Below are 55,457 nucleotides of genomic sequence, written 5' to 3' on the forward strand. Positions count from 1 at the left end.
TGAGTCGGAGCTCGCCGGGTGGCCGACGCTCGACCCGCGTACGTCAGGAACACGGACGTTCCGTCCAGACGAAGACGCGCCGGTTGCGCCTCTCTCAAATGAAGATTTGGCAACAGGGCAGCAATCCGATTCAATGCCGATCGCGACAAATAGTTTCTTGATAAGCCTCGCTATTCGGCGAAGGGATCACTACATACAGTTTATCACCGCGCGCCCCTCGGCTGTCATCGGTGACTGAGAGCATTGCGCTCCCGCCAGAACCAACAGGCGGTCAGTATGTCGGATTCCCCTAGATTCAGCCTTCGCGAGTGGCTCGTACCTCCGGTCTTGCTACCGGTTTTCTTCGTGGTGTTGATCGCCGCAGCGATGCTCATACAATGGTAGCCGGTCTTGGCGTGCCTTCGCCATCGGCTCAAGCAAGCAGCTCGTCAGAATCGATCCCGGCCTCTTTGGCTTGCGAGTTGAGCGCCAGGGCGATCAACGCCCTCGACCTTGCCCGCAAGATGCCGTCGGGAGACAAGCGCACGGTGGCAATGCGCCGGGCAGCGATTCTCGGAAATGCCGCTGAAATCCTCACGTATTTCTCGGCGGCGAAGGATCGCTGTTGAAGGAGCCCGCATGTTTAAATTTCTGCAGTATCGTGCAAAAGCGGCCGCGTATGGCGAACTGGCGAGGAATTCGCCCGGCAAAGCCGATACGCGCAAATTCGAACAACTGCAGGATAGCCACACATCGCGCGCGGACAACGAGCAGATGCTCGCGGACCAATACGTGGATGCAGTCAATGCCGGGGGGACGGAGCGACTGCGCGGCGCAGCCCTCGCGGCGGAGGAAGAGCGCGTTTTGCGCTGTCTCGGTGCGGCCGTCATCATGCAATGGAATTCATTGCCGACGACGCTCCAGCGGGAGATCTTCGATACCGCCGGATCGGTTGGGACATTGCTGGATACGGCGGCGCTCCGTGGGCAGATTGCCCGGTTTCTTCACAAGCATAGGCACGACGCCGATCCCGCCAAGATCTGACATGTTCAGGGGCTGAGCGAGAGGCGCGGTTCGCGAAGCATATGGACGCAAACAACAGGAGGATCCAGATGGCACTGACAAAATTCCGTATCGATGAACAGCCGCATGCCATGGACGGTCTGCGGCTTCTTGCCCAGGAAGGCACGAGAGAAGTCGAGGCGTTCGTCAGTCGCAAGGTGATGGACGTTTGGGCCGAATCGATCGAGCACAGTGGCGGACGTCAGAGTTTGTTCCGGAAGCAATACAGCGCGCTTGGGAAACGGAACTTTGCCGCGCTTGAGCGCATCGTGAGCGCCAAATACCAGCGGGGCACCGCGTTCAACCGTCAGCATCCGTTTGTCGAGGTGTTGTTCTCGGACATCGCGGAAAGCGGGGAGACCTTGAATCTCAGCGAACTGGTGCGCGAGCCGTTGCCGCCGGCATTTCACCGGCGCGCCTGATCCGATTGGAACGCCGCCCGGTAGCGGTCACTGGTTTGCCAATGTGCCCCGTCATGAAGATGGGAGGCGTGGAGGCTCTGGCCGACCTGCTCGGGCTGACGCAGGCCAAAAACTGATCGCCGGCTTCGAGCTGCTGGCGCGGGAGTGATCTGGCAAAACGACACGGCGTGAACTACATCTGCGCCATGGCAAACCCTCCACAGGCAAACCGTTCGCTCGAAGATTTCGTCGGCCGGCACGAACGTTTGTTCGTGCTGACCGGCGCTGGCTGCAGCACCAATTCGGGCATTCCCGATTATCGCGACAGCCACGGCAATTGGAAGCGGACCCAGCCGGTCAATTTCCAGGCCTTCATGTCGGAAGAGCCTACGCGCCAGCGCTATTGGGCGCGCAGCCTGATCGGCTGGCGGCGGTTCGGCCAGGCGAGGCCGAACGATGCGCATCATGCGCTGGCCCGGCTCGAGGCGAGCGGGCGCTGCGAGATGCTGCTGACCCAGAACGTCGACCGGCTGCATCAGTCGGCCGGCCACCGGCAGGTGATCGATTTGCATGGCCGGCTCGATCTGGTCCGCTGCATGGGCTGCGGGGCGAAGACCCCGCGCAACGAATTCCAGGACAGGCTCGGCCGTGCCAATGCGGAATGGCTGACGCTCGACGCCGCCGATGCGCCTGATGGTGACGCCGATCTCGAGCATGCGGATTTTTCCTCGTTCAAGGTGCCCGCCTGCGAAGCCTGCGGCGGCATCCTCAAGCCCGACGTCGTGTTCTTCGGCGAGAACGTTCCGCGCGATGTGGTCGCCACCGCGCAGGATCATCTGGCGCAGGCCGACGCCATGCTGATCGTCGGCTCCTCGCTGATGGTCTATTCCGGATTCCGCTTCGTGCAGTCTGCCGCGAACCGGCAGATCCCGATCGCCGCGGTCAATCTCGGACGCACCCGCGCCGACGATCTCCTCACGCTCAAGGTCGAGGAGCGCTGCGAGGCGGCGCTTGCATTCCTGCTCTGAGCGCGTGGGCCGCACCCTTCTACCGCATAGGTGCCACGCAAAACGGCTCGGACGCTTCACCCCGGGCGTTGTCGCTGGTATGAAAATTGCTGCGGTTTTCGCGCAGTTTGTCGATCAGCATGGAGAATTTCGGAATGCTTGAGGGAGCCGAGGTGCGGCTTGCCGTTGATATCGGTGGCACGTTCACCGACATCGTGCTGGACGTGGGGCAGGATCGCAAGACGCGCAAGGTGCTGACGACGCCGCAGCGGCCCGAGCAGGCGGTGCTGGATGGCATGCGTCTCATCCTCACTGACGCGCGCGCGCATATGAGCGACATCGACGTCTTCATTCATGGCACGACGCTCGCGACCAATGCGATCATCGAGCGCCGCGGCGCCAAGACCGCGCTGATTGCGACCGACGGCTTTCGCGATGTGCTCGATATCGGCACCGAGAGCCGCTATGACCAGTACGATCTCAGCATCGACAAGCCGAGGCCGCTGGCGCCGCGGTCTCTCCGCTTCACCGTGCCGGAGCGGATCGACGCGCACGGCGCCGTTCGCCTCCCGCTGGACGAAGCGGCGGTCCGCGCACTCGCGCCAAAATTGCGCGCGCTGAACGTCGAGAGCGTCGCAATCGCCTTCCTGCACTCCTACGCCAATCCCGAGCACGAGCGCCGCGCGGCCGCGATCCTCAGTGAGGAGATGCCCGGCATCTCCGTGACCGTGTCCTCTGCGGTGTGTCCGGAAATCCGCGAATATGAGCGCACCTCCACCGCGGTCGCCAACGCCTATGTGCAACCGCTGATCGACGGCTATCTCGCCCGCATGGCGGATGCCTTGCAGGTCGAGCAGTTCCGCGGCGCGATCTATCTCGTCACCTCCGGCGGCGGCGTCACCTCGATCGAGACGGCGCGGCGCTTTCCGGTGCGCCTCGTCGAATCCGGTCCCGCCGGCGGCGCGATCTTCGCGGCGCAGATCGCAGCGCGGCTCGGCGAGAGCAAGGTGCTGTCCTTCGACATGGGCGGCACGACCGCAAAAATCTGCCTGATCGAAAAATACCAGCCCGAGACCTCGCGCGTGTTCGAGGTCGATCGCGCGGCGCGCTTCCTGAAGGGCTCCGGCCTGCCGGTGCGCATCCCCGTGATCGAGATGGTGGAGATCGGCGCCGGCGGCGGCTCGATCGCGCATGTCGATGCGATGAAGCGTGTCACTGTCGGCCCTGAGAGCGCCTCGTCGGAGCCGGGACCTGCCTGCTACGGCCGCGGCGGCCAGCGTCCGGCCGTGACGGATGCGGACGTTGCGCTCGGTATGATCGATCCTGATGCCTTTGCGGGTGGCACGATCAAGCTCAGCCCGGAGCTTTCGAAGGCGGCGCTGTTGCGCGCCGTCGGTGAGCCGCTGGGCCTGTCGGCGGAAACCGCGGCCTATGCCGTGCACGAGGTCGTCTGCGAGAACATGGCGAGCGCGGCGCGCGTGCATGCGGTCGAGCGCGGCGAGATTGTCGGCCAGCACACGCTGATCGCCTTCGGTGGCGCTGCGCCGCTGCATGCGGCGCGTGTCGCCGAGAAAATCGGTGTCTCGCGGGTCATCGTGCCCTCGAATGCCGGCGTCGGCTCGGCCGTCGGCTTCCTGGCTGCTCCCATTGCCTATGAGCTGGTGCGCAGCCGCCATGTCCGCCTCGATGATTTCGACACGGAGGGGGTCTCTGAGCTGCTCCAGGAGATGGTGACCGAGGCGCGCGCGCTGGTGGAGCCGGGCGCGGCCGGTGCGCCGGTGCGCGAACGCCGTGCAGCCTTCATGCGCTATGTCGGCCAGGGCCATGAGATCTCGGTCGAGCTGCCGAACCGGCGGCTGACATCGGCCGATCTCGCCGGGCTACGCCAGAAGTTCGAGGCCGACTATTCGGCGATGTTCGAGCGGCCGATCCCGGGCGCCGCGATCGAGGTTCTGAGCTGGTCGGTGCTCGCGACCACCGATGCGCACAATCCTTCCGTCGTCGCTTCCGTTGCGCGCAAGCCCGCCGGCAAGGCCTCGGGCAGTCGCAAATTCTTCGACGGACGCGCGGGGGAAGTGATCGAGATCCCGCTCTATCGCCGCGAGGACATGGCACCGGGCGCGACCATTGCGGGTCCCGCCGTGATCGCCGAGGACGAGACGTCCACTTTCGTCTCCAACAGTTTTGACGCCCATATCGACGGTGCCGGCAGCATCGTCATGGAACGAAAGGCGGCCTGATCATGAGCAAGGCAAATGGCGCGAGCCTGATCGACCTTCAGATCATGTGGCACCGGCTGATCGCCGTGGTCGAGGAGCAGGCGCAGGTGCTGCTCCGCACCGCCTTCAGCCCGATCGTGCGCGAATGCGGCGACCTCTCCGCCGGCGTGTTCGACCTCAGGGGACGGATGCTGGCGCAGGCGGTGACCGGCACGCCCGGTCACGTCAACTCGATGGCGGAATCGGTCAAGCACTTCATCGCGCATTTCCCGATCGAGACGATGAAGGAATGCGACGCCTACATCACCAACGATCCCTGGATGGGCACCGGCCATCTCAACGACTTCGTCGTCACCACGCCCTGCTTCAAGGACGGCAAGCCGGTCGCGCTGTTCTCCTGCACCAGCCATCTCATGGACATCGGTGGCATCGGGTTCGGTCCTGACGCCACCGACGTGTTCATGGAAGGGCTCTACATCCCCATGCTCAAGCTGATCGACCAGGGCGTCGTCAATGAGACGCTGATGGCGATGATCCGCACCAACACGCGGCTGCCGATCGACACCGAGGGCGACACCTATTCCCTGGCCGGCTGCAACGACGTCGGCTGCGAACGCCTGGTCGAGATGATGACCGAGTTCGAGATCGACACGCTCGACGAGCTCGGCGACTACATCTGCGATCGCTCGCGTGAGGCCGTGCTGGCCGAGATCGCAAAGCTGCCGAAGGGAAGCTGGCACAACACCATGGTCGTCGATGGCTATGATGCGCCGGTGACGCTCGCCGCGACGCTGACGATCTCGGATGAGGGCATCCACGTCGATTTCGACGGCACCTCGGCTGCTTCGAAATTCGGCATCAACGTGCCCTTGTCCTACACCACGGCCTACACCGTGTTCGGTCTCGGCTGCGTCGTCGCCTCGCAGATTCCGAACAACGCCGGCTCGCTCTCGCCGCTGACGGTGTCGGCTCCCCCTGGCGCGATCCTGAACGCACCGAAGCCCGCGCCCGTGGCGTCGCGTCACATCGTCGGACAGATGCTGCCGGACGTGGTGTTCGGCTGCCTGCGCCAGATCATTCCCGAGCGCGTACCCGCGGAAGGCACCTCGTGCCTGTGGAATCTCAACGTCCGCGGACAGACCCGTTCAGGTGCCGGCGGCAATTACGGGTTCTCGATGGCGGTGACTTCGAACGGCGGTACCGGCGCGCGCTTTGCGAAGGACGGGCTGTCGGCCACCGCCTATCCCAGCGGCGTGCGCGGCACGCCGGTCGAGATCGCTGAGACGCAAACGCCGCTGATCTTCTGGCGCAAGGAGCTTCGCCCGGATTCCGGCGGCGCCGGGCGCACCCGCGGCGGTCTCGGCCAGATCATCGAGGTCGGCAGCGGCATCGATGCGCCCTTCGACATCCTCGCTGCATTCGATCGCATCGATCATCCGCCGCGCGGCCGCGACGGCGGTCGGAACGGTGAGGCCGGCTATGTCGGCCTGAAGTCTGGACAGAAGATGCGCGGCAAGGGTTTTCAGACCGTACCGCCGGATGACCGGCTGGTGGTGATGACGCCGGGCGGTGCCGGCATCGGCGCGCCCACCGAACGCGAGCGCACGGCGGTCAACGACGACATCGAGAGCGGCCTGGTGTCTGCCGACAATGCGGCCGCCCTGTACGGATACGCGCGGAGATAGCGCCACCGCATCGACTGCGGCCGTTTATTGGCCGCAGTCGTTCGGCGCCGGCTTCCCGGCAAAGCGGTCGGTCATCCAGTTCACAGCGGCCATCGTGCTCGCCTGTGCGGCGCGGCCGTGTCCGATGTTGGGAAGGGTGACCATTTTCACGGGGCTGCCCGCCTTGCACAGCCGGCTCATATAGGCGCGCGTCACCGCGGGCCGGATGATCTGGTCGACAGTCCCTTGAGCGAGGAACACTGGCATGCCGGCGGCCAACGTGCCGGCGCTGTTCTTCTCCAGCAGCGAGCGCCAGGGCTCGCGCTTGGTCGGATCCGGCACGGTCAGAAAATATTTCTGGAGCGGCCGCTCGGTCCGCTGCCGGATGAAGATATCGAAGGGACCTTCGATGCATTCGCGCGCCAGTCGGTCGATCACCGGAAGTGCGCGCGGATCGACGACACCGTCGAGCGCGGCGTCGTAGACGCGATGCCATGACCACAGCGTCATCGCTGTGATGTTCTTGCCGCCGACTGAGTTGATGTCGTCGCTCATCAGCGTGGCGAGATCCGTCGCGGGCGCCGCAGCGGCAACGCCGAGCAGATGGAGATCGGGCGCATAGGTCGGCGCCAGCTGCCCGGCGAACAGCACAGCCTGTCCGCCCTGCGAGTGTCCCCACAAGGTAAAATCCTTAGTCCCGCCGGCGCCCGGCAGATCGCGCGCGACGCGCACGATGTCGAGCACGGCGCGGCCCTCGCTCTCGCCGACGAGATAAGGATGCGGACCCGGCGTGCCGAGCCCGGGATAGTCGGTCGCCGCGACGATGTAGCCACGCGCCACCATCGAGCGCAGTCCCTGGATCTGCTGGAACAGGAAGATCGCGAGCGACGGCGCGCAGCGCGGCACAATGCCTGACGTTGGATGCGCCCAGGCGACGATCGGGCGGCCGCCGGGTGGCGGCGGTCCTTGCGGCACGATGACGACGCCCGAGACGAGAATGGGCTCGCCCTTCAATCCGGTTGAGCGATAGAGCCCGCGAAAGGCCGATGCGCCGAGCGGCGCGCCATCCATCCGCTCTTGCCGCACCAGACTGCCAGGCGGTCCGTCCGCAAGCGATGCCGGTGCGTCGTAAAATGCCGATTGCGCGTGGGCAGTCACGATGCCGGCGGCGAACATGACGAGTGCGGCCATCAGAGCGCGGGCGGCGACAAGCATTTGCGATCCGCTCCAGCGCACGATCACATCCCGTACAGGATTTTCAGCTCACCGCTCGCGCGCAGCGCGAGTGTGATCCCGTCGGCAAGCAGCAAGGCCTTGTCGAACTGCACCGAGGAGAGCTTGCCTTCCATACGGAAGCCGTCCTTGAGCGGACGCGTCAGCCGCTGGTTCGCCGCCATCAGCAGGTTCTGGTAGGAGACGCCATAGTCAATGTTCACGGCCTGCTTCAATTGCGCGACGATCGACTGCAAGCCGGGGTTTGCCTCTCCGTCCTGCGCGGCGAGATCGAGATCGGCAAGCGCGACGCTCTTGCTGGTATCGTCCACCTTCAGTGCGCCGGAGAGATAGCTCCATTGGCCTGCATTGGGGTCGCTGTCCGACGTCTTCGCAAGACGCAGGCCGATCACAAGCTTGCCCGCCGACGGATAGACCTGAACCTCGCGCAACGCGCTGTCTTGCGCCGGCAGCGCGGCGATCGCCTGGCTGATCTTGTCCTTGATCGCGTCATAGCCGAGCCGAACCGGAAGGATGACGTCGAACGTGCCCGGTGCGGCTACGTCGGTGCCTAGCGCCGGCAGCGGAGTCGGCACGACGCTCGCTCCCTGCTGTCCGATTGACGTCACTGCAGTGCCGGAGAGTTCGAGCGAGCCCGACAGAACCTTGTCGTTGGCGCGGACGCCGGCGAAGGCTGCGCTCTGCGGCGTTACTTGCAGCCAGACCGGCGGCTCGTCGGCGAGCTTCATCGGTTCGAACGCATGCGTCCAGGCAGCGGCCGCCTTGTCGCGCAGATTGAGTTTCCTTGCCGCGGCCAGCGCACGTGATCGCACGCGCGCGAGCTGCGTACGGATGCGCGGCTCGACGTAGGGCGCAAGATCGACCTCGCGGCCGAGCACATGCAAATAAGGTGCTTCGCTCCAGTGGAAGGAGTCGCTGAAATTCAGGTCGAGCGACCAGTCCTTGCGCAGCGCGGGCCGTGCCTCGGCCTCGATCCTCGCGCGCGCTTCGGTCTGGCCGCGGATGCGCGCGGTGAAGCGGTTGGCGCCCTGGCCTTCGGCCGCGCCGTAGATCGAGACTGCACCATAGACGTGGTCGCCGCGGCCGGAGAGCGAGACGCCGCTGGTGCGATTGACGAAGCCAAACACGTCGCAATTGGCGTTGACACGGAACATCAGTACGCGGCGGTGCACGCAGTTGACGCGCTCGTCGATGGTGGCAAGCCGCTTGGGGATATCCTGCTCGATGGCCTTGGCGAGCGCCGGCAGACCGAACTCGATGGTTGCGGACACCCGCGAGGTCGTGGCGAGCGGCGCCGGCGGATCGGGAGCGAGCGGCGGCTTGTCGGCGGCGTGCGCGGCTTGCGCGAGTGCGGTGAGGGCGAGCGCAACAAGCCCGGCACGTTTCGTCGAACGAACAATTCGCAAGGAAACGGGCATTCTTCTTATTCCAGCTTGGCCCTGCTTCGCGCCCAGGCCGCCGGCCGCGGGGCCATTCGGTCTTCAGAGCAAAATCGCGGAAGGAGAGGGCGGTCAGTGGATCAATTATTGCTTGTATTCAATGGTCGCGTATCGCGGCACTTGTATGGCGCGGCGTCGCGCTTTGAGCAAGGCTTTGTATATCGCTCCGTTATGATGGCCGTTCTTGAATTGCTCAAAAGAGATTGACGCCGCCCCCGTCCAAATGATCACGCGATGAAGCTTCTCCGTGGGCGCTGCGATTTTTGAGTCCGAGATCTGTGGCCAAGACGAAATGGTCAGCGCAGCTGACGTTTCAAATTCGTGCTGCGCGTTAAATTCGCGCCGCTCGCGCATTCCATCTTTGCGCCCTCCCTCATCCGGCGTACTCTGTGAGAGCGAGCAGGAGTGCAACAGCAACCAGTCCAGGAAACGTAGCTCCTTTTGGCGATGTCCGCCGAGGGAGATCGCGAGCTGTTGGCAGCTCATATGCGATGGAGAAGAACCGACACTTAGCGAGCTGCAAACATCCCTCGCAGCGTCTGCGAGACGCGAGTTCAACAAAACACAAAAGCGGGAGGAACGGATGAAGAAGCGTTGGTGTAATTCTGGTCTACCTCTTGTTGTCGGCGCGACACTTGCGGCGTCGGCGGCGTTGGCCCAATCCGTGGATACTGCCCGGATCGAGAACGCCGGTCAGAACGATTGGCTCACCTATCATGGTTCATACAAATCCCATCACTACAGCCCGCTCGCGCAGATCAATGCGAGCAACATCGGCAATCTGGGCGTAGCCTGGACGCACATTCCCGGACGATCGACGCGCGGCCTGCAGTCAATGCCGCTCGTGGCCGACGGCGTGCTCTATTATTCGGGTTCGTACAGCCGGGTCTTTGCGCTGAACGGCGCGACCGGCGAGGTCATCTGGTCGTTCTTTCCGGAACTCGATGAGGCGCTCATCAGCCGACAGACCCACTCGCCCTACAACCGCGGTGTAGCCCTTGGTGAAGGCAAGGTCTTCGTCGGTACGATGGATGGTCGTCTGTTCGGGCTCGATGCGAAGTCGGGAAAGGTTCTCTGGGAAACCAGGCTGATCGACTCGCAGAAGCTCACGGTCGGCTTCACTGGCGCGCCGCTTTACGCGAAGGGAAGCGTCATCATCGGCTCGCAGGGGGGTGAATGGCCGGGCCGTGGCCCGATCTTCGCTGTCGATGCCACCACCGGCAAGAAAAAGTGGGAGTTTCTGACGGTCGCGGGCACCGACGAGGCCATGAAGACCTGGGGCAACGATTCCTGGCGCACGGGCGGTGGCGGCGGCTGGATGCCGGGCACCTACGACTCCGAGACCAACTCCGTCCTGTGGGGCACCGCGAACCCGGCGCCGCTCTACGATTGGTCGGGCGCTGATTACAAGACGCAAGGTGCGCGTCCCGGCGACAATCTCTATACGAGTTCGGTCATCGCTCTCGATATCGATACCGGAAAGCTGAAATCCTACCATCAGGAACTGCCTCACGACGCCTGGGACTTCGACAGCGCCGTCGGCGAGTTCGTGATGCTTGAGCGCGATGGCCAGAAATACGTGGTTCATCCGAACAAGGGCGGCTTCGTCTTCGTCTACGACCGTAATCTTGGCGTGAAGAACGTCTGGCGGCTGGTTGAGAACATCAACTTCGTCAAGGATATCGATCCCAAGACGGGCGCGCTGATCGGCCGTCGCGATTTCCCTGTCGGGAAAGTCACTGAAGTACCGCTGTGTCCCTTCATTGGCGGCGGCATCAGCTGGAATGCCGGCTCGTACAACCCGAAGACCGGTCTTTATTACAAGATCGGCCAGGAATGGTGCATGACGCTGGATATTCAGAAGACGACGCCGGTCACCGCGCCCCAGGTCCAGCTCAACATCGGCGCCGACTTCAAGATGGTGCCGCCTCCGAGCGGCGAGATCTACGGACATCTCGACGCGCGCGACCCGATAACGGGCGCGAAAAAATGGGAGGTTCGCTTTCCCGAGCCGCCGCTTGGGAGCGTTTTGTCGACCGGGGGTAATCTTGTGTTCGTACCCGACTCCCGTGGCATCCTTCACGCCTACGATGCCGAAACCGGGGCCGAGTTGTGGAAGCACAACAACGGCACCGGCCACCAGGGCGGTATCGTCAGCTACTCCGTCGGCGGCAAGCAATATATCGCCGTGGCGGCCGGCTTCGGCGGCATGCTGGCGGACGAATATGCGCCAAACTTCGGCGGCGTCTACAAGAGCATGCCGCGTGACGACGGCGCCCTCGTCGTCTTCAGCTTGAAATAGTCTGTCTCAAACGATCTGCCGAGGAGCGGGTGCAAACCCGCTCCTCGGTCGATTGCAGCGGCCGGGCGTGATTCAGGAATGGAGCGGACGTGTTGAAACTGCATTTGAAGTCGCTTCCGGCGGTGCTGGGCGCTTCGTTGCTGTGCGTTGTGGTGGCTCGAGCTCAATCTGCCACGCCGGCGCCGGACAACGGGTCGTTGGACGTCGAGCAGTTGTTCGCGGGGACCTGCGGCTTTTGCCACTCCGACGGCGGCCGGGCTGCTGGCAGGGGACCGCAACTGATGAATTCGCAACGAGACGACGAATTTCTGCACAACCGTATCAAGATCGGCAAGCAAGGTGCGATGCCGGCATTCGGCGAGAGCTTCAGTGACGCGCAGATCGACCAGATCGTCAAATATATCCGCGCCTTGAAGCCGCGCGAGGGCTGACCCGCCGGGACCTGATCCATCCAGATGAGACGCGGCATGAAGGCAATTGTCCTGATTATCGTCGGTGCCGCCATCGGGCTGTCCGGACCGGCGCAGGCGCGAACCCTGGAGGCGATCCGCGCGAGTGGCGCGCTCGGACTCTGCGCGCATCCCAACTCGCTTCCTTTTGCGCGCAAGGGCGGCGATCCATCCGGCTTTCAGGTCGAGTTGGGACAGGTGCTGGCACGCGAGCTCGGTGTCTCGCTACGGCTCGACTGGATCATCACGCAGTACCAAATGCGCAGCGCCAATTGTGACATTCTTCTGGATGTCATCGCCGATCGCGAAGCGCAAGGCGAGACCCGCTTGAGGATCTCGAAACCGTACTATCGCACGGGCGTCGCGCTCGCGGTGCCGTCATCCAGCGCGCTCACATCGTTCAAGAGCCTCGGCGAGCATACCAAGGTGGGGGTGCAGGTCGGCTCTGTCGCCGCCATGATCATCGGTCAGCGGCACGTGCCCATATCGATCTTCGGCTTCGAGACCGACAGCCTCGACGCCGTATCAAACAAGGAGATCGATGCGGCTGCGGTCACGCCCACCGCGGCGGGCTACTTCAATCTGACGCATCCTGACAAGGCACTCCGGATCCTGGATCGCGACGAGGGCGTGGCCGATCTCAACTGGAATGTCGCCGTCGGCATGATACGCCCGGACGATGCGTTGCGCGAGGCGATCGACGGAGCGCTGGAACGGCTGCGCAACGACGGCACGGTCGATCGGATCTACGGTCGCTATGGGATCGTGCTGCAAGCGCCGAGGTAGCTGAATTGCCGAACGAACGACGCCGTCCCGGTTTGGCCAGGACGACGTCGTTATGAATATCTCGCTTTGGCCCTAGGCCGCCGCCTTCTTCCGCGCCTGCTCGGCCTTGTACAGCTCGAACTCTTCGGCGATCGCCTTCGCGACCGACGGCCGCTGACGCAGGCGGTCGTGATACGCCTTCACGTTCGGCCATTTGGCGAGCTCGATCGGCGGGGTCGCCATGGTCCAGTTGATGACCGTGACGAGATAGGCATCCGCCACGCTGAAATGGTCGAGCAGGAAGTCGCGCCCCTTCAGGTAGTTGTCGAGATAGTCGAGCCGCGACAGGTTTTTCTCCAGCGCATAGGCCTTGGTTTCCTGCGGCGCCTTGCGGTCAAGCAGGGGGATGAAGAGGCCCTTGTGCAACTCGGTGCCGATGAAGCAGAGCCATTGATGCAGCCGGGTGCGATCGATGCCCTGGGCCGCACCGAGGCCGGATTGCGGGAACCGATCCGCGACATATTGCAGGATCGCGGCGTTCTCGGTCAGCACCACGCCCTCGTCGGTGCGCAGCGTCGGCACGAGGCCGATCGGATTGACAGTGCGGAAGTCGGTGCCGTCGTTCAGCACTTTCTTGGTCGGCGGATCGACTTCGAGATAATTCGCTTCGGCGCCGGCTTCATACAGCGCGACGCGGGTCGCCATCGAACAGGCGAGCGGCGAGAAATAAAGATCCATCTTGGGCCTCCTTGGGCAATTCCTCTTTGGGTGTCGCTCAACCTGGCCAGATTGATTTTTGTACCATCTTGTATAATATCGCAGCGGTCAAGGATTAATTTGCGAAATGGTACAAAAATCGAAGCCGCCAGCTGCTGCCAATGAGCCGAAGCGGCGTGGCCGTCCGCGCGCCTACGAGCCCGACGTCGCGCTCGGCAAGGCACTCGACCTGTTCCGCCGGCAGGGCTTTGCCGCGACGTCGCTGGACGATCTCAGCGAAGCGACCGGCATGAACCGGCCGAGCCTCTACGGCGCCTTCGGCGACAAGCGCGAGCTCTACATCAAGAGCTACCAGCGCTACCGCGAGGACGCGCGCGCCTCGATGGTCGAGATCTTTCGCCAGGAGATGCCGGTGCGCCAGCGGCTCGAGCGCATCTTCGCCTCCGCGCTGAACATCTATCTCTCCGGCGAGACCGGTCCGCGCGGCTGCTTCACGGTGGTGACCGCGGCGTCCGAAGCCGTCGGCGATCCCGAGATCCGTGCCATGGTGCTGGATGGACTGACCGAACTCGACAAGGCCTTTGCCAGTTGCTTCCGCCGCGCCAAGGAGAAGGGCGAGCTGCCCGCGAGCGCCGACCCGGCCGTGCTGGCGCAGCTCGCCTCCGCAACCGTGCATTCGATCGCCATCCGCTCCCGCGCGCGTGTCCCGCGCAAGGAGTTGGAAGCGATCGTGAAAGGCGCGATCGATGTGATGGTGGGGGCCAAAAGTTAGGCCGTCGTCCCGGGGCGCGCGTAGCGCGAGCCCGGGACCCATAGCCACAGAGAGAAGTTTGGCGAAGACTGGTCGTTCGGTACTGCGACCATCCGCAACGATAAATCACGCGGTATGGGTCCCCGCGTACGCAGCGAGGGTGGGGCGCGTGCGTGCCTCTCTCAGCCAGCCGAAGCGTCTAATATCCCCGTGCCCGGTCCACCACGTTCTCCAGCGCACCGCCGGCCTCGAACTTTGCGATTTGCTCGGCGACATAGGCCGAGATTGCATCGGCGTCGGTGTCGGCCGCGTTGTGCGGGGTCAGCAGCACCTTGGGGTGGGTCCAGAACCGGCTGTCGGCAGGCTGCGGCTCCTGCACGAAAACGTCGAGCGAGGCCGCGCCAAGCGTGCCGTCGTCGAGGCAGGCCAGGATATCGGCTTCGTTCTGCAAGCCGCCGCGACCCGCATTGATCAGAACGGGCGCGCCGAGCGGGCTGTTGCGGTTGAGCTTGGTGAAGACGTCGCGGTTGAGGATGCCGTGCGTATCAGGCGTCAGCGGCAACAGGCAGACCAGGATGTCGGTCTTGCGCAGGAATGCGTCGATCTGCGCGGCGCCGTGGAAGCATTCGACGCCCTCGATCGTGCGCGGGCTGCGGCTCCAGCCGGCAACGCGGAAACCGAGCCGGCGCAGCACGTCGGCGGCATCCGCCCCCAGCGTGCCAAGCCCCATCACGCTGACGGTGACGGCGCTCGCCGGCCACTGATATTGCGGCTCCCAGCGTTTTGCGCGCTGCGAGTCCCGCAAGTACAGCTCCTGGCGGTGGTGCATCAGCACGTGCAGCACGACATACTCGGTCATGCGATTGGTGAGATCAGGCACGGCGACGCGCACCAGCGGCACGTCGGGCAGGCTCTTGTCGGCCATCAGCGCGTCGACGCCGGCGCCCAGATTGAAGATCGCACGCAGATTGGGGAAAGAGCCGAGATCGCCCGGCACCGGCTTCCACACCGCGGCATAGTGCACCTCGGCCGGATTGAGATCGGAATCCGGCAGCAGCACCACGCGGCGGCCGCCGCAGACCGCGTCGAACCGGGCCTTCCAGCGCTCCGGCAGCCAGTTCTGCTGCGTGCTGTTGATCAGGACGGCCAGTGTGCCCATGCTCATTCGAAGTGCCTCGTCGGTTCCGTTTTGAAAACCCTCCTTGGCACGATCCGACGGATTTTTCTCGCAAATTTTTTCCGCAGCCCTGTCGGGGCGGGGCATATTGGATCGTCTTAAAAACAAGCGTTCAGGAAGGTGCTGCCCATGCTTTATGCGATCCTCTGCTATCACGACGAGGACTTCGTCGGCTCCTGGAGCAAGGACCAGGACGAGGCCGTGATGAAGAAGCTCGCCGTGGTGCAGGACAAGCTCACACAGCAGGGCCGGCTCGGTCCGGTGGCGCGGCTGTTGCCGACCACGGCGGCGGCGACGCTGCGCAAGGAAGACCCGCCGCTGGTGCTCGACGGCCCCTATGCGGAGACCAAGGAGCAATTGCTCGGCTTCTACATCGTGGATTGCAAGAATCTCGACGAAGCCCTCGACGTCGCGCGCGAGCTCGGTGCGGCCAATCCCGGCGGCGCCTATGAGGTGCGCCCCGTCGGCGTATTCCGGCCCGGAGGAATTTCGACGTGAGCGAGGCCGACACCGCCTGGATCGAGACCGCGCTGACGTCGGCGCGACCCCAGGCGGTCGGCGCGCTGCTGCGCTATTTCCGCGATCTCGATACCGCCGAAGAGGCCTTCCAGAACGCCTGCCTGCGCGCGCTCAAGACCTGGCCGCAGAACGGGCCGCCGCGCGATCCCGCGGCCTGGCTGATCATGGTCGGCCGCAACGTCGCCATCGACGAGGTCCGCCGCGCCCGCAAGCAGCAGCCGCTGCCCGAGGACGACCAGGCCATCTCCGATCTCGACGACGCCGAGGGCGCGCTCGCCGAGCGGCTCGACGGCTCGCACTACCGCGACGACATCCTGCGGCTGATGTTCATCTGCTGCCATCCGCAGCTGCCGGCGACCCAGCAGATCGCGCTGGCGCTGCGCATCGTCTCCGGCCTCACCGTGAAACAGATCGCGCGCGCCTTCCTGGTCTCGGAAGCGGCGATGGAGCAGCGCATCACCCGCGCCAAGGCGAAGGTCGCCGAGGCCGGGGCGCCGTTCGAAACGCCCGGCGCGGTCGAACGCTCCGAGCGGCTCGCCGGTGTTGCCGCAATGATCTACCTGATCTTCAACGAAGGCTATTCGGCCAGCGGCGACACGGCGGAGATCCGAAAGCCGCTGTGCGAGGAAGCGATCCGGCTGGCACGGTTGCTGCTACGGCTGTTCCAGAGCGAGCCGGAGATCATGGGGCTCGCGGCGCTGCTGCTGTTGCAGCATGCGCGCAGCGCCGCGCGCTTTGCTGCGGACGGCGCGGTGATCCTGCTCGACGACCAGGATCGTACGCTATGGAACGGCAACATGATCGCGGAAGGCCTCGCGCTGATCGACAAGGCGATGCGCCATCGCCGCAGCGGCCCCTATCAGGTCCAGGCCGCGATCGCCGCGCTGCATGCGCGCGCGTCGACGCCCGAGGAAACCGACTGGACGCAGATCGACCTGCTCTACGGCGCGCTCGAAGTGATGCAGCCTTCGCCGGTGGTGACGCTCAACCGGGCGGTTGCGGTCTCCAAGGTGCGCGGGCCTCAAGCGGCGCTCGAACTGATCGAGCCGCTGGCGCCGAAACTCACTAACTACTTTCATTTCCACGGCGTGCGTGGTGCCTTCCTGATGCAGCTCGGCCGTAACGACGAAGCCCGCATCGCCTTCGACCACGCCATCGCACTCGCCAATACTTCGGCGGAAGCCGCCCATATCCGCATGCATATTGATCGCCTGATCCGGGACAGCCAGCCGAAGGGCGCCAATGGCGGCGCCAGGCAGGGCGCAAAGGCAAAGTGACGGCCAAAAATTTCGTCCCGCCGATTGTCGGCTCCCGCCGTTCCCCTTCGTCTTAATTCCATATCCAGGGAGCCACTCATGCTGAAAGCCATTGCCATCATCGCCGTCGTCCTCGCCGTCGGCATAGCCGCGGTCCTCGTCTTCGCCTTGACAAAACCCGACACTTTCCGCGTCGAGCGCTCGCTCGCCGTGAAGGCGCCGGCCGATGCGATTTATCCGCACGTTGCCGATTTCCATTTCTGGATGAGCTGGTCGCCCTATGAGGATCGCGACCCCGGCATGAAGCGGACCTTCGGCAGAACCGCGTCAGGCAAGGGCGCGACCTATGCCTGGGACGGCAACAATAATGTCGGCGCCGGGCATATGGAAATCCTCGAGGCGAGCACGCCGTCGAAGCTTCGGATCAAGCTCGACTTCGAGCGCCCGTTCGAAGGCCACAACACCGCCGAGTTCACCTTTGTGCCGCAAGGCGATGCCACATTGGTCACATGGGCGATGTACGGTCCGGCGCCGTTCATGTCCAAGGTGATGCAGGTGTTCATCAATATGGACAACATGATCGGCAAGGACTTCGAGGCCGGCCTCGCCAGCTTGAAGAAGCTCACCGAGAAGTAGCAAGGCTTGCTGCCCCAAGGAGCAGCCAAGGAGCTGCCAAGGAATCGCCAAGAAAACGAAGAGGAGAGAAACGATGATCAATGCCTATCTGTTCTATCAGGACACCTGCGAAGCGGCGTTCAACTTCTACGCCAAGGTTTTGGGCGGCAAGATCGACGCCATGATGCGGTCATCGGAAGCGCCGCCGGACATGCCCGCCACGCCCGGCCGCGAGAAGATGATCATGCATGCGCGGATGTCGCTGCCCGACGGCAGCGTGCTGATGGCCTCCGACGCGCCACCCGAGCATTTTCAGAAAGCCCAGGGCTTTTCGGTCTCGCTCACGGTCACGGACCCCGCGGATGGCGAGCGCAAGTTCAACGCGCTCGCCGACGGCGGCACCGTCACCATGCCCTTCAGCAAGACGTTCTGGGCCAAGGGCTTTGGCATGTGCGTCGACAAGTTCGGCATTCCCTGGATGGTGAACTGCCCGGCCGAGGGCATGTGACGGGCGCGTCGGCCTGACACGCCAAGCCGCGATCCCACTCCCGTTGTTACGGGAGTGGGTCACTCATGCCGTTGTCATGTCACACGGCTGATCGCCGCGTGCTCGCTCACCGGAGCGATCCGGTCGCATCATCGCTTGGCGGCAGCGATTCAACGCAGCGAGGGCAGATCACGAGTTTCGTGCCAAGCTGCCTGTCGTTCTCCGCCTCGATTTCGTCATGGACCACCCACCACGCCTCGGAGAACGGGCGCAACGTGCCGAGCACTCTTTCCCGCTCCTGATTGGGATTGTCCTGCGTAGGCGCCGGGTTCGCGGCGCGCCGCTTTGTGACAGAGGAGCGGTGAGGGGCCTGGTTCGGATCCCGGCCGAGGCCGTCCCATGCGATCGGTCGGCGCTCCTGCGCCGGCGCCGCCGCGCATCCGAGGAGCGCTGCGCAAAAAGTGAGCAAGACGAAGCCGTGACGCAGCATGCCGGACCCTTGGTGCGGTACGCGACACGCAAACTCCGCATGCGGAGCCTTGCGTCGCGCCGGTTAAATGGAACCTAAGGGAAACGACGTGGCCGCCATGGCCCAATATGGAATCGTGCTCTCGCATCACATTGCGAGAGCAGTGAGGCCGCTTCGTGAAATCATGCGGATCGCATCGCACAACAACTGGCGAAATATTAGGCTGTAAACTCCACGACAGAATCGCTAATAATTTCTTCATAAATTCTACAAACTGGGGTGGGCGTAACTTGGGAAGGGAGCGACCGATGGCAGCGGCGCTACAAATCAATTTTGCACTTTGGGGTATGCTCATCTGCGCGACCATGGAATTGGCGCAGACCATCCAGAGGCTCTACTAGGCCCGACGAAATGCGTGACCGGCGCAATTTCGCCGTCGCGCTTGCCTGCTAGCTCACCAGCAACGCGATGAGCGTGAAGCTGACGCTCGCGATCACGATCATCGAGAGGATGTAGTTGCGCGGCCGCGCCGTTCGCGCACGCGGCTGTCTCCGCCGCTGGAGTGGCTCGCTCGTCTGCCATGCGAGCTCCGACGGCGCGAGCGCAGCCTCTGCGCCCGAGCCGATATATTTCACATAGAGCTCGAGCAGCCGCAGCTCGGACGGCAGGTCCATCAGACCCTCGCGGTGGCGCCGCGACAGCAATTCGAATTCGACGGTTTCCTGGGAGCTCAACTGGCCAAGGACAATGCGTCCCTGGTCCGACAGGCGGTAGTGAAAATCGATGGGCTGCACGGCCTGCGACCGGTTTGAAAATGTGTAATCTTGAAAAAGCGAAACCATCCTAGTCTGTGACCACTGCTGAGATTATGACGGCCCTGCAGCCATCGTGACCCGAGCGGCCCCAATCTGGACGGGACCATCATAGACGGTCGGGAAAGGCCGCAAACCGCGTAAATTGGGCAGGCATTGCCAAGCGGTTGAGCGGATTTCGTGTCCGGATCGTCGGAATTTTGCAAAACTGCCTAATCGCCGGACAGCGGCGGATGCAACCGGTCACATCGCTGGCGGCCGCCTGTTGCTCAGCGGCAGCGTGGATAGATCGCCGCAAGGTCGCGGCCCTTCAGCAAAAGCAATCTGGACGAGAGGCCACCGTGCCGGCTGATCCAGTCGCGCACCGGGCCGGGATAGGCCTGCAGCACCGCGTCGGAGGCTTCGGGCTCGGCATAAAAACGCCCACGGCGGTCGACCGAACGCGCCGCGTGGAAGCCGAGTACCGCGCGTTTGGTGACGCAGATGCGCTCGCCCGGCACGATGCTGAGCACCAGCGTGCAGGCGGACAGGCACGGACCGTCGATCACCACGCGCTCGCCGCTCTCGCGCACCTGCTCGAACAGGTCGAGGAACGGCCCGACCTCTCCGCCCGGCGACTGGATGATGCGGATTTCGGCCATGGCGGGGGTGGTGGTAAAGAGCGCAGATGCGAGCATCCAGGCACCCACAAAGTACATGCGTCGCATGGAGCTCTCCACTAACTCGATCCCGTAGGGTGGGCAAAGCGTAGCGTGCCCACCAATGGCATCGCAAATCTGGAGGGAAGGTGGGCGCGGCGCTTGCGCGCCTTTGCCCACCCTACGACGTTCACCCGTTCCGCCGTTCGCCGCGCAGCGTCGGCAGGCCGATGCCAGCCGCATCGAAGCCGCCATCGACGGCCAAAATTTGGCCGGTGATGTAGCTCGATCGTTCCGAGCACAGGAAATAGATCGCTTCGGCGAGTTCCTCCTCCAGGCCGTAGCGGTTGAGCGGAATGGCGTCGTGATAGTCAGCGCGGATCTCCCTGCTGTGCACCTGCTTCGCCATCGCGGTGTCGACCGGCCCCGGCGCGACCGCGTTGACGCGGATGTTGAGCGAGGCGAGTTCGACCGCGAGTTGCTTGGTCAGGTGCGCAAGGCCCGCCTTGCTGGTGCCATAGGCCGAACGCAGGGTCGAGGCGCGCACCGCCGAGATCGAGGTGACGTTGACGATGGCGCCGCCGCCTTGCTCGCGCATCAGCGGCGCGGCCGCCTTGGTGCACAGGAACGGGCCGGTGAGATTGACCGCCATGATCCTGTTCCAATCGGCGTCGCTTGTCTCCAGCACTGGCGCGAACACGGCGACGCCGGCGTTGTTGACGAGAGCATCGAGCCGACCGAAGCGGCTCATGACCGCCGCCATTGCAGCTCCCACGGCGGCTGCGTCGGACACGTCGCAGGTGATTGCCAGCGTGTTATCGGGATTCTTCAGGGCCGCCGCTGCGGCTGCCTGCAACTCCCCTTCGATATCGAGCAGCGCGACGCGCCACCCTTCGGCCAGGAATTTCTTGGCCGTCGCCAGCCCGATGCCTCGCGCGGCTCCGGTGACGAGGGCGACGTTTTGTGGGGCCTGCGGCATTTGCTAGTCTGTCCTGTGTTCGAAAGGGGCGCGCTCGAGCGCCGGCTCCTTTTACTTCGCTTTCGTCCCGGCAAGAAGGGCTCCAGGCCATGCTCATCGATTCCGGCACGATCCCGCTCGAGGAATGGCGGCCAGGTGTGAAGACCCGCATGGTCACATCCGCGCGCAACGGCGCGACCGCGCTCTGCATCTTCGAGCAATGGGTCGATCCCGGCGCCGGCGCGCCGACGCACAGCCACACGGTCGAGGAGGTGCTCACCGTGCGGGCGGGCGAGGCGGAGATGTGGATCGAAGCCCGGCGTATCACGATGACGGCCGGACAGGTGCTGCTGGTTCCCGCCGGCCGCAAGCACGGTTTCCGCAATTCGGGAGCGACCATGCTGCATGTGCATGCGGTGTTAGCCTCACCGGTCTTCGAGATGCTGCCGGACGGGGCGAGTGAAGCGACGCGACGCTGGGAGCGCTAGGGTAAGGGCGTCGGTCTCTCTCTCCGTCACCCCCAGGGTGGCCGCTTCTTCAGCGGCCTCGAAGGATGACGGGGATAGTGATAAAGCGAGAGCTTACGCCAGCTCCGCCGATGCGCGCTGCATGTTCGACGACATGTCGGAGGTCACGATGCTCTGCTCCTCGACCGCGGCTGCGGTGGAGGCGATGAACTCGTTGACGCCGGCGATCGCGGCCTTGATCGCGGTGAGCGAACTCGCAACGTCGCCCGAGATGGTGTTCAGCGCGTCGATTTCGGAGGTAATCGTGTCGGTGGCCTGCTTGGCCTGGCTGGCGAGGTTCTTCACCTCGGAGGCGACCACGGCAAAGCCGCGGCCCGCTTCGCCCGCCCGCGCCGATTCGATCGTGGCGTTGAGCGCAAGCAGGTTGATCTGACTGGTGATGCCCGAAATCATCTCGACGATGCCGCTCATGGCCTGGGCCGCCGCCGTCAACTTCTGGGCCTGGCCGTCCGCGGCCTCGACCCTGGTGGTCGCGACCTTGGAGGTCTCGCGCGATTTCGCCATGGTCTCGGAGATCTCGCGGATCGAGGCGCTCATCTGCTCGCTGCCGGCCGCGACCGCCTCGATCAGCCCGCGCGCATTGTCTGCCTTCTTGCGGCCGATCGCCTGCGCGGTGATGTCGGTGGCGTATTTGACCACCTTGTAGGGTTTTCCGTTGAGATCCAGAATCGGATTGTAGGACGCCTGGATCCAGATCTCGCGGCCGCCCCTGGCGATCCGCTTGTATTCGGCGGCCTGGTATTCGCCGCGGTTGAGCCTCTCCCAGAAATGGCGGTAGGCCGCCGAATTCTTCTCGTTCGGCTCGACGAACATGGAATGGTGCTGGCCCTTGATCTCGGCCAGCGAATAGCCCACCGCCTTGAGAAAATTCTCGTTGGCGGTGCGGATCGTGCCGTCCATGTTGAACTCGATCACCGCCTGCGACTTCTGGATCGCGGCGAGCTGGCCGTCATTGTCGGCGGCCTTCATCTTCTGCGCGGTGATGTCGGTTGCGAACTTCACCACCTTGAACGGTTTGGCGGTCTCGTCGAGGATCGGGTTGTAGGTCGCGAGAATCCAGATCTCCTTAGCCCCCTTGCCGAGTCGCTTGTACTCGGCCGCCTCGAACTCCCCGCGGTTGAGCCTGGCCCAGAATGCGGCATAGGCCGAACTCGCGCGGTCCTCGGGCGTCACGAACATGCTGTGATGCTTGCCCCTGATCTCGTCGAGCGAATAGCCCATCGCGCCCAGGAAGTTCTCGTTGGCGGTGACGATGGTGCCGTCCATGTTGAACTCGATCACGGCCTGCGCGCGGTTGATCGCGGCGATCTTGCCGGAGTCTTCCATGGTCTTGATCTTGTACGCCGTGATGTCGGTGGCGAACTTGATGAAGCTGACCACCTTGCCGTTCTTGTCCAGCAACGGGGCGTAGGAGGCATGAACCCAGACTTCCTTGCCGTTCTTGCCGAAGCGCTTGTATTGCGTGGTCTGGAATTCGCCGCGGTTCAGGCTGGCCCAGAAGTCGCGGTAGCGGGCGCTCTCGCGCTCAGTCGGGCTGACGAAGATGCTGTGATGCTTGCCCTTGATCTCGGCGAGCGAATAGCCGCTCATTTTCAGAAGGTTCTCGTTGGCATCGAGGATGGTGCCGTCGAGATCGAATTCGATGACGGCCTGCGAGCGATCGAGGGCGTCGACTTCCGCGAGCGCGTGCTGGATCCTGGCCTTGCTGTTGAAATTGAACACTTGAAGGTCCCCGGAATGGTTCAACTATGCGTCGGCCCAGCTGCAATTGGCCTTCTCGAAAAAGTTGCATGCACGCGTTGATCAACTGTAAACCCTTGCAGCAAGCTGCGCGGTCTCCGTAGTTCCGCGTGCGCTGGCCATGTTGTTCTGCTTTCGAAGATTCTCGTCCTATATGCACGGCGGTGGACATAGTCGGTCCGTACTCGTACGGACCCGCCTCGCGATATTTTCGCATCGTCTCTGTTGAAATTCGGCAAGCAATGTCGGGGCACGCGTTCGTGCATCGTCTTCAAGAGGATCTTCTCTGCGGAGACCATCAATGCCTGACGACCGCGAGCGCCTGATTCGAGACCTCTTCGCAGCCTATCTCGGCAACGACCGGCAACGGGTCGCCGACGCACTGGCCGACGATTTCCGCTTCACCAGTCCGTTCGACGACGACCTCGACAAGGCGGCCTATTTCGAGCGCTGCTGGAAGGACACCGGCTGGATCGCGCGGCACGACATCGAGCGGGTTTTCGTCCGGGGCGACGAGGCCTTCGTCACCTATCTCTGTCTGGGGACAGATGGCAGAAGCTTTCGCAACACGGAGTTCTTCACCTTTTCCGGTGGCAAGGTCCGCCGCATCGACGTCTATTTCGGCGCTGCCCGGAAGGATGGGCGTTTCCTGCCAAAGCCGCGCTAGCGGCCGGCGCAATGACCTCTGGAATAATTTTCATCACCTTGTCGGTTCCGTAAAGGTTGGTTCGTCTTAGAGGTAAGGGTGGGCGGCCCGGACCGCCGCTCCCGTCCTTCCGGGGGTGGCGCCGCGCCGCGCAAACCCGAAACGACAAAGCAAGCAAGGACTGCTCATGCGATTCATGATGCTGATGATTCCGCTCGGCTACGAGACCGCGCCGCCGGACGTGCAACTCGATCCCGAACGCGTCGCCGCGATGATGCGCTACAATGAGGCGCTGAAGGATGCCGGCGTGCTGATCACGCTCGACGGTCTGCACCCGCCGTCGATGGGCGCGCGCGTCTCGTTCGCGACCGGCGAGCCCATCGTGACCGACGGCCCGTTCGCCGAAGCCAAGGAAGTTCTGGGCGGCTACTGGATGATCGAGGTTGCTTCGCGCGAGGAGGCGATCGCCTGGGCGAAGAAGTGCCCGGCCTCCGCCAATGAAGTCATCGAGATCCGGCAGGTGCAGGAGATGGCCGACTTTCCGCCGGAGGTGCAGGCAGCCGCCGCCGGTTTCGACGATCTGAAGACGTAGCCGAGACGGCCGCGGATCAACTCGCGGCTCGTCAATCCATCATCCATCAACAAAGGAGAGAACCAATGAGCACCGATACCTATCTCGCCGTTTTCCTCGGCAGCAAGACCAGCCCGCAATGGGCCGCATGGAACGCGATGTCCGAGACCGCGCGGAAGGCGAAGGAGCAGGAGGGCATGGCGGCCTGGAAAGGCTGGGTCGAGAAGCATCAAGGCGCGATCCAGGCCATGGGCGGCCCTCTCGGCAAGACCAAGAAGGTCGACGGCAAGGGCGTCGCCGACATCGCCAACGAGATGGGCGCCTTCACCGTGGTCCGCGCTGCGTCCCATGAGGCCGCAGCCAAGATGTTCGAGAACCACCCGCACTTCGCGATCTTCCCCGGCGAACGCGTCGAGATCATGCCGGTGCTGCCGATTCCCGGCGGCTAGGCCGTGTCATTCCGGGGGCGCGCACACGCGAGCCCGGAAATCTCGAGATTCCGGGTTCGGCTCGTCGAGCAGCCCCGGGTCGAGCCGCCCCCGGAATGACGAGTTGGCCGGTTAATCAAATCCGGCCTGCGCTAGTGACTTCACGCCCGGCTCATGTAAAAGCTGTTCACATGAGCTGGCGTAAGGACCAGGGCCGCACCGAGCGCGGCTATCACCACGGCAATCTGAAGGAAGCCCTGTTGCAGGCTGCCCTCGGGCTGATCGCCGAGAAGGGCGCGGCCGGCTTCACCTTTGCCGATGCCGCGCGCATGGCCGGCGTCAGCGCGGCGGCGCCTTACCGGCATTTCCGCGACCGCGAGGAGTTGCTGTCCTCGATCGCGCAGCGCGGCTTCGAGCAGTTCGAGCAGCGCCTGACCGCGGCCTGGGACGACGGGCGCCCGGATACGGTCTCGGCGTTCGAGCGCGTCGGCAAGGCCTATCTCGCCTTTGCCCGCGAGGAGCCTGCCTTCTACAACGCGATGTTCGAATCAGGCGTGCCGGTCGATTCAAATCCGGCCCTGCAGGCTGCCAGTGAACGCGCCTTCAACATCATTCGCGCAGCCGCCGAACGGCTTGCGGCGCTGGCGCCGCCCGGCACGCCGCGGCCACCGGCCATGATGATGGCGCTGCACATCTGGTCGATGGCCCACGGCGTGGCCTCGCTGTTCTCACGCGGCGACGCCGCGCGGCGAAAACTGCCGATGTCGCCGGATGACCTGCTTGAAGCCGAGGTGCTGATCTATCTGCGCGGCCTCGGCTTCCCGACCGACCGCCGTCCGCCGGCACGAAGCGCCGAGCCGCCGCCGGTGCCACCGGAGGCATCCTCCGGTTCTGGCCTGCCGCCCGGCGGCCCCTGGGGCAAGCCGAAATAAAATTGCGCAAATAATTCGGCGACCCTGTCGGGCGGCCGACTTGACAAAATCGCGGGATGGTCTAGCTATGTAAATGTTATTTACATTCACAACGGCGCTGGTGCCGTGATGGAGATGGAAATGGCCTACACCGCTGATGTCAATCGATGGCGCGGTTCCTCTGACGAACGCTATGAGCGCCCCCACATGCTCGATACGCCCTGGCATCCCGGCTGGATCGCCGTGACCATCCTCGGCTTCATCATCTGGTGGCCGATCGGACTTGCCCTTCTCTTTTTCACACTCGGGAGCAGAAAAATGGGTTGCTGGAGCCACCAGGATCGCTGGCAGAACAAGATGGAGCGGATGCAGTACAAGATGGACCGCATGCGCGGCCGCATGGAGCGCCGTGGTTTCGGCTTCGGCTTCGGCCCGCCCTCGAGCGGCAACCGTGCCTTCGACGAATACCGCACCGAGACGCTGCAGCGGCTTGAGGAAGAGCAGGTCGAGTTCAGGAATTTCCTCGACCGTCTGCGTCACGCCAAGGACAAGGAAGAGTTCGACCAGTTCATGGCGCAGCACAAGACGCGCCCGACCCCGCCGCCGACCGACCAGCCGCAAGGCTGATCTAAAAAGGCTGATCTAAAACGGCTGATCCGGGGTCTGCCTCTCAGAGCCTTCAGGCGCATGCCCCCAAAGTCCTGATGGCCCCGAGCCGCCCGCCTGCGCAACCCGCAGGCGGGCGGTTTGGTTTTTGGGGGACCAGAACCAACCGCCGACGATCCGACACCAAGACTTGCGCGTGCCACCTCAATCCGCCGCGCTGCTGGACGACGCGCATCATGGACCTCTACACCCGCCTGCTGCTTGCCGTGACCGCCCTGGCGGTGTTGGGCTACATCGGCTTGGTCTATGGCGGCTGCGCGTCTGATCCCGATTGCCATTTTCGCCTCTGCGCCGGCGGGCGTGCGTTCTGCGGCGTTGATCACGTACATGTGCAGGACCGGTAGAACCCGATCCGCGCCGGGCCCGACCAAGCCCTGACGGCGCATCTCCCGCGGCGCCAACGGGCCCGACCATGACCAACGCCGAACGCAAAGAGATCAGCCAGAGCATCGCGCTCCTCGAGCGCGCCTCGGCGCTGTTCGACCGGTTCGGAAACATCGTGCCGGTGGCAATCGCGTTCCTCAATGGATGGCCGACGGAAGTCCAGCTCTATCCGCAGTGGCAGCTCGGCGAATCCTGGCGGTTCTTTCTCAGCCTTTATCTCTATTGGTGCGCCTCGTACGCACTCAGCCGCGCGGTCTCGTTTGCAAAGGGGAGCATCGCCCCATGATCCTGCTCCGCGATGTCGCGCTCTTCATCCTGCCGATCCTGATCGCGGCGGGCGGCTGGCTCTACGCGCTCAGCCTGCGCAAGCGGGCCCGGCCCGGTCTTGAGGGCGAAAGCAAGCGTGTCCCGGCGGCGTGACTGGCGCCCCGACCCGGACCGCCTATATTCGCCTTCACAAGAGTGGGCGGACCGGAGGCGACAATGGCGGAAGCTGCGATCACGGCGAGCGACGGCCTCTGGCGACAGATCCGCAGCGAGACGCGGCGCGCGGCTGATGCAGACCCCGTGTTCGGCAAAGCCCTTGCGCGTGCCATTCTCGCTCACGATGATTTTGCCGCCGCTTTGGCCGATTTGATCGGGCAGCGGCTCGGCAGCGGCACCACCGGGCGCACGCGCTTCACGTCCTATTCCCGCGACGCCTTTCAAGGCGAGCCAGACCTGATCGAAACCGCCAGCCGGGATCTGCAGGCCATCGCATTGCGCGATCCCGCCATCACCGACCTGCTGCCACCGCTGCTGCATTACAAGGGCTATGTCGCGCTGCAAGCCTGGCGCGTCTCGAACTGGCTCTGGCGTCATGACCATCGCGACGCGGCGCTGCTGTTTCAGAACGAGGCGTCCAACCTGCTGCAGATCAGCATTCATCCGGCCGCATCCATTGGATCGTCCGTCTATCTCGACCACGCCACCGGCATCGTGATTGGTGCGAATGTGGTGATCGGTGACGAGGTCACCATCCTCCAGAGCGTCAGCATCGGCCGTCGCGGTGAATTGCCGACGCGCTCGCCGCGCATCGGCCGCGGTGTCTACATCGGCGGCGGCGCGACCATTCTCGGTGACATCAATATCGGCGATTTCGCAAAGATCGGCGCCGGAGCTGTTGTGACCGGTGACGTGCCCGCCGGCTGCACCGCGATCGGCAATCCCGCGCGATTGACCAATTGCCCCGAACCTGCCTCGGCGGCTTGACCCCATCAACCTTCGGAGAGTTGCAATGAAGACGGCAATCGTGATCGGCGTTGGTCCGGACCGCGGGCTCGGGGCCCGGCTTTGCAAGCGTTTTGCGGCCGATGGGCTCAAGGTGATCGTCGCGGGCCGGACGCTGTCTGCCTTGCAGGCCGTTGTCGACGACATCACGAAGGCGGGCGGCGCAGCCATGCCCTTCGTTGCCGATGCGACCAGGGAGGGGGACATCGTCGCGCTGTTCGATGCCGCCGGCGACAACCTCGACCTCGCCATCTACAACGCCGGCAACAACACGCCCGGCAAGATCATCGAGATGGAGGCCGACTATTTCGAGAACGCCTGGCGCGTAGTCTGCTTCGGTGGCTTCCTGTTCGGCCGCGAGGCGGTGCGGCGCATGGTGCCGAAGAAGACCGGCACGCTGCTGTTCACCGGCGCCAGTGCCTCGCTGCGCGGACGCTCCGGCTACGGCGCCTTCAACTCGTCCAAGGCCGGCCTGCGCACGCTGGCGCAGGCGATGGCGAAGGAATACGCGAGCGACGGCATCCATGTCGGCCATGTCGTGGTCGACGGCGCGATCGCCGGCGACAAGATCTTTTCACGATTCCCGGATGCGGCCGGCCGCGAGGACAGCCTGATCGACATCGATGGCATCGTCGATGCCTTCGCCTTCCTCTATCGCCAGCCCGAGCGCGCCTGGTCGTTCGAGCTCGATGTACGGACCTCGAAGGAGAAATGGTGAGGGGCGCTACTGCCGAGCAGAGCTCCTGTAAGGTGGGCACCGCGCTTTGCGCCTTTGCCCACCCTACGCGTTCTCTCAATACCCTGCCGCCAGCCCACTGTTTCGGCGTGGATCGTTCGCACCGTAGTAACGATTATTGCCGACTTGCTCGCCGTTCAGCGACGGCGCGCCGACGATGATGACCGCGAGATGGTTGGCCGGTTGCGGTGGTCCGAATTTGTGGCCCATGCCTTCCAGGATCTTGCGCGTGTCCGGTGACAGCGCATAGTCCTCGACATTGGTCATATCAGGCAGCCATTGCTGGTGGATGCGTGGCATGTCGACGGCCTCCTGCGCGTTCATGCCGTAGTCGATCGCATTGATCATGGTCTGCAGGACCGCCGTGATGATGCGGCTGCCGCCGGGCGTGCCCACCACCATGACGGTCTTGCCGTCCTTGGTGACGATGGTCGGGCTCATCGAAGACAGCGGTCGCTTGCCCGGAGCGATGGAATTCGCCTCACCCTGCACCAGGCCATACAGGTTCGGCACCCCGACCTTGGCCGTGAAGTCGTCCATCTCGTCGTTCAGCAGCACGCCGGTCTTGGCCGCCGTCACCTTGGCGCCGAACCAATCGTTCAGCGTGTACGTCACCGATACCGCGTTGCCGTCCTTGTCCGCGATTGAATAGTGCGTGGTGTTGCTGCCCTCGTGCGGCGCGACGCCCGGCTTGATGTCCTTGGAGATCCCGGCCTTGTTCGGATCGATCACGGCGCGGATCTTGGTTGCGTAATTCTTGTCGAGGAGGCGGTCGAGCGGATTCTTCACGAAATCCGGATCGCCGAGATAGCTGTTGCGGTCCACGTAAGCATGCCGCATGGCCTCGATCTGCACGTGCACGGCCTGCGCGGAATGGTAGCCCAGCTCCTTCAGAGGGTAGCCCTCCAGGATATTTAGGATCTCGCAGATGACGACGCCGCCCGAGCTCGGTGGCGGCGCGGAAATCACGTGATAGCCGCGATAGTCGCATTCGACAGGTGCGAGCTCGCGCGTCTTGTAGCCGTCGAGGTCGTCCTGCGTCAGCAGGCCCTTGCCGGCCTGGCTCGATGCCACGATGGCGCTGCCGACCCAGCCCTTGTAGAAGCCGTCGGTGCCCTTGCTGCTGATCTCGCGCAGGGTTTTCGCCAGTTCGGATTGCAGCAGTCGATCGCCCACGCCGAACGGCTGGCCGTTGTTGAGGAAGATCGCGCTCGATGCTGGATCGTCCTTGAAATCGTCGGTTGCCGAGCGCAGCAGGTCGATGTCCCCCTGGTCGAGTACAAATCCCTGTTCGGCGAACTGGATCGCGGGAGCGAGCAGGTCGGCGCGCTTCATGGTGCCGTATTTTTCGCGCGCATATTCCATGCCCGAGACGGAGCCTGGCACACCCACAGCCAGATGCCCCTTGGTCGAGATGCCCTTGATGACGTTGCCGTCCTTGTCGAGATACATATTGGCCGTCGCCGCCTTGGGCGCGGTCTCGCGGAAATCGAGGAAGGTCTTGCGGCCGTCGGCGAGCTGGATCGTCATGAAGCCGCCACCACCGAGATTGCCGGCGGCCGGATAGACGACGGCCAAGGCATAACCGACGGCCACAGCGGCATCGACGGCATTGCCGCCGCGCTTCAGCACATCGACACCCACCTGGGTCGCCAGATGCTGCGCGGACACCACCATGCCGTTTTGCGCGGCGACCGGCGCGACCGACGCCGCGTGCGCGGGGTCAAAGGCCGTGAGGCAGATCGATACGATCGCGGCGTTCAGCCACCGCAGGCGTGTTCCCGCATTTTGCACGGCTTGCTCCCTTGGCGAGGCCGGCTGTCCCGGCCCTTGTTGATCTATGCAAGCGCAGACTATCAGGCGGAATCCGTCGGGCAAATCGGCCGCTGATGGCAGCGGTGTTCGAACGGTCAGCGTAAGAAATCGGGTGCCCGCACGGAGCACACTGCGCTCCCCCCTTGCGGGGGAGAGCGGGTGCCCAGGAAAAGGTGCTCGTTGCGTGTGTTCGATTTCGGTGGGAGCCCCCGTGTGGTACCCCTCTCCCTGGCCCTCCCCCGCAAGGGGGGAGGGAACCGACCTCGCCAGTGGACCCGGCTCCGATCCGTCGCCGCCATGTCCCGCGGCAAAGCGGCCAACCGCTTGCGCTGCCTACCTTTCCGGCAGCCAAATTCGGCCGTGGTAACCGCACGTTAACCATCGGCGGGCTCTGGTAATTGCGGACAGTCGTGCCCGGAGCCGTGCTCAAGGCCCATAGTTTTGACATCTTGGCAGGGAATGCAGACGGCCGGCTTTGGACGAGCCCCTGCACCCCAGAAAGACAAGGCTTTGAGCGGGCTTGCCGGCCGCGCCGGTGCTAGCGCGGCTGTTGGGGAACCGGCAGCCATTTGCTGGCCGGAGAGGTCAGGTAAATGATCGCCTTGAGAGGATACTGCTTATGAATCCGGCCGACGTGGCTCAGTCAGCCCTTCCGGTTGCCGCTTCCGCGGACGTGTCGCTGATTGCGCTGTTCTGGCAGGCTCACTGGATCGTGAAAGCGGTGATGCTGGGGCTTCTCGCCTGCTCGGTCTGGGTCTGGGCCATCGCGATCGACAAGATCTTTCTTTACGCACGCACCCGCCGCTCGATGGACCGGTTCGAGCAGGCCTTCTGGTCCGGCGAGTCGATCGAGGAGCTTTATCGCACGCTCTCGGCCAAGCCGACGCATTCCATGGCGGCCTGCTTCGTCGCCGCCATGCGCGAGTGGAAGCGTTCCTTCGAGAGCCACGCCCGCTCGGTCGCGGGCCTTCAGATGCGCATCGACAAGGTGATGAACGTCTCGATCGCCCGCGAGGTCGAGCGGCTGGAACGCCGGCTGCTGGTGCTCGCTACCGTCGGCTCCGCCGGCCCCTTTGTCGGCCTGTTCGGCACGGTCTGGGGCATCATGTCGAGCTTCCAGTCGATCGCGGCATCGAAAAATACCTCCCTGGCGGTGGTCGCGCCGGGCATCGCGGAAGCGCTGTTTGCGACCGCCGTCGGCCTTATCGCCGCCATTCCTGCCACTATTTTCTACAATAAGTTCACTTCCGAGGTGAACCGGCAGGCCCAGCGGCTCGAAGGTTTCGCCGATGAATTTTCCGCCATTCTGTCGCGTCAGATCGACGAGCGGGGCTGACGGACGGCATGTATAGTGTGAGGGGCAATTTGGGCACTCGATCATGGCGATGAACGTAGCTAGTTCGTCCGGAGGCGGCGGGCGCCGCGGCCGGCGCAAGCCCGTCGTGGCCGAGATCAACGTCACGCCGATGGTGGACGTGATGCTGGTGCTGCTCATCATCTTCATGGTGTCGGCGCCGATGTTGACGGTCGGCGTGCCGCTCGACCTGCCGCAGACCCAGGCCAAGAGCCTCGAAAACAACGACCAGAAGCCAATCCAGATGTCGGTCGACATCAAGGGCAAGGTGTTCATCAATGACGCAGAGATCGCGATCAACGAGCTGATCCCGAAGCTGAAGGCGATCACGGACGCGCGCGGCGGGCTCGAGGAGCGCATCTATCTGCGCGCGGACAAGAAGGCGGATTACGGAACGGTGGCCAAGGTCATGGGCCTGTTGTCCGGCGCGGGCTTCAAGAAGCTGGCGCTCGTGACCGAGGCGGATCAGGGGTAAACCGGTGAAGGTGAACGTCGACAAGACACTCGTTGCGTCGATTGCCCTCCACGTCCTCGTGCTTGGATGGGGACTGGTCACCTTTAGCAGCAAGGCCTTTGTCGCGGAAGAGTCGCTTCCAATCGACATCATCTCCACCGATCAGCTTGCGCAGATGATGTCGGGGCAGAAGACCGGCAAAAAGGAAGAGCCGAAGCCCAAGGTCGAGAAGATCGCCGAGGCCAAGCCCGAGGAAGATGCGGTCGGCAAGGTCACCGAGAAGAAAGAGCTGATCAAGACCAACTCGACGCCCGAGCCGCCGCCGAAACCCGTCGAGAAGCCGGTCGAGAAGAAGCCCGAGCCGCCGAAGCCCGTCGCCGAGGCGAAGCCGAAGGAAGAGCCGAAGCCGCAGGAAAAGAAGCCTGATCCGGCCAAGGAAGATCCGATCGCCGAGCTCCAGAAGAAGCTGGAAACCAAGAAGCCTCCGCCGAAGCCCGTCGAGCAGAAGGTCGCGGCGGTGCAGCCGCAGCAGCAACCGAAGCCCAAGGAGCGCAGCTTCGATCCCGCGCAGATCCAGCGCGACCTCGACAAGCGCGCGGCGACCCGGCACGAGCTCTCCGGCGCGGCGCTGAATGCGTCGGCTGCGCTGGGATCGACGACCGGGACTGCTGCCAACAACGTTGCGACGTGGGGAGGCGCGTTCACGAATGCGGTCCGGCGCTGCTTCACGCCCACCTATAACGGGCAAGACGCCGAGCAATACGAGGCTGACATCGATATCCCGATGAAAATCGACGGCTCGCTTGCGTCCGAGCCGGTTATCGTCGCGGTTCGCGGCCCGTCTCGGTCGATTGCTCAGGCGGTGGCGGAGAGCGCCAAGCGCGCCATCGTGCAGTGTCAGGTCTATTCGTTCCTGCCGAAGCAGCAGTATGACACTTGGAAGACCATTCCGATGCGCTTCGGCCTGAAAGATATGTTGTGACATCCGAACAAAAGAATTTTGCGATGAATGACGTCCTATCGATGAACCGCCGCCGCTTCATGACACTGACAGGATCGGCGCTCGCGACGCTCGGGGGCGGACATGCCCTGGCCCAGGGCCAAAAGCGGCTTGAACTCAATCCAACCGAGTTTCGGCCGATCCCGATCGCGATCTCCAACTTCGTGCCGGGCTCGCCCGCCGACGGCGACGTCAGCAACGGCGTCACCCAGGTCATCACCAACAATCTGAAGCGGTCGGGCCTGTTCGCACCGATCGACCAGGCAGCTTTCATCGAGCGCATCAGCAACATCGACGTCGCGCCGCAATTCCAGAACTGGAAGACCATCAACGCGCAGGCCCTTGTCACCGGCCGCATGACGCGGGGGCAGGACGGAAGGCTCAAGGCGGAATTCCGCCTGTGGGACGTCATCACGGGCCAGCAGCTTGCGGGCCAGCAATATTTCACCTCGCCGGAATATTGGCGCCGTATCGCCCACATCATCTCCGACCAGATCTATGAGCAGATGACCGGCGAAAAGGGCTATTTCGACAGCCGTGTGGTGTTCGTGGACGAGACCGGCCCAAAGGAGCGTCGCGTCAAGCGGCTCGCGATGATGGACCAGGACGGCGCCAATGTGCGCTATCTGACCCGCGGCTCCGACCTTGTGCTGACGCCGCGCTTCTCGCCGAACTCGCAAGAGATCACCTACATGGAGTTCGGCCAGGGCGATCCGAAGGTCTATCTCTTCAACATCGAGACCGGCCAGCGCGAGATCGTCGGCAATTTCCCCGGCATGACCTTCGCGCCGCGCTTCTCGCCGGACGGCCAGCGCGTCATCATGAGCTTGCAGCAGGGCGGCAATTCGAACCTGTTCGTGATGGATCTGCGCTCGCGCTCGACCACGCGCCTCACCGACACGCCGGCGATCGATACCTCTCCGTCTTACTCACCGGACGGCACCCGCATCTGCTTCGAATCCGATCGCGGCGGCAGGTCGCAGATCTATGTGATGGCGGCGGGCGGGGGAGCTGCGCAGCGCATCTCCTTCTCCAAGGACGACACCAACGCCACCTATTCGACGCCGGTGTGGTCGCCGCGTGGCGATTACATCGCCTTCACCAGGCAGGGCGGCGGGCAGTTCTCGATCGGCGTCATGAAGCCGGACGGCTCCGGCGAGCGTCTGCTCACCTCGGGCTATCACAACGAAGGGCCGACCTTCTCGCCGAACGGCCGCGTGCTGATGTTCTTCCGCGATCCCGGCGGCAGCGGCGGGCCGTCGCTGTTCTCCGTCGACATCTCCGGCCGCAACGAGCTCAAGGTGCCGACGCCGGGCTTCGCCTCCGACCCGGCATGGTCGCCGCTGCTGTCCTCGACACCCGGCTAGAGCGCCTGCGAGCGAAGCGGATACAGGTTCGCGTGAAACATCGGGGCTAAGACATTGCGCGTTCAGACGCGCGATGTTTTCGAAAAAACATGCCGATTTTTTCGGGGTTTGGTGCGGGACGCAAGCTTTCCTTCACCTTGTGCCCGGCAACGCTTGCCTAGTTGCTTGATATTTCAGCGGAAACATGTTCGCTATTGCCGAAAAACAACTCGACTTTAACGATGTTCCCTCAGAAAGGCTTCATCAGGTCTGGGTAAAAGTACGCGCCAAACAGGACGCGTAACAAGCCGATGCAGCTGGCCGACCAGAAGCAGAGCGATCGAGACGAGCTGGAGCCGATACTCTACGCCGCTCTCATCAACTCTATGGTGCAGAATTTCTGGGCGATTTTCCTGGGCTCGGCCTCCGCGGCCGTGGCCGCGGTCATGACTGCGCTGAAGACAGGCGATGTCTGGCTGTGGCCGCTCGCATTTCTGCTGATCGCGATCGGCACCGCGCGCGCGTTCCAGATGCGCGGATACGAAAACCGTACGCACCCACTGTCGTTCGAGGAAGCCAAGCACCTGGAGCCGCGCTACTGGCTCGGCGCGCTCAGCTATGCGGCGGTGCTCGGCCTGTGGTCCTTCGTCGTCATCTACAACAATGACGATCCGATTGCCGACATGCTCTGTGTCGCCATCGGCATCGGCTACACCGCGGGCGGCGCCGCCCGCAATTACGGCCAGCCCCGGGTGATCCAGTGGCACGTCGCGCTCGCCTGCGCACCGATGTCGCTCGCGCTGCTGCTGCATGGCGGCTTCTACCACATCGGGCTCGCCGTCCTGCTCGTGTTCTTCTTCGTCGGGCTGAAGAACATCAATCTCAGCCTGCATGCGATCTTCGTCAAGGCGCTGACCTCGAGCTTTCGTGAGTCAGCGCTGGCAAGCCAGTTCGACACCGCGCTCAACAACATGCCGCATGGCCTGTGCATGTTTCGCGCCGACGGCCGCCTTGCGGTGATGAACCATCGCTTCGGCGAGCTGATGGCGTTGCCCGAAGATCTGGTCAAGCGTGGCGCCACCGCTGCCGACATCGTATCGGCCTGTATCGCCGCCGGCTCCATCTCGGCGGAGAGCGGCAAGCAGATCCTGGCCGAGATCGAGCATGCGCGGATCTGCGAGATCGTCACCACCGACCCGGATTCCTCGCGCGGCCGCGCGCTCGCCTGGACGTTCCAGCCGATGACCGGCGGCGGCACGGTGCTACTGCTGGAAGACATCACCGAGCGTACCAACGCGGAAGCCCGGATCACCCATCTCGCCCGCTATGACGAGCTCACGGCGCTGCCCAACCGGGTCTCGTTCCGCGACGAAATCGAACGGTTGCTGGCGATCTCGCACGACGCCGAGCGTCTCTCCGCGCTGCTGTTCGTCGATCTCGACCAGTTCAAGCAGGTCAACGACACGCTCGGCCATCCCTGCGGCGACCAGCTCCTGTGCGCGGTCGCCAACCGCCTGCGCGAGATGCTGCGTCCTGAGGATTTCGTCGCCCGCTTCGGCGGCGACGAGTTCGTCGTATTCCAGCAGAACATCAGCTCGGCCGAGGATGCCGCGAGCCTCGCCCGCCGCATCGTCGAACGCCTGAGCGAGCGCTATCGCATCGACAATCATTTGGTCGAGATCGGCGCCAGCGTCGGCATCGCGCTGACCTCGCCGGACGGCGACGTCAGGGCCGACACGCTGCTCAAGAACGCCGACATGGCGCTCTACCGCGCCAAGGCTGACGGCCGCGGCACCTTCTGCTTCTTCCGCGACGAGATGGCGGCCACCGTCGAGGCCCGCCGCATTCTCGAGCTCGACCTGCGCAAGGCGCTGGCCAACGAGGAGTTCGAGCTGTTCTACCAGCCGCTGGTCAATCTGAAGTCCGGCAAGATCACGACCTGCGAGGCGCTGCTGCGCTGGAATCATCCGGTGCGCGGCACGGTCTCGCCGGTCGACATCATCCCGGTCGCCGAAGACATGGGGCTGATCGTCGATCTCGGCCGCTGGATCCTGCGCCGCGCCTGCATGGAATGCATGAAGTGGCCCGACGGCGTCAGCGTCGCCGTCAACTTCTCGCCGCAGCAATTCCACCAGCGCGACGTGCTCAGCGAAATCCGCTACGCGCTCGAGGTCTCGGGGCTGCCGGCCCACCGGCTGGAGATCGAGATCACGGAGTCCTCGCTGCTTCGTAACACCCAGCTCACCCACGACACGCTGTCGCAACTGCATGCGCTCGGCGTGCGCATCTCGCTCGACGATTTCGGCACCGGCTATTCCAGCCTCAGCTATCTGCACAATTTCCCGATGCAGAAGGTGAAGATCGACCGCTCCTTCCTCGAGGGCATCGACACCGACCGGCCGCTGACGCTGCTGCGTGGCGTGGCGCGGCTGTCGGCCGACCTCGGCATGGCGGTGGTGGTCGAGGGCATCGAGACCAACGAGCAGCTCGAGCTGATCAGCGCCGACGGCACCGTCTCCGAGGCGCAAGGCTATCTGTTCAGCCGTCCGGTGCCCGCCGTGCGGATGCGACAGCTCCTCAACGCCTCGCATGGGCGGCGCGGCGAGGGCCTGCTCCAGGTTGTCAGCTCACGCTCCTTCGCCTGAGTCCACATCCAGAAATTGCACGTCGTTTCAGGCAGTTGCTGAACCGACCGTAGTGCTACGGGGGTTAACCCTATCGCGTCGATTGCTTTGCATCGTCGTTAAGGAGGTGTTAATAAATCGTCACGCGCGCGCAAGTTGTTCAGCGGCAAATGGCCCAGGTTCGCGTGGTGTTGTTGGTGGTGGGTAAGGAGTTCGAATGCAGTCCTCAGCCAGATCTGTCATTTCGGCTGTTGGACGGGGAGCGGAGCTTCTGACCGACGTCGACTATCATCTCGCGGCGACGGACGCGGAGAAGGAGCAAATCTACAACCTCCGCTACCGCGCCTATCTGCGCGAGGGTGCCGTCAGGGAATCCGCGGAAGCCCGCGTCACCGACCGCTACGACGAGCTGCCGAACGCGTGGACCTTCGGCGTCTATCTCCGTGGCCAGCTCTGCAGCTCCGTGCGCATCAGCGTGCTGACTTCGGAATGGCGCGAGTCCACCTCGGCCGACGTCTTCCCCGACATCCTGCTGCCGCGGCTCGATCGCGGCGAGGTCATGATCGACCCGACCCGCTTTGTCGCCGATCCCGACCAGGTGAAGCGGGTTCCGGAATTGCCCTATCTGACGACCCGGCTCGCCTACATGGCGTGCGAGCACTTCAATGCCGATCTCGGCCTCGCCATCGTGCGTCCCGAGCATCAGGCCTTCTACCGGCGGGTGTTCCTGCACGAGACGATCGCCGAGCCCCGCCTGGTGCCGGGTCTCACCAAGCCCTTCGGACTGATGGCGGCGGATTTCCCCACCTTCCGGAAGAAGGTGTTCGAGCGCTATCCGATCATGCGCTCCACCGCCTTCGAGCGGCGGATGCTGTTTGGGCGCGGCGGGCAGCGCGAGATCCCGCAGCGGTCGTCACTGGTGCCGGAAGCCGCTCACGTCTGATTGCCTGCCGTCACCGCCTCGAGCCGCCGCGCGCCTTTCGGCCGGGCTCCGTTCATCCCCATCATCGTCCGAGCCCAAAATTCCAGCAAAAGCCTGCACTTTTGCCGGTTGCTGCAGGTTGCTTCACCCTCGCGCCACATTTAGAACCCATTAACCATGACGGTTGCTTTTCGCGGTTTGGGGGCATTTGACCGGCTGAAGCAAGGTTCCATCAAGGTTGACGGAACGTTCGCTTAACCAACCCCCTGTAGACCGGACAGCAGTGGACGAACGTGAGCGTGGAGGCTCCGGAATGAAATACCCTATGCGTATCCTCCAGGGATTGAAGCTGGCTGCGGTGGTTGCGATCGCGCTGTCGATGGGCGCATGCGCGAACAAGAACGCAGCGACGGATGCGATGGCCAATGCTGCGACGCCTGGCAGCCAGCAGGATTTCGTCGTTAACGTGGGCGACCGCGTGTTCTTCGAGAGCGACCAGACCGATCTGACGCCGCAGGCGATCGTGACCCTGGAGAAGCAGGCGCAGTGGCTCCAGAACTATCGGCAGTACAGCTTCACCATCGAGGGGCATGCCGACGAGCGCGGCACCCGCGAATACAACATCGCACTCGGCGCCCGCCGCGCCCAGTCGGTGCGTTCGTTCCTCGCCTCGCGCGGCATCGATCCGAACCGCATGCGCACGATCTCCTACGGCAAGGAGCGGCCGGTCGCTGTCTGTAACGATATTTCCTGCTGGTCGCAGAACCGTCGCGCCGTCACCGTGCTGAACGCGAGCTCCTGACGATCAGTCAGGCGCCGTTCATCTTCAGGAACCGATTATGCCGGCGCCCTCTCGGGCGCCGGTTTTGTTTCAGCCATCTGTGACCGAAACCCCGTGGTGCCAGTCACATTTTTGGCGTACTGCCTTTCAATGTGTGGCGCGTCGCAGGTTCCGTCGCAGATTTCGTTTTCGTCGTCAGGGCAAGATGTCATCCAGATCCAAGGTCTTTACCGGCACCGTGGCGATCGCCGCGCTGTTCTCTTTGTGCTCGCCCGCACTGGCGCAGTCGGACGATGACCCCGAGATGCGGATCGAGCGGCTGGAGAACCAGCTGCGCCAGCTCACCGGCCAGAACGAGGAGCTGCAATACCGCAACCGCCAGCTCGAGGAGCGGCTGCGGGCGCTCGAGGGTGGCGCGCAGGCCGCGCCCGGACAGGCGCCGGTCCAGCCCTCGGTCGCGGCCGTACCGCCTGCGCAGTCCGCGCCGGCCTATCGCCAGCAGCAACAGGCTCAGCCGAATTACGAGCAGCCGCAGATCGCTGCTCCCGCGCCGATCGTTCAGGAGCAGCCGGCGCCCGGTGCGCCCGGCGTGCGCCGCCGCGGTGATTCCTTCGATCCGAACCAGAACCCGAATGCGCCCGGCGCGCCGCGCGCGCTTGGTGGCGGGCAGCAGCCGATGCCGGCAGGCACCCCTGGCGGCGGGCGCGCTGCCGGCGAGCCGCTCGATCTCGCCAACACCAGCCCGCGCTACCAGCAAGGCGTGCCGCCGGCAGCCCAGCCCGGCTACCCGCCGGCACAATCGGGTTATCCCGCGCCATCGGGCGGCACCGGCCTGACGACCCTGCCGCCCTCGGCAACGCCGCGCGACGAGTTCGACCTCGGCATCGGCTACATGCAGCGCAAGGACTATGCGCTGGCCGAGCAGACCATGAAGAATTTTGCGCAGAAACATCCGAGCGATCCGCTGCTCGGCGACGCGCAATACTGGCTCGGCGAAAGCTATTTCCAGCGCCAGCAATATCGCGACTCCGCGGAAGCCTTCCTCGCCGTCACCACCAAATACGACAAATCCGCCAAGGCGCCGGATGCCCTGCTGCGGCTCGGCCAGTCGCTGGCCGCGCTGAAGGAGAAAGAGGCCGCCTGCGCCGCCTTCGGCGAGGTCGGCCGCAAATATCCGCGCGCCTCCGCCGGCGTCAAATCCGCCGTCGATCGCGAGCAGAAGCGGGTGAAGTGCTGACGCGTGGTGTTTGCGCCCTGACAATGCGGATGGCGCCGCGCTAAATAGTCTGGGATTGCCTGGGCAGCGTCATGTCAGACGACGACAACTCACCGATCTCGGCGCGCGCGGCGAAGCAACTCTTCGCCGAGCTCAGAAGTGCGCCGGCGCTGGTGCTCGCGGTCTCCGGCGGACCTGACTCGGTCGCGCTGATGTGGCTCGCCGCGCGCTGGAAGCGCGGCCTGGCACGCGGTCCGCAACTGACCGTAGTCACTGTCGATCACGGTCTGCGCCCGGAGGCGGCGCGCGAGGCACGCGAGGTCAAGCGGCTGGCGGCCGAACTCGGGCTGGCGCACCGGACCCTGCGCTGGCGCGGCGCGAAGCCGGACACGGGACTGCCTGCCGCTGCACGCGAAGCCCGCTACCGCCTGCTTGCGCAGGCCGCGCGCAACGCCGGCGCGAGCCATGTGCTGACCGCCCACACCCGCGACGATCAGGCCGAGACCCTGTTGATGCGCCTTGTCCGCGGCAGCGGGCTTGCCGGGCTGTCGGCGATGGCGCGCCTCACGGAGCGCGACGGCGTCGTGCTGGTGCGTCCGCTGCTCGATGTCCCGAAGTCGCAGCTGATCGCGACCTTGAGGCGGGCGAAGATCGGCTTTGCCGATGATCCCACCAATCGCGACACCGCCTTCACCCGGCCGCGGCTGCGCGCGCTGCTGCCGCAACTCGCGGCCGAGGGGGGCGACAGCAGGAGCCTGGCGCGGCTCGCAGGCAGGCTGGCGCGCGCCAATGCGGCGGTCGACGTGCTGGTCGATGGCGCCGAACGCTTCCTTCAGCTTCGGGCGCGCGGCGATGCGCCGCAGGCGGGCGGTCGCAGCTTCGAGGCCTCGGCATTCGCCAAGCTGCCCGAGGAGGTCCGGCTGCGGCTCCTGCTGCGGGCCGTCAATGCCCTTGGTCATGAGGGGCCGGCGGAACTCGGCAAGGTCGAGGCCCTCCTGGCGGCGCTCGATCAGGCCATAGCTGCAAGTTTGGCTGCAAGCCCCCGCGCAGCCGCAAATGGCCGGCCGGTCCTGAAGCAAACCCTTGCGGGAGCCTTGATCAGCCTTGCCGGGGGGCGTATCCACATCGCACCGGCGCCCGCCCGGCGGTCCAAGGGACGGATGAGGGCGGATCAGGGCGGATCATGACACCGGCCGTTGCCGCCGCGCGCCGTCAGGACACCTTAACCAGGCAGGAAAAACCCCGGGCAGATCGCCATTATTTCAGCGGGAATCGCTCTAAGATGGGATAAATAGTCCCATCTCGTTCCCTTGGCAGCGACCGGGGCGGCACCTAAATTGTATCCGTCTAACCAAGAGGATTCCTTGGGGATTTCCTCGCACTGACAAAGTAACTGCTACCGCCCAAGGATCAGGCCGCGATCCGCGCGACCATGAAGGAAGATCGATGAACGCCAATCTGCGCAATTTCGCCCTCTGGGTCATCATTGTCTTGCTGCTGTTGGCGTTGTTCACGCTCTTCCAGAATCCGGGTCAGCGCGCCTCCTCGCAGGACATCGCCTTCTCCCAGCTCCTGAGCGAAGTTGACCGCGGCAATGTGCGCGACGTCGTGATCCAGGGCCCGGACATCCACGGCACCTTCACTAACGGCTCGAGCTTCCAGACCTATGCGCCGAACGATCCGACGCTGGTGAAGCGCCTCTACGACAGCAAGGTCCAGATCACCGCGAAGCCGCCCGGCGACAACGTGCCGTGGTTCGTCTCGCTGCTGGTCTCCTGGCTGCCCTTCATCGCGCTGATCGGCGTGTGGATCTTCCTGTCGCGGCAGATGCAGGGCGGCGCCGGCAAGGCGATGGGCTTCGGCAAGTCGCGGGCCAAGATGCTGACGGAGGCCCACGGCCGCGTCACCTTCGAGGACGTCGCCGGCGTCGACGAAGCCAAGCAGGACCTGCAGGAGATCGTCGAATTCCTCCGCGACCCCGGCAAGTTCCAGCGCCTCGGCGGCCGTATTCCGCGCGGCGTGCTGCTGGTGGGCCCTCCCGGCACCGGTAAGACCCTGATCGCGCGTGCGGTCGCGGGCGAAGCCAACGTGCCGTTCTTCACCATCTCGGGTTCCGACTTCGTCGAAATGTTCGTCGGCGTCGGTGCTTCCCGCGTTCGCGACATGTTCGAGCAGGCCAAGAAGAACGCGCCCTGCATCATCTTCATCGACGAAATCGACGCTGTCGGCCGTCACCGTGGCGCCGGTCTCGGCGGCGGCAATGACGAGCGCGAGCAGACGCTGAACCAGCTGCTGGTCGAGATGGACGGCTTCGAAGCCAACGAGGGCGTGATCCTGATCGCGGCGACCAACCGTCCCGACGTGCTCGATCCCGCGCTGCTGCGTCCGGGCCGCTTCGACCGCCAGGTCGTGGTGCCCAATCCGGACGTCGTCGGCCGCGAGCAGATCCTCAAGGTTCACGTCCGCAAGGTGCCCTTGGCGCCGGATATCAACCTCAAGACCATCGCGCGCGGCACCCCGGGCTTCTCCGGCGCCGACCTGATGAACCTCGTCAACGAAGCCGCCCTGACCGCCGCCCGCCGCAACAAGCGGATGGTGACGCAGGCCGAGTTCGAAGAGGCCAAGGACAAGGTGATGATGGGCGCCGAGCGCAAGTCGCTCGTCATGACCGAGGAAGAGAAGCTGCTGACGGCCTATCACGAGGGCGGCCACGCCATCGTCGGCCTCAACGTCGTCGCGACCGATCCGATCCACAAGGCGACCATCATTCCGCGCGGCCGCGCGCTGGGCATGGTGATGCAGCTGCCTGAGCGCGACAAGCTGTCGATGTCGCTGGAGCAGATGACCTCGCGCCTCGCCATCATGATGGGTGGCCGCGTCGCCGAAGAGCTGATCTTCGGCCGTGAGAAGGTGACCTCGGGTGCATCCTCCGACATCGAGCAGGCGACGCGGCTTGCGCGCATGATGGTGACGCGCTGGGGCCTCTCGGAGGCGCTCGGCACCGTCTCCTATGGCGAGAACCAGGACGAGGTGTTCCTGGGCATGTCGGTGTCGCGCACCCAGAATGCGTCGGAAGCCACGGTCCAGAAGATCGACACCGAGATCCGGCGCTTCGTGGAAGAAGGCTATAACGAAGCGACCCGCATTCTCACCGAGAAGCGCGCCGATCTTGAAGCGCTCGCCAAGGGCCTGCTCGAGTTCGAGACGCTCTCCGGCGACGAGATCATCGACCTGCTCAAGGGCAAGAAGCCGAACCGCGAGTCTGTGCTCGAGCCGACCACGCCGCGCGCCTCCGCCGTGCCCCCGGCCGGCAAGTCGCGTCCGCGCCCCGATCCGGATCCCGGCCTGGAGCCGCAGCCGCAGGCGTAATCGAGAAGCGCAGATCGAATTGAAAAACGCGGCGGAAACGCCGCGTTTTTTGTTGGCCGATGTTGATGCAGTTGCGCTTCAAACTCCGGTCTCGTGCCCCGGACGCAGCGCAGCGCCCCTTCGGCGGTGCGCTGCAGAGCCGGGGCCCATGTCTCCGCATCTTGCCGTGTGGCCTTCTGGGTCCCGGCTCAGCGCAGCAGCGTTGCACGCTGCAGCGCGTCCGGGACACGAGAGGAGGGCGCGTGTCGTCGCCACGAACTCCGTCATTGCGAGCGCAGCGAAGCAATCCAGAATGTTTCCATGGCAGCAGTCTGGATTGCTTCGTCGCTTCGCTCCTCGCAATGACGGCGTGGATGCAGTTGGGCTCGTAATGGCTCTGCACCGGTCTCGTAGGGTGGGCAAAGGCGCGTAGCGCCGTGCCCACCATCTCTCGGCAATCGCGATAGACGCGGTGGGCGCGCTGTCGCTTTGCCCACCCTACGATATCTCACTTCGCTGCCGCTCCGGGCCTCTCACCGCCACGCTCCAGAAAATGCAGCACGTCGTCGCTGAACTGCTCGGGATCCTGCAGGAACGAGAAGTGACTGACCTCCGGCTGGATCAGCAGTCCGGCGCCCGGAATGTTTGCCGCCATGAACTCGGTATTCTCGCGCTTGATCGCCTCGTCGTGGTCGCCGTCCACGATCCAGGTCGGGACCTTGATGGAAGCGAGATCCGACGCCGTCCATTTCGGCTGGCTCTCCCACATTTTGGTAATCTCGGCGACGAAGCTCTTGTACTCGGTCGGGGTCGGCGAGAGGCGCTTGTACTCCTCGCCGGCTCTCGCGATGTAGGCGTTGAAGACGTCGCTCGACGCGATGTCCGCAACGCCTGACGGATCCGAATTCGCGGCGAAGGCGAACAGCTTGCTCACCCGCTCTGGGTGCTTCATCGCAATGTCGAGGCCGATGATCGCGCCGTCGCTCCAGCCCACGATCGCAGCTCTCCTGATCTTCAGGTGATCGAGCAGGGCGACCACGTCCGAGGCCATCAGATCGTAGCCATAGGGCTCCTGATTGCGGCTGCTGCGCCCATGCCCGCGGCTGTCCATGACGATGACCTGATAGTGCCGTTGCAGCGCGCGGACCTGGCGGCCCCAATAGTTGGCGTTGGCGAGGCCGCCATGGAGCAACAGGACGGGCTCGCCGCGGCCGAACGTTGCGTACCAGACCTTGATGCCGTTGACGGGCGCGAAGCCGCTCTGCGTCGCCTTGGGCAGTGTCGGTGTCGGCGGCAGATTCAGCCATTGCGGCGCCGCATGTGCCGCGCTGATCGCGACCGTGACGACAAGCGCGGCGAGAAGATTGCGAAACATCATGATACGCCCTCCGGTTCGACCGGATAATAGCGCACGGCAAGTTGGGGGCGTCACGTCGCAACACGGTCCACCACCGAGACGTGAAGCCTCGTGATCTCCGTTGCCAGGCAGATGATATCGATGCCACAACGCAACGTCCGGGCTCAAATGGCCCGCGCGCTCGGTCTGACTTGTGTCATCGCAACGCCTGCGATCGCGAGCAGCCCGCCGGCGATCAATTTCGGGGTCATGCGCTCGCCAAGGAACAGCACGCTCGACGTCAAGGCGAACACCGGAAGCAGCAGGCCGAAGGGTGCGACGCGGCCCATGGAGCAGCGGGCGATCAGCCAGAACCAGAGGCCGAACCCGACAATTCCGCCGATGAAAATCGTGTAGCCGAGCGCCAGCCAGCCGCGTCCATCCGCCGTGATGAGGCTCGCCAGTTGTCCGTATTCGAGCAGCAGCGACATCAACATGACCTGCGGCACCGTGAACAGCGACGACCACCCCATCAGCATCAGGGGATCGAAAGGGCCGTAGCGCTTCGTCAGGACGTTGGACACCGCGAATGCGAAGGCCGCCCCGACCACCAGCAGCAGCGGAAGCCCGTTGGCCGACAGGCCAGGCTCCGCCGCCAGCACGACAACGCCGGCGAATGCGAGCAGCACTCCGGCGGACGTGGTGAGAGACGGCCGCTCGGCGAGCAGCGGCCAGGCCAGCAGGACGGTGAAGGGCGTCGCGAGTTGATAGGCGACGGCCGACAGGCTTCCCGAGCCGAGCCCGAGGCCGACATAGAACAGTCCGAAGTTCAGACCGCCCAGGAAAATCGAAATGGCTGCGACAGGGCCGAACTGCTGGCGCGTGGGCCTCTTCACGAACGGAACGAGCAGCAGCGCGATGGCCAGGAAGCGCAGCGCGAGGAAGAACAGCGGCGGGAACTCCGCAACGCCCACCTTGATGGCCACGAATTGATAACCCCAGAGCAGCGGAACGGCTACCGCGCACACGATCTGGATGGCAGACATGGCATCTTTCCTTTCGAGACCGATCGGTCCAGATATTGACGCGCCAAGTGCGGAGGCGTCCGCGGTTTGTTGACCCGATTGGCTTGCTACCTGACGAACCGATCGAGCAGAGCGTCAGCGGTGGCTTGCGATGCGGCCCGCGCCGGCGCCGTCTTGCCGACCACGCGCAGGCCCTCGACGAAACAGACCAGAATTTTGGCGGCACTCGCGGGATCGACACCGTCGGCCAGCTTGCGCGCCACCTTCGCGCGGGACAGGGCATCGGCCAGGCGGGCCTCCATGGCCCTGAAGAAGCCCGCGACGCGACGACCGATCTCGGCATCCTGGCCGGCCAGCTCCATGGCCGTGGCCACCAGCAGGCAGCCGCGCCGGCCGTTGGCACCGCTGGTGCGGTCGACATAGCCGGCAAGATAGGCCCGCAGGGCGTCGAGCGGCTCCCTGCGGGGGGCGAGCTCGACATCCATCCGCGTCACGGCATCCGCAATGTAGCGATCGAGCGCGCGCAGGAAGAGCGAGTGCTTGTCGCCGAACGCGGCATAAAGGCTGCCACGCGAGAGTTTTGTAGCGCGAAGCAGGTCCGGCAGCGCCGTGGCGTGATAGCCGCGCGACCAGAACACCCCCATCGCGCGTTCGACCGCGGCATCCACGTCGAAGCTTCGGGGACGGCCACGGGGCGACTGCACTGGGGTTTGGCGGCTCATCATCGATATATAGACCAATCGGTCTTTAAATCGCAAGTGCCTGTTTCGGAGCAAAAGCCGGCGTCAGCCTCGAACGCCGAAATGGCTGCTCAGGGCCAGTTGCAGACATCCGACAGCCGTGTGACCATGGCGATCGTTGTTGCAGCCTACGACCAAGAGATTCCAAGAAGAGATGGTTGGCTGAGACAAAGGCTCCGCGAGATCGACGAGTAATCGAGGCCCGACGGAGGGCATGTATTTGAGAAATTCAAGCAACGCTGCGCGTCTTGGCGAAGGTGCAATCCAGATCGGCGGTCGATCACTGGCTTACCTTCAGGTCGGCGACCCGAACGGTCCGCTCGTACTTCACAATCATGGCGGACCATCGAGCCGGCTGGAAGCCAAGGTTTTTGCGTCTCACGCGCTCAAACTTGGTTTGAGATTTGTGTGCGTGGACCGTCCAGGCCAAGGCAAATCAGATCCTCAACACGGTCGCACCTTCGCAGGCTGGGCCGCAGACCTGGAAGCGATTGCCAACGCCTTTGAGACCGATCGCTTTGCGGTCACAGGCTGGTCTGAGGGTGGTCCTTGGGCGCTCGCGGCAGCGGCGTATCTCGATCCCGCGAAGCTGATACACGTGACCAGCATCGCTCCCGGATCCTACGGCGCATTCGGTACGAACTGGCAGCGAAGGATCTGTCCTCGACCGACGCCATGGGCGGGTTCCTTGCACTGCATTTCCGGCCGGGTTTCCAGCTGATGTATGACCTGATCGATCTCGCTGCGACGCGGTTTCCGGAGCAGTACAAGAAGGCATTGCTGAAGGCGAGCTGCCCCGCTGACCTCGCGGCGCTTGCTGATGACGATGTGCTGAGTGCCATCGTGGAGTCTGGACGCGAGTGTTTCCGGCAAGGCGTTGACGGTCTCGTGACCGATGCGCAGATGCTCTATCAACAGTGGCCATTCGACGTCACGGCGATCCATAGACCGGTTCATCTGTGGCAAGGCAGCGCCGATACGTTTGTGCCTTACGCAGTGAATAAACCACTGGGTGAGCGGATGCCTGGAGCGGTATGGCACGAAGTCGCTGATGGCGGGCACTTTATCGCGAGTTCACACGCCGCCGAAATATTGGCGGTCGTTGCCAACGATCTGGCAGCAACGGCGTGATTTCGGTCTCCCATCGTCCCGATGGGAATGTCCGCTACGGGTAAAAATGCGAAGGACTCAGAGCGGGCAAAGTCAGTCCGCTCTACCCCACCAAGCGGACCTCAATGAAAGGTGTCGCCACTTCGCTGATGGGCCAATAGCCGACATCAACCCCTGGCATCCCGTCAAGGCGTGCTTGGCACTGCCGTCTGATCCGTCATACAGTGTGCTATGGGTTGGATAGCGTGCCATGGCAGAAGAGCGGCCGGTCCGGGTCGAGCGCAGGTTGTCGGGGATATTGGCCGCCGACGTGGCTGGCTATTCGCGGCTCATGCACCATGACGAAGAAACGACGCATGCCAAACTGACGGCACTCCTAGCGGACGCTGTTGAACCGAGTATCGCCGAGCACGGTGGCCGCGTGGTGAAGAACACCGGAGACGGGTTCTTGGCGGACTTTCCGAGTGCGGTCCAAGCGGTTCGGGCTGCTGTTCAGTTTCAAACCCGCATCAAGGAACTTACAATTGGTGACGCGGAAGACAGACGCATTGCTTTGCGCGTGGGCGTCAATATCGGCGACGTAATTGTCGAGCCCCATGACATCTTTGGAGATGGCGTCAACGTCGCGGCGAGACTTGAGAGCATCGCAGAACCCGGCGGCATCTGCATCTCGTCTTCTGCCTACGATCAAGTCCGAGGCAAGGTCGGGGTTGAGTTCACCGATCTGGGCGAGCAGAACCTCAAGAATATTGCTCGTCCGATCCGAGCCTATGCCGTGGCCCGAGAGGGACTTAGCCCGGTGACAAAGGTCGGCAGCACGACGCCAAGCTCGCTTTCAGCGCCGCGTCTGTCCATGGTGGTGCTGCCGTTTGCGAATATTGGTGGCGATCCCGAGCAAGACTATTTCGTTGACGGTGTGACCGAGAGCCTGACCACAGACTTGTCGCGCATCAATGGCTCATTCGTGATTGGCCGACACACCGCATTTACGTTCAAAGGCAAAGCGGTTGATCTCAAGCAGATCGGGCGCGAGTTAAACGTCCGCTACGTACTGGAGGGCTCGGTGCAGCGTGGTGGCAACCGGCTTCGCGTGAATGTTCAGCTGATCGACGCCGAGACTGGCAACCACCTGTGGGCCGAACGGTTCGATAAGCCAGTCGCTGATCTATTCGATATGCAGGACGAAATCGTATCGAGGCTCGCCAACACGCTAAATACTCAACTTGTTGAAGCTGAGGCGCGGCGGGCGGAGCGTTCGCTGCATCCCGATGCGATGGATTTTATTTTCCAGGGCATGGCTTGCTTAAACAAGGGAAGGACTTCCGAGTATCTTGCGCAATCGCGCAGCGTTTTTGAACGCGCCTTGGCGCTCGATCCCAAAAATGTCGAAGCGCTGGTCGGATTGGCAGTTGTTGATGCGGCAGCTGTTGGCATGGCTTTGACCGTTGAGCGGGCCGCGCGTCTCGCAGCGGCTGAGACGGCCTTGATCAAGGCTCTGTCCCTGGCCCCCCAGCACGCACGCGCCCACTGGCTTCTCGGAAACATCAAAATGTTCACAAACCGCGCGGCCCAAGGCATTGCTGAATGCGAGCAGGCATTGGCGCTGGACCGAAACCTAGCTAATGCGCACGCCTACATTGGTCGCGCCAAGTATCTTCTCGGTCGCGGCGAGGAGACTGAGGCCCATGTCCAAGAGGCACTCCGCCTCAGTCCTCGTGATACGGAGGCTTTTGTTTGGATGATGTTCGCGGGCTTCGCCAAGCTGCAGCTCGGCGCCGATCAGGAGGCGGTCGCACGGTTCCGTCGCTTGGTCGAGATCAACCGAAATCATCCACGCGCGCACATCTATCTTGCCACCGCGCTAGCGCACCTCGGTCAGCTTGATGAGGCGCGATCCGCGGCCCAAGCAGGGCTTGCGCTCGACCCGACTTTCACCATCTCCCGCTTCCGCGCCAACGTGCCGAGCGACAATCCGACTTACCTCGCTGGACGCGAGCGCTTCTGTGAGGGCATGCGCATGGCCGGGGTGCCAGAGGGGTGATGTCGGAGACGGGTCAGAAGCGGCGGTAGACGCCAAGCTGCTTAGGCGTCTGGTTTACCTCCGACAGCCGACATGACACGTGTTCGGGCGAGTTTCGGCTTCGGGCCACAAGCAGACTCATGCACTGCAGCAAACGGCATCTCTATTCGTCCACCTCGTCGCCACGGGCGAAATCCTTGGCTGCGACGGTCACTCGGGCATCCCGGCTTGCCGCAATCCTTCTTCATATCGCGAGACGTCTTCGGCACGCCGATAAGGGCCCAGCACGTGTTTGAGAGTGGAAACATGTAGCGCGGGATTTAGTTGCCGCAGCCGAGCCACTGCCTTACGTGCCTGCTCCGGCCGTCCGGCCATTGCGTTGCTTGCGGCGTCGATGCGTAATCCCGCTTGATGGTCCGGTTTGTCCTGCAATGCCATTGCCGCCCACGATGCTGCCTCGTCATAGCGGCCCAGGAAGAAATGTGCATGCGCGGTCCCGCTTCGCATTGCCATCGCCCACGGATCAAGTGGGTTCAGACGCATGGCATGCGCGAAGCGCTCGATCGCCAGTTCCGGTTCACCGAGCCAGAGTTTCACCCAGCCGCCGCAATACCATGCGTCGGCAGAATTGGAATTGAGCACAAGCGCGCGATCGATTAAGGCGGCGCCTACCCCGAGATCGCGAACAACATACGCTAACGCCCACCCGCTCGCGGCGAGCGCGATCGCGTCGTCCTTGCCCAACTCGACCGCCCGCCGAGCGAGCCTCGTCACTTCGGCAATCTCGTTCGCTGTGTTTGAAATCCAGCCTTCGCCCTTTGCATAGACGTGGCAAGAGGCGGCACGACCGTAGGCGGACGCAAAGTCTGGGTCGAGCTCAATCGCACTGTTGAACAGGCGCAATGCCTCGTCGTTAGCTTGCCGGTTGGCAAACTGATAAAATCCGGCCAAACCGCGCAAGTAGAGGGCATAGGCGTCGAGACTCTCGGTCGGCTTGCGCTTGGCACGCTCGATCTCGGCTTTTTCCACCGCTGGCGCGATCGCCCCGACAACGCTCTCGGTCACCTGGTCCTGCAGAGCGAAGATGTCGCCGAGGCCACCATCAAACCGATCTGCCCAAAGATGGGCTCCGGTGGCGCTATCGACGAGCTGTCCTGTGATGCGCACTCGGTTTGCCACTTTGCGAACGCTGCCTTCCAGCACGTAGCGCACCCCAAGCTCGCGTCCAATCTGCTTCACGTCGACGGCGCGCCCCTTGTAAGTGAAGCTCGAATTGCGGGCGATGACGAACAGCGCCTTGAAATGAGACAGCGCCGTGATGACGTCTTCGGCCATTCCATCAGCAAAGTAGTCCTGTTCCGGATCACCGCTCATGTTGGTGAATGACAGAACAGCGATGGAGGGCTTATCAGGAAGGGCAAGGGCTGGCTTCGATTCTGGCGAAACTGTCGTTTTCGATTCCTTCGCGCCAGAAACCGCGAACACTTGCACCGGTCGCGCGATGTTCTTCAGCGCGATCTCGCCCTTGTCGTCAAAACACACATTGATCCGGTCACGGACCTGATCGTGAACAGCACGAGAGATCGAAATGCCTCCCGGCACAGCGATGCTTTCGAGCCGCGCTGCAATATTGACGCCATCGCCGAAGATATCGTTGTCGTCGATGATGACGTCTCCCAGATGGATGCCGATGCGGAACTCGATCCGCTCGGCCTGGGGTATCTCCGTGTTCTCGTCAGCCATGCCGCGCTGAACTTCGATGGCGCATCGCGTTGCATCGACGGCACTGGCAAATTCGACCAGCATACCGTCGCCAGTGGTCTTGACGATGCGGCCGCGATGTTTGGCGATTGTGGGGTCGACAAGCGCTTTTCTAAAAGCCTTCAGTTGCGCCAGCGTGCCTTCCTCGTCGGCACCAATCAAGCGGCTATAACCGGCGACATCCGCTGCCAGGATAGCCGTCAGTCGCCGCTCGACGGGCTCGCTGCTCAAGACGCACCCCCGGGCTCGGGAAGCTAGATGTCCATCATAGCAGCATCGTGGGCTGGTGTCCGGCCAGGACCAATGTCCGAGTTGGGTCAATCGCGTCGGTTTGGTTCTCCCGAGACGACTTCCGGTCAGCCCCAGTGAGCGGACATCTTTAGTACCCCTCGCCAGGTCTCATACGGGCCAAAAGCAGACATCGCCTCGACAGCCGCTTGTCTATCAGACAGTCCCAACACGGGAAGATATGTTAGAATTACCCATCATCAGAATTGAGTCGATCTTTTGCGAGCACGACACGAGTGAGGATGTTGCAGGCTATGGCTGTGTCAGAAGACAGATTACCGACTGGCGGTTTTGCTCACTTGGTCCCTGAAATGGATGTGTTCGACCTCAAACAGAGCACGACCTTTTGGTGCGACCTCCTTGGTTTCCGTATCGCCTATCAGCGGCCTGAAAGTCGATTTGTGTACCTGGAGTTTCAGGGTGCGCAGGTCATGCTCAGACAGCACAGCGGCCATTGGCAAACTGGTGCTTTAGAACGACCACTGGGGCGCGGTATCAACTTCCAAATCTTTGTCGGCTCCGTCGCGCCACTTCTCGATGCTTTGGAAAAGGCACAATGGCCGCTCTTCAGGGAATGTCACGATGCTTGGTATCGGATCGCCGGTGAGGAGCGAGGCAACAGGCAGTTTTTGGTGCAGGACCCCGACGGCTACCTTCTGCGTTTCGCGCAAGATTTGGGAAAAAGATAGCTTTTCGACCCAGCAATCCCACTTGGAGATTGTCCGCTTAGGGTCAAAATGCGAAGAACGCAGAGTGAGTAAAGTCAGTCCGCTCTACGCCACCAAGCGGACCTCAATGAAAGGTGTCGCCACTTCACTGATGGGCCACAAGCTGACATCGCTGATGCCATACTCAATCACTTCATCTGCGATGCCCGGCGTGGGCGGTATCGTTACCCCCAGCGCCTTCGCGGTCTTGCGGAAATCAGCGCGCGAATTTGTAGTAAGCGAACGCCGCCGAAGTGACCGTAAGCAATGCCGAAGCAATCCAGATCGGCCCCAGCACAAAGATGGCTATCGCGCCCTGCCCACAGGCACCGCATGCAACCCAAAACAATATTGGAAACAAACCTAGCAGGATGACTACGGCAAATCCTGTACTGAGCCAAACTCCTCTCGACCCCCATCGCGCACCCAAAAACCATGGCATGGCGGGAAAGCCAAAGGACAGAATAACCAGGAGGGTCATCAGATCGTCGAACATGAATGGCTCTTGGTCGTTAACACGAGGCAGATGGTTCAAACTCATACGAGAACCGCGCGAGCCTTTGTCATCGCTGCTATCCTGACTCCGGACGCATAAGTCGAATAACAGCAATTGACATTGCCGCTTGACGACCGCCTTGGGTCAAACGGCGAAATGGCCGGAGTGCGCGCCTAGGTCCGCTTCACATCTTTAAGCGAACGTCGCATCTGAGAGGACACGCCTGAGGCCGCTTCCTCACTTCGACGGCACCGCCGCGCCGTCCGCATTGTCCCGCACATGAATGACGGCGATGTCATCCGTATAGATCCGCTTCCAGCCCTTGAGCTGATCGAGGATTTGCGGGCCCGGCGCATCGGCGACCAATAGCGTCGCGTCGATCTTGTACTGGTCGAGCAGGCGCGGCAGCAGCTCGGGCTTCTTGCCTTCCGTCGCCTTGAAGAAGTCCATGACGAACTTTTCGCCATAGAGCTCGGCGCGGCCGTCGACGTAAACAGGGACGTCGCGCGAGATCAGATAGCCGCCGAACTGATAGGCGTTGAAGATGCGCTGCACCCTGAGCTTTTCGAGCAGGTCGACCGCCGCAACTGGCGTCTGCGTCATCGTGAACGTGAAGCGATGGTGTCCCATGTAGAGCGAGGTCGAGGTCCAGCTCGCGGCCACGATCATGAGCGCGCCGAGCGCGGTGACATAGCGGGCCGGCCAGCGGTCGGCGCCGGCGGTGTCCGCTGGCGGGCGCGGGAACATCTCGCCGAGCGGCTTTGCCAGCACCAGCGGCACCAGGAAGGCGAAGGCCTCGATATTCCTGACATGGGTCAGCGCGCTCCAGGTCAGGAACAGGATCAGGAAGATCCGCGGCGCCGACAGCACGAGGCCGCGATAATAGCCGAGCGCGATCAGGCCGAGCAGTGCGCCTTCGAACCCGGTGAAGGTGGCAAAGTTCGCCGGCATCCATTCGAAGATCAGTGTCAGCAATTCGCCAAGGCTGAGGATGTTGGTCGCGCCCATCAGCGTCCGCCAGCCGTAAGGCGTGCAGCAGGCAGCGATCAGCGCGCCGACGCCGAACAGCACCCAGCGCATGAACAGCTTCAGCCGCTGTCCCTTCTCGGCATGCTCGACCGCTTCGAGCGAGATCGGACCGATCAGCGCGAGGCCCAGCACGAAGCCGCCATGCAAATTCGCCCAGAGCGCCATCAGCGGCAGCCAGGTCCAGGACGGCGCGCTTCTGCGGTCGGCAGCCGCCATCAGCAGGCCGACCCACGCCACCATGACGGGCAGCGCCAGGATATGCGGACGCGCCAGCACATGATGGATCGACAGCAGCAGCGCCAGCATCGCGAACAGCACCGCGCGCGGCGCCTCGATCTGCGCGTCGAGCAGATAGACGAACACCGCAGCGGTGAGCGCCATCCCGGTCGCGGTGAGGATGACCGGACCTGCCCAGCCCCATTGCGCGTAGGAGAAGGCGAACAGCACCTGCGACAGCCACGACGTCGAGATCCAGGATTCCCCTGGGCGCGTGAAGGAATAGAAGTCGGTGTAGGGCAGGGCGCCGTGATCGAGGATCCATTGCCCGATCCTGATCTGCCAGAACGAATCGGAGTCCTGAAGCAGCGTGTCGCCGACGAAGAGGAAGAACAGATAGGTGCTGGCACCGACGCAGAGCGGCAGCAGTGCTCGCGCGCGGCTCTGCATCGCAATGCTGTTGGCAAAGGAAAGGGACATGCCGCCTTGTCGTCCTGCTTGTTCTTGTCGGCCGGAGCATGATCCGGAAAAGCGTGTAGCGGTTTTCCGAGAAGATCATGCTCAAACAATAACCTGAAGCGCGATGAACGATTCATCTCGTCGTGCTTCAGGCCGAGCGGGCGGCATTGGACCATGCGCGGTCATAACTTCGGGTAAATCGCGCCGCAGCGGCATCGCCGCGGATAGCTACGATTTAACGGATTGTTTTCAATTCTCCTTTACCATCGTCGAATACGTGCAATCCGCTTCGTGTTTCCGCAGTCGAATTAACTGCGGCGCAATTCTTTGCCTCTAGGTTCGGTTCCATGGTCGGGCGGCGCTGGGAAGCCGAGAAGACCAGACCATTTGTAAGCCACGTGTACTCTTTGGGAGCAGTCTATGAAGAACCTCGTTTCGCGTTTCGTGAAGGACGAATCCGGCGCCACCGCCATTGAATACGGCCTGATCGCTGCCGGCATCGCGCTCGCGATCATCACCGTCGTCAACAACCTCGGCAGCTCGCTGAACACCAAGTTCGGCTCGATCTCGTCCAGCCTCAAGTAAGACCGGACGATCTGAGAGTTTCGAGAGC

Annotated in this window: 56 protein-coding genes; 40 read left to right on the forward strand and 16 right to left on the reverse strand. The window is 63.5% G+C overall.

Translation table 11 applies throughout. The annotated features are described in order from the left end of the window. Positions 1-377 precede the first annotated feature (377 nt). The 6 genes from ABIB95_RS22670 to ABIB95_RS22695 all read left to right on the forward strand — a co-directional run bounded on the left by ABIB95_RS22670 (position 378) and on the right by ABIB95_RS22695 (position 6,353). Positions 378-608: a hypothetical protein gene (locus tag ABIB95_RS22670; RefSeq protein ID WP_084794963.1), complete on the forward strand. Its 231-nt coding sequence runs from the start codon at positions 378-380 to the stop codon at positions 606-608. 10 nt (positions 609-618) lie between these two features. After that, positions 619-1,023, forward strand: a complete 405-nt coding sequence (locus ABIB95_RS22675; RefSeq protein WP_063981068.1) for a hypothetical protein — start codon at positions 619-621, stop codon at positions 1,021-1,023. A gap of 68 nt (positions 1,024-1,091) precedes the next feature. After that, positions 1,092-1,463, forward strand: coding sequence for a signal transduction histidine kinase (locus tag ABIB95_RS22680; RefSeq protein WP_187387922.1), 372 nt, complete (start codon positions 1,092-1,094; stop codon positions 1,461-1,463). Between the two features lie 185 nt (positions 1,464-1,648). Beyond that, entirely contained in the window at positions 1,649-2,470 is an 822-nt protein-coding gene (locus tag ABIB95_RS22685) for an NAD-dependent protein deacetylase (RefSeq protein WP_071917145.1), read from the forward strand. 134 nt (positions 2,471-2,604) lie between these two features. Continuing rightward, positions 2,605-4,689 carry a hydantoinase/oxoprolinase family protein gene (locus ABIB95_RS22690; protein WP_354098864.1) on the forward strand — a complete coding sequence of 695 codons (2,085 nt, stop codon included), beginning with the start codon at positions 2,605-2,607 and terminating at the stop codon, positions 4,687-4,689. Between the two features lie 2 nt (positions 4,690-4,691). After that, positions 4,692-6,353, forward strand: coding sequence for a hydantoinase B/oxoprolinase family protein (locus tag ABIB95_RS22695; protein ID WP_354242309.1), 1,662 nt, complete (start codon positions 4,692-4,694; stop codon positions 6,351-6,353). A 24-nt stretch (positions 6,354-6,377) separates the two neighbouring features. Here the strand turns inward: ABIB95_RS22695 and ABIB95_RS22700 are convergent, their stop codons facing one another. Both ABIB95_RS22700 and ABIB95_RS22705 read right to left on the reverse strand, forming a co-directional pair. Continuing rightward, positions 6,378-7,547 (reverse strand): alpha/beta fold hydrolase, encoded by a 1,170-nt coding sequence (locus tag ABIB95_RS22700; RefSeq protein ID WP_354242312.1) that lies wholly within the window; start codon positions 7,545-7,547, stop codon positions 6,378-6,380. A 23-nt stretch (positions 7,548-7,570) separates the two neighbouring features. Beyond that, entirely contained in the window at positions 7,571-8,983 is a 1,413-nt protein-coding gene (locus tag ABIB95_RS22705; RefSeq protein WP_354242315.1) for a DUF4403 family protein, read from the reverse strand. A 604-nt stretch (positions 8,984-9,587) separates the two neighbouring features. Here ABIB95_RS22705 and ABIB95_RS22710 point away from each other — a divergent pair. The 3 genes from ABIB95_RS22710 to ABIB95_RS22720 all read left to right on the forward strand — a co-directional run bounded on the left by ABIB95_RS22710 (position 9,588) and on the right by ABIB95_RS22720 (position 12,541). Then, positions 9,588-11,306, forward strand: coding sequence for a pyrroloquinoline quinone-dependent dehydrogenase (locus ABIB95_RS22710; RefSeq protein ID WP_063981075.1), 1,719 nt, complete (start codon positions 9,588-9,590; stop codon positions 11,304-11,306). 104 nt (positions 11,307-11,410) lie between these two features. Then, positions 11,411-11,737: a c-type cytochrome gene (locus ABIB95_RS22715; RefSeq protein ID WP_175618267.1), complete on the forward strand. Its 327-nt coding sequence runs from the start codon at positions 11,411-11,413 to the stop codon at positions 11,735-11,737. A gap of 36 nt (positions 11,738-11,773) precedes the next feature. Continuing rightward, complete coding sequence (locus tag ABIB95_RS22720; RefSeq protein ID WP_354242318.1) at positions 11,774-12,541, forward strand: substrate-binding periplasmic protein; 768 nt, start codon at positions 11,774-11,776, stop codon at positions 12,539-12,541. Between the two features lie 72 nt (positions 12,542-12,613). Here ABIB95_RS22720 and ABIB95_RS22725 read toward each other — a convergent pair whose 3' ends face one another. Further along, complete coding sequence (locus ABIB95_RS22725) at positions 12,614-13,258, reverse strand: glutathione binding-like protein (RefSeq protein WP_354120046.1); 645 nt, start codon at positions 13,256-13,258, stop codon at positions 12,614-12,616. Positions 13,259-13,364: 106 nt separating this feature from the next. Here ABIB95_RS22725 and ABIB95_RS22730 point away from each other — a divergent pair, with 106 nt between their 5' ends. Further along, positions 13,365-14,009 (forward strand): TetR/AcrR family transcriptional regulator, encoded by a 645-nt coding sequence (locus ABIB95_RS22730; RefSeq protein WP_354242321.1) that lies wholly within the window; start codon positions 13,365-13,367, stop codon positions 14,007-14,009. A gap of 178 nt (positions 14,010-14,187) precedes the next feature. Here the strand turns inward: ABIB95_RS22730 and ABIB95_RS22735 are convergent, their stop codons facing one another. Beyond that, the gene (locus ABIB95_RS22735) at positions 14,188-15,153 is read right to left on the reverse strand and encodes a 2-hydroxyacid dehydrogenase (RefSeq protein WP_354242323.1); all 966 of its coding nucleotides are present in this window, start codon (positions 15,151-15,153) and stop codon (positions 14,188-14,190) included. Positions 15,154-15,294: 141 nt separating this feature from the next. Between ABIB95_RS22735 and ABIB95_RS22740 the strand changes: the two genes are divergently transcribed. The 4 genes from ABIB95_RS22740 (at position 15,295) to ABIB95_RS22755 (ending at position 18,063) form a co-directional block, all read left to right on the forward strand. Beyond that, positions 15,295-15,663 (forward strand): YciI family protein, encoded by a 369-nt coding sequence (locus ABIB95_RS22740; protein WP_135214753.1) that lies wholly within the window; start codon positions 15,295-15,297, stop codon positions 15,661-15,663. Beyond that, positions 15,660-16,961: an RNA polymerase sigma factor gene (locus ABIB95_RS22745; RefSeq protein ID WP_166079988.1), complete on the forward strand. Its 1,302-nt coding sequence runs from the start codon at positions 15,660-15,662 to the stop codon at positions 16,959-16,961. The genes ABIB95_RS22740 and ABIB95_RS22745 overlap by 4 nt, the downstream gene beginning before the upstream one ends. Before the next feature lie 78 nt (positions 16,962-17,039). After that, entirely contained in the window at positions 17,040-17,576 is a 537-nt protein-coding gene (locus ABIB95_RS22750; RefSeq protein ID WP_063981081.1) for an SRPBCC family protein, read from the forward strand. A 73-nt stretch (positions 17,577-17,649) separates the two neighbouring features. Beyond that, positions 17,650-18,063 carry a VOC family protein gene (locus ABIB95_RS22755; protein ID WP_354242328.1) on the forward strand — a complete coding sequence of 138 codons (414 nt, stop codon included), beginning with the start codon at positions 17,650-17,652 and terminating at the stop codon, positions 18,061-18,063. A gap of 106 nt (positions 18,064-18,169) precedes the next feature. Here ABIB95_RS22755 and ABIB95_RS22760 read toward each other — a convergent pair whose 3' ends face one another. The 4 genes from ABIB95_RS22760 to ABIB95_RS22775 form a co-directional block, all read right to left on the reverse strand. After that, positions 18,170-18,532, reverse strand: coding sequence for a hypothetical protein (locus ABIB95_RS22760; protein WP_354242331.1), 363 nt, complete (start codon positions 18,530-18,532; stop codon positions 18,170-18,172). Between the two features lie 428 nt (positions 18,533-18,960). After that, a complete protein-coding gene (locus ABIB95_RS22765) occupies positions 18,961-19,305 on the reverse strand; it encodes a hypothetical protein (RefSeq protein WP_354242333.1) in 345 nt (114 codons plus the stop codon). Between the two features lie 287 nt (positions 19,306-19,592). After that, positions 19,593-20,021 (reverse strand): hypothetical protein, encoded by a 429-nt coding sequence (locus ABIB95_RS22770; RefSeq protein ID WP_502917858.1) that lies wholly within the window; start codon positions 20,019-20,021, stop codon positions 19,593-19,595. 130 nt (positions 20,022-20,151) lie between these two features. Further along, on the reverse strand, positions 20,152-20,940 hold the full coding sequence (locus ABIB95_RS22775) for an SDR family NAD(P)-dependent oxidoreductase (protein ID WP_166079991.1): 789 nt from the start codon (positions 20,938-20,940) through the stop codon (positions 20,152-20,154). An 89-nt stretch (positions 20,941-21,029) separates the two neighbouring features. Between ABIB95_RS22775 and ABIB95_RS22780 the strand changes: the two genes are divergently transcribed. Next, positions 21,030-21,407, forward strand: a complete 378-nt coding sequence (locus ABIB95_RS22780) for a cupin domain-containing protein (protein WP_354242338.1) — start codon at positions 21,030-21,032, stop codon at positions 21,405-21,407. Between the two features lie 93 nt (positions 21,408-21,500). On the opposite strand, the gene ABIB95_RS22785 is transcribed toward ABIB95_RS22780, so the two are convergent. Further along, positions 21,501-23,168: a methyl-accepting chemotaxis protein gene (locus ABIB95_RS22785; protein WP_354242341.1), complete on the reverse strand. Its 1,668-nt coding sequence runs from the start codon at positions 23,166-23,168 to the stop codon at positions 21,501-21,503. Between the two features lie 319 nt (positions 23,169-23,487). On the opposite strand from ABIB95_RS22785, the gene ABIB95_RS22790 reads away from it, so the two are divergent. The 10 genes from ABIB95_RS22790 (at position 23,488) to ABIB95_RS22835 (ending at position 28,779) form a co-directional block, all read left to right on the forward strand. After that, positions 23,488-23,853 (forward strand): nuclear transport factor 2 family protein, encoded by a 366-nt coding sequence (locus ABIB95_RS22790; protein ID WP_354242344.1) that lies wholly within the window; start codon positions 23,488-23,490, stop codon positions 23,851-23,853. Between the two features lie 166 nt (positions 23,854-24,019). Further along, positions 24,020-24,424 (forward strand): YciI family protein, encoded by a 405-nt coding sequence (locus ABIB95_RS22795; RefSeq protein ID WP_028152208.1) that lies wholly within the window; start codon positions 24,020-24,022, stop codon positions 24,422-24,424. Between the two features lie 65 nt (positions 24,425-24,489). Then, positions 24,490-24,852 (forward strand): YciI family protein, encoded by a 363-nt coding sequence (locus tag ABIB95_RS22800; protein ID WP_063981089.1) that lies wholly within the window; start codon positions 24,490-24,492, stop codon positions 24,850-24,852. Between the two features lie 170 nt (positions 24,853-25,022). Then, on the forward strand, positions 25,023-25,763 hold the full coding sequence (locus ABIB95_RS22805; RefSeq protein WP_071909737.1) for a TetR/AcrR family transcriptional regulator: 741 nt from the start codon (positions 25,023-25,025) through the stop codon (positions 25,761-25,763). A 120-nt stretch (positions 25,764-25,883) separates the two neighbouring features. Next, a complete protein-coding gene (locus tag ABIB95_RS22810; RefSeq protein WP_028152211.1) occupies positions 25,884-26,369 on the forward strand; it encodes a DUF2852 domain-containing protein in 486 nt (161 codons plus the stop codon). 215 nt (positions 26,370-26,584) lie between these two features. After that, positions 26,585-26,752: a hypothetical protein gene (locus ABIB95_RS22815; RefSeq protein ID WP_155257986.1), complete on the forward strand. Its 168-nt coding sequence runs from the start codon at positions 26,585-26,587 to the stop codon at positions 26,750-26,752. Positions 26,753-26,820: 68 nt separating this feature from the next. Further along, positions 26,821-27,078, forward strand: coding sequence for a hypothetical protein (locus ABIB95_RS22820; RefSeq protein WP_354242348.1), 258 nt, complete (start codon positions 26,821-26,823; stop codon positions 27,076-27,078). Further along, positions 27,075-27,212: a hypothetical protein gene (locus ABIB95_RS22825; protein ID WP_354242350.1), complete on the forward strand. Its 138-nt coding sequence runs from the start codon at positions 27,075-27,077 to the stop codon at positions 27,210-27,212. Before ABIB95_RS22820 ends, ABIB95_RS22825 begins: the two co-directional genes overlap by 4 nt. A 63-nt stretch (positions 27,213-27,275) precedes the next feature. Beyond that, complete coding sequence (locus ABIB95_RS22830; protein ID WP_354242352.1) at positions 27,276-28,043, forward strand: serine acetyltransferase domain-containing protein; 768 nt, start codon at positions 27,276-27,278, stop codon at positions 28,041-28,043. Positions 28,044-28,068: 25 nt separating this feature from the next. Continuing rightward, positions 28,069-28,779 (forward strand): SDR family NAD(P)-dependent oxidoreductase, encoded by a 711-nt coding sequence (locus tag ABIB95_RS22835; RefSeq protein WP_354242355.1) that lies wholly within the window; start codon positions 28,069-28,071, stop codon positions 28,777-28,779. Between the two features lie 75 nt (positions 28,780-28,854). On the opposite strand, the gene ggt is transcribed toward ABIB95_RS22835, so the two are convergent. Further along, entirely contained in the window at positions 28,855-30,591 is a 1,737-nt protein-coding gene (gene ggt / locus ABIB95_RS22840; RefSeq protein ID WP_354242358.1) for a gamma-glutamyltransferase, read from the reverse strand. A 640-nt stretch (positions 30,592-31,231) separates the two neighbouring features. Between ggt and tolQ the strand changes: the two genes are divergently transcribed. From tolQ to ftsH, 10 genes are all read left to right on the forward strand, one after another. Continuing rightward, entirely contained in the window at positions 31,232-31,948 is a 717-nt protein-coding gene (gene tolQ, locus ABIB95_RS22845) for a protein TolQ (protein WP_014492404.1), read from the forward strand. Between the two features lie 43 nt (positions 31,949-31,991). Next, a complete protein-coding gene (gene tolR / locus ABIB95_RS22850) occupies positions 31,992-32,441 on the forward strand; it encodes a protein TolR (RefSeq protein WP_028152217.1) in 450 nt (149 codons plus the stop codon). Positions 32,442-32,445: 4 nt separating this feature from the next. Beyond that, positions 32,446-33,402, forward strand: coding sequence for a cell envelope integrity protein TolA (tolA, locus tag ABIB95_RS22855; protein WP_166080000.1), 957 nt, complete (start codon positions 32,446-32,448; stop codon positions 33,400-33,402). 41 nt (positions 33,403-33,443) lie between these two features. After that, positions 33,444-34,787, forward strand: a complete 1,344-nt coding sequence (gene tolB, locus ABIB95_RS22860) for a Tol-Pal system beta propeller repeat protein TolB (protein WP_502917859.1) — start codon at positions 33,444-33,446, stop codon at positions 34,785-34,787. Between the two features lie 290 nt (positions 34,788-35,077). Next, a complete protein-coding gene (locus ABIB95_RS22865) occupies positions 35,078-37,411 on the forward strand; it encodes a putative bifunctional diguanylate cyclase/phosphodiesterase (RefSeq protein ID WP_028152220.1) in 2,334 nt (777 codons plus the stop codon). Between the two features lie 196 nt (positions 37,412-37,607). Then, the gene (locus ABIB95_RS22870; protein ID WP_063981096.1) at positions 37,608-38,333 is read left to right on the forward strand and encodes an N-acyl amino acid synthase FeeM domain-containing protein; all 726 of its coding nucleotides are present in this window, start codon (positions 37,608-37,610) and stop codon (positions 38,331-38,333) included. A 292-nt stretch (positions 38,334-38,625) separates the two neighbouring features. Then, the gene (gene pal, locus ABIB95_RS22875; protein WP_028152222.1) at positions 38,626-39,114 is read left to right on the forward strand and encodes a peptidoglycan-associated lipoprotein Pal; all 489 of its coding nucleotides are present in this window, start codon (positions 38,626-38,628) and stop codon (positions 39,112-39,114) included. 184 nt (positions 39,115-39,298) lie between these two features. Then, the gene (gene ybgF / locus ABIB95_RS22880; RefSeq protein WP_354242363.1) at positions 39,299-40,330 is read left to right on the forward strand and encodes a tol-pal system protein YbgF; all 1,032 of its coding nucleotides are present in this window, start codon (positions 39,299-39,301) and stop codon (positions 40,328-40,330) included. 71 nt (positions 40,331-40,401) lie between these two features. Continuing rightward, entirely contained in the window at positions 40,402-41,496 is a 1,095-nt protein-coding gene (gene tilS, locus ABIB95_RS22885) for a tRNA lysidine(34) synthetase TilS (protein WP_354242366.1), read from the forward strand. Positions 41,497-41,755: 259 nt separating this feature from the next. Beyond that, positions 41,756-43,678 (forward strand): ATP-dependent zinc metalloprotease FtsH, encoded by a 1,923-nt coding sequence (gene ftsH, locus ABIB95_RS22890; protein ID WP_071909744.1) that lies wholly within the window; start codon positions 41,756-41,758, stop codon positions 43,676-43,678. A gap of 487 nt (positions 43,679-44,165) precedes the next feature. On the opposite strand, the gene ABIB95_RS22895 is transcribed toward ftsH, so the two are convergent. The 3 genes from ABIB95_RS22895 to ABIB95_RS22905 form a co-directional block, all read right to left on the reverse strand. After that, entirely contained in the window at positions 44,166-45,035 is an 870-nt protein-coding gene (locus tag ABIB95_RS22895; RefSeq protein WP_354242369.1) for an alpha/beta fold hydrolase, read from the reverse strand. 143 nt (positions 45,036-45,178) lie between these two features. Next, the gene (locus tag ABIB95_RS22900) at positions 45,179-46,039 is read right to left on the reverse strand and encodes a DMT family transporter (protein WP_354242372.1); all 861 of its coding nucleotides are present in this window, start codon (positions 46,037-46,039) and stop codon (positions 45,179-45,181) included. A gap of 86 nt (positions 46,040-46,125) precedes the next feature. Continuing rightward, complete coding sequence (locus ABIB95_RS22905) at positions 46,126-46,740, reverse strand: TetR/AcrR family transcriptional regulator (RefSeq protein ID WP_354242465.1); 615 nt, start codon at positions 46,738-46,740, stop codon at positions 46,126-46,128. 232 nt (positions 46,741-46,972) lie between these two features. On the opposite strand from ABIB95_RS22905, the gene ABIB95_RS22910 reads away from it, so the two are divergent. From ABIB95_RS22910 to ABIB95_RS22920, 3 genes are all read left to right on the forward strand, one after another. Further along, positions 46,973-47,479 (forward strand): alpha/beta fold hydrolase, encoded by a 507-nt coding sequence (locus tag ABIB95_RS22910; protein ID WP_354242374.1) that lies wholly within the window; start codon positions 46,973-46,975, stop codon positions 47,477-47,479. Then, positions 47,434-47,889: an alpha/beta fold hydrolase gene (locus tag ABIB95_RS22915; protein ID WP_354242474.1), complete on the forward strand. Its 456-nt coding sequence runs from the start codon at positions 47,434-47,436 to the stop codon at positions 47,887-47,889. The genes ABIB95_RS22910 and ABIB95_RS22915 overlap by 46 nt, the downstream gene beginning before the upstream one ends. A gap of 229 nt (positions 47,890-48,118) precedes the next feature. After that, positions 48,119-49,909 (forward strand): tetratricopeptide repeat protein, encoded by a 1,791-nt coding sequence (locus tag ABIB95_RS22920; protein ID WP_354242377.1) that lies wholly within the window; start codon positions 48,119-48,121, stop codon positions 49,907-49,909. 189 nt (positions 49,910-50,098) lie between these two features. On the opposite strand, the gene ABIB95_RS22925 is transcribed toward ABIB95_RS22920, so the two are convergent. Continuing rightward, positions 50,099-51,880: an adenylate/guanylate cyclase domain-containing protein gene (locus ABIB95_RS22925; protein WP_223153860.1), complete on the reverse strand. Its 1,782-nt coding sequence runs from the start codon at positions 51,878-51,880 to the stop codon at positions 50,099-50,101. A 299-nt stretch (positions 51,881-52,179) separates the two neighbouring features. Between ABIB95_RS22925 and ABIB95_RS22930 the strand changes: the two genes are divergently transcribed. Continuing rightward, entirely contained in the window at positions 52,180-52,626 is a 447-nt protein-coding gene (locus ABIB95_RS22930) for a bleomycin resistance protein (RefSeq protein WP_075019313.1), read from the forward strand. 235 nt (positions 52,627-52,861) lie between these two features. On the opposite strand, the gene ABIB95_RS22935 is transcribed toward ABIB95_RS22930, so the two are convergent. Both ABIB95_RS22935 and ABIB95_RS22940 read right to left on the reverse strand, forming a co-directional pair. Beyond that, complete coding sequence (locus ABIB95_RS22935; protein ID WP_354242381.1) at positions 52,862-53,140, reverse strand: hypothetical protein; 279 nt, start codon at positions 53,138-53,140, stop codon at positions 52,862-52,864. A gap of 237 nt (positions 53,141-53,377) precedes the next feature. Next, the gene (locus ABIB95_RS22940) at positions 53,378-54,865 is read right to left on the reverse strand and encodes a hypothetical protein (RefSeq protein ID WP_354242384.1); all 1,488 of its coding nucleotides are present in this window, start codon (positions 54,863-54,865) and stop codon (positions 53,378-53,380) included. A gap of 399 nt (positions 54,866-55,264) precedes the next feature. Here ABIB95_RS22940 and ABIB95_RS22945 point away from each other — a divergent pair, with 399 nt between their 5' ends. Further along, positions 55,265-55,429, forward strand: a complete 165-nt coding sequence (locus ABIB95_RS22945; RefSeq protein WP_014492421.1) for a Flp family type IVb pilin — start codon at positions 55,265-55,267, stop codon at positions 55,427-55,429. Positions 55,430-55,457: the final 28 nt, after the last annotated feature.

This window comes from Bradyrhizobium sp. LA2.1 (assembly GCF_040547725.1).
In the GTDB taxonomy this organism is placed as follows: domain Bacteria; phylum Pseudomonadota; class Alphaproteobacteria; order Rhizobiales; family Xanthobacteraceae; genus Bradyrhizobium; species Bradyrhizobium barranii.

Excerpts from the sequence above, each read along its gene's own strand:
- ABIB95_RS22670 (WP_084794963.1), top strand. The coding sequence starts at position 378 with ATGGTAGCCGGTCTTGGCGTGCCTTCGCCATCGGCTCAAGCAAGCAGC.
- ABIB95_RS22675 (WP_063981068.1), top strand. The coding sequence starts at position 619 with ATGTTTAAATTTCTGCAGTATCGTGCAAAAGCGGCCGCGTATGGCGAA.
- ABIB95_RS22680 (WP_187387922.1), top strand. The coding sequence starts at position 1,092 with ATGGCACTGACAAAATTCCGTATCGATGAACAGCCGCATGCCATGGAC.
- ABIB95_RS22685 (WP_071917145.1), top strand. The coding sequence starts at position 1,649 with ATGGCAAACCCTCCACAGGCAAACCGTTCGCTCGAAGATTTCGTCGGC.
- ABIB95_RS22690 (WP_354098864.1), top strand. The coding sequence starts at position 2,605 with ATGCTTGAGGGAGCCGAGGTGCGGCTTGCCGTTGATATCGGTGGCACG.
- ABIB95_RS22695 (WP_354242309.1), top strand. The coding sequence starts at position 4,692 with ATGAGCAAGGCAAATGGCGCGAGCCTGATCGACCTTCAGATCATGTGG.
- ABIB95_RS22700 (WP_354242312.1), bottom strand. The coding sequence starts at position 7,547 with ATGCTTGTCGCCGCCCGCGCTCTGATGGCCGCACTCGTCATGTTCGCC.
- ABIB95_RS22705 (WP_354242315.1), bottom strand. The coding sequence starts at position 8,983 with ATGCCCGTTTCCTTGCGAATTGTTCGTTCGACGAAACGTGCCGGGCTT.
- ABIB95_RS22710 (WP_063981075.1), top strand. The coding sequence starts at position 9,588 with ATGAAGAAGCGTTGGTGTAATTCTGGTCTACCTCTTGTTGTCGGCGCG.
- ABIB95_RS22720 (WP_354242318.1), top strand. The coding sequence starts at position 11,774 with ATGAAGGCAATTGTCCTGATTATCGTCGGTGCCGCCATCGGGCTGTCC.
- ABIB95_RS22725 (WP_354120046.1), bottom strand. The coding sequence starts at position 13,258 with ATGGATCTTTATTTCTCGCCGCTCGCCTGTTCGATGGCGACCCGCGTC.
- ABIB95_RS22730 (WP_354242321.1), top strand. The coding sequence starts at position 13,365 with ATGGTACAAAAATCGAAGCCGCCAGCTGCTGCCAATGAGCCGAAGCGG.
- ABIB95_RS22735 (WP_354242323.1), bottom strand. The coding sequence starts at position 15,153 with ATGAGCATGGGCACACTGGCCGTCCTGATCAACAGCACGCAGCAGAAC.
- ABIB95_RS22740 (WP_135214753.1), top strand. The coding sequence starts at position 15,295 with ATGCTTTATGCGATCCTCTGCTATCACGACGAGGACTTCGTCGGCTCC.
- ABIB95_RS22750 (WP_063981081.1), top strand. The coding sequence starts at position 17,040 with ATGCTGAAAGCCATTGCCATCATCGCCGTCGTCCTCGCCGTCGGCATA.
- ABIB95_RS22755 (WP_354242328.1), top strand. The coding sequence starts at position 17,650 with ATGATCAATGCCTATCTGTTCTATCAGGACACCTGCGAAGCGGCGTTC.
- ABIB95_RS22760 (WP_354242331.1), bottom strand. The coding sequence starts at position 18,532 with ATGCTGCGTCACGGCTTCGTCTTGCTCACTTTTTGCGCAGCGCTCCTC.
- ABIB95_RS22770 (WP_502917858.1), bottom strand. The coding sequence starts at position 20,021 with ATGTACTTTGTGGGTGCCTGGATGCTCGCATCTGCGCTCTTTACCACC.
- ABIB95_RS22775 (WP_166079991.1), bottom strand. The coding sequence starts at position 20,940 with ATGCCGCAGGCCCCACAAAACGTCGCCCTCGTCACCGGAGCCGCGCGA.
- ABIB95_RS22780 (WP_354242338.1), top strand. The coding sequence starts at position 21,030 with ATGCTCATCGATTCCGGCACGATCCCGCTCGAGGAATGGCGGCCAGGT.
- ABIB95_RS22790 (WP_354242344.1), top strand. The coding sequence starts at position 23,488 with ATGCCTGACGACCGCGAGCGCCTGATTCGAGACCTCTTCGCAGCCTAT.
- ABIB95_RS22795 (WP_028152208.1), top strand. The coding sequence starts at position 24,020 with ATGCGATTCATGATGCTGATGATTCCGCTCGGCTACGAGACCGCGCCG.
- ABIB95_RS22800 (WP_063981089.1), top strand. The coding sequence starts at position 24,490 with ATGAGCACCGATACCTATCTCGCCGTTTTCCTCGGCAGCAAGACCAGC.
- ABIB95_RS22805 (WP_071909737.1), top strand. The coding sequence starts at position 25,023 with ATGAGCTGGCGTAAGGACCAGGGCCGCACCGAGCGCGGCTATCACCAC.
- ABIB95_RS22810 (WP_028152211.1), top strand. The coding sequence starts at position 25,884 with ATGGCCTACACCGCTGATGTCAATCGATGGCGCGGTTCCTCTGACGAA.
- ABIB95_RS22815 (WP_155257986.1), top strand. The coding sequence starts at position 26,585 with ATGGACCTCTACACCCGCCTGCTGCTTGCCGTGACCGCCCTGGCGGTG.
- ABIB95_RS22820 (WP_354242348.1), top strand. The coding sequence starts at position 26,821 with ATGACCAACGCCGAACGCAAAGAGATCAGCCAGAGCATCGCGCTCCTC.
- ABIB95_RS22825 (WP_354242350.1), top strand. The coding sequence starts at position 27,075 with ATGATCCTGCTCCGCGATGTCGCGCTCTTCATCCTGCCGATCCTGATC.
- ABIB95_RS22830 (WP_354242352.1), top strand. The coding sequence starts at position 27,276 with ATGGCGGAAGCTGCGATCACGGCGAGCGACGGCCTCTGGCGACAGATC.
- ABIB95_RS22835 (WP_354242355.1), top strand. The coding sequence starts at position 28,069 with ATGAAGACGGCAATCGTGATCGGCGTTGGTCCGGACCGCGGGCTCGGG.
- tolQ (WP_014492404.1), top strand. The coding sequence starts at position 31,232 with ATGAATCCGGCCGACGTGGCTCAGTCAGCCCTTCCGGTTGCCGCTTCC.
- tolR (WP_028152217.1), top strand. The coding sequence starts at position 31,992 with ATGGCGATGAACGTAGCTAGTTCGTCCGGAGGCGGCGGGCGCCGCGGC.
- tolB (WP_502917859.1), top strand. The coding sequence starts at position 33,444 with ATGAACCGCCGCCGCTTCATGACACTGACAGGATCGGCGCTCGCGACG.
- ABIB95_RS22865 (WP_028152220.1), top strand. The coding sequence starts at position 35,078 with ATGCAGCTGGCCGACCAGAAGCAGAGCGATCGAGACGAGCTGGAGCCG.
- ABIB95_RS22870 (WP_063981096.1), top strand. The coding sequence starts at position 37,608 with ATGCAGTCCTCAGCCAGATCTGTCATTTCGGCTGTTGGACGGGGAGCG.
- pal (WP_028152222.1), top strand. The coding sequence starts at position 38,626 with ATGAAATACCCTATGCGTATCCTCCAGGGATTGAAGCTGGCTGCGGTG.
- ybgF (WP_354242363.1), top strand. The coding sequence starts at position 39,299 with ATGTCATCCAGATCCAAGGTCTTTACCGGCACCGTGGCGATCGCCGCG.
- tilS (WP_354242366.1), top strand. The coding sequence starts at position 40,402 with ATGTCAGACGACGACAACTCACCGATCTCGGCGCGCGCGGCGAAGCAA.
- ftsH (WP_071909744.1), top strand. The coding sequence starts at position 41,756 with ATGAACGCCAATCTGCGCAATTTCGCCCTCTGGGTCATCATTGTCTTG.
- ABIB95_RS22895 (WP_354242369.1), bottom strand. The coding sequence starts at position 45,035 with ATGATGTTTCGCAATCTTCTCGCCGCGCTTGTCGTCACGGTCGCGATC.
- ABIB95_RS22900 (WP_354242372.1), bottom strand. The coding sequence starts at position 46,039 with ATGTCTGCCATCCAGATCGTGTGCGCGGTAGCCGTTCCGCTGCTCTGG.
- ABIB95_RS22905 (WP_354242465.1), bottom strand. The coding sequence starts at position 46,740 with ATGAGCCGCCAAACCCCAGTGCAGTCGCCCCGTGGCCGTCCCCGAAGC.
- ABIB95_RS22910 (WP_354242374.1), top strand. The coding sequence starts at position 46,973 with ATGTATTTGAGAAATTCAAGCAACGCTGCGCGTCTTGGCGAAGGTGCA.
- ABIB95_RS22915 (WP_354242474.1), top strand. The coding sequence starts at position 47,434 with ATGGGCGGGTTCCTTGCACTGCATTTCCGGCCGGGTTTCCAGCTGATG.
- ABIB95_RS22920 (WP_354242377.1), top strand. The coding sequence starts at position 48,119 with ATGGCAGAAGAGCGGCCGGTCCGGGTCGAGCGCAGGTTGTCGGGGATA.
- ABIB95_RS22930 (WP_075019313.1), top strand. The coding sequence starts at position 52,180 with ATGTTGCAGGCTATGGCTGTGTCAGAAGACAGATTACCGACTGGCGGT.
- ABIB95_RS22935 (WP_354242381.1), bottom strand. The coding sequence starts at position 53,140 with ATGTTCGACGATCTGATGACCCTCCTGGTTATTCTGTCCTTTGGCTTT.
- ABIB95_RS22940 (WP_354242384.1), bottom strand. The coding sequence starts at position 54,865 with ATGTCCCTTTCCTTTGCCAACAGCATTGCGATGCAGAGCCGCGCGCGA.
- ABIB95_RS22945 (WP_014492421.1), top strand. The coding sequence starts at position 55,265 with ATGAAGAACCTCGTTTCGCGTTTCGTGAAGGACGAATCCGGCGCCACC.